This window comes from Nocardia arseniciresistens (assembly GCF_046764875.1).
GTDB classification, from domain to species: domain Bacteria; phylum Actinomycetota; class Actinomycetes; order Mycobacteriales; family Mycobacteriaceae; genus Nocardia; species Nocardia arseniciresistens.
Window position 1 is genome coordinate 230,687 of the sequence record NZ_JBKORD010000002.1, and the last position, 56,534, is coordinate 287,220.

52 protein-coding genes and 2 pseudogenes (2 of these 54 running past the window's edge) are annotated in these 56,534 nt (G+C 66.1%); 26 read left to right on the plus strand and 28 right to left on the minus strand.

Annotated features, from left to right (window positions below):
- Together ACLMAJ_RS04650 and ACLMAJ_RS04655 are read left to right on the plus strand one after the other, a co-directional pair.
- Positions 1–854, plus strand: partial view of a TIGR02678 family protein gene (locus ACLMAJ_RS04650; RefSeq protein ID WP_412012503.1) — the 3' portion only. The gene continues 559 nt to the left of window position 1, outside the view; the window shows 854 of its 1,413 coding nt (coding positions 560–1,413); its start codon lies beyond the left edge, outside the window; the stop codon is at positions 852–854.
- Positions 855–857: 3 nt separating this feature from the next.
- On the plus strand, positions 858–5,084 hold the full coding sequence (locus tag ACLMAJ_RS04655) for a TIGR02680 family protein (protein WP_412012504.1): 4,227 nt from the start codon (positions 858–860) through the stop codon (positions 5,082–5,084).
- A 117-nt stretch (positions 5,085–5,201) separates the two neighbouring features.
- Here ACLMAJ_RS04655 and ACLMAJ_RS04660 read toward each other — a convergent pair whose 3' ends face one another.
- The 6 genes from ACLMAJ_RS04660 to ACLMAJ_RS04685 form a co-directional block, all read right to left on the minus strand.
- Entirely contained in the window at positions 5,202–6,383 is a 1,182-nt protein-coding gene (locus tag ACLMAJ_RS04660) for a cytochrome P450 family protein (protein ID WP_412012225.1), read from the minus strand.
- Positions 6,384–6,855: 472 nt separating this feature from the next.
- On the minus strand, positions 6,856–8,127 hold the full coding sequence (locus tag ACLMAJ_RS04665; protein WP_412012226.1) for a metallophosphoesterase: 1,272 nt from the start codon (positions 8,125–8,127) through the stop codon (positions 6,856–6,858).
- Positions 8,128–8,207: 80 nt separating this feature from the next.
- Positions 8,208–8,732 (minus strand): M15 family metallopeptidase, encoded by a 525-nt coding sequence (locus ACLMAJ_RS04670; RefSeq protein WP_412012227.1) that lies wholly within the window; start codon positions 8,730–8,732, stop codon positions 8,208–8,210.
- A 518-nt stretch (positions 8,733–9,250) separates the two neighbouring features.
- Positions 9,251–9,682 carry a hypothetical protein gene (locus tag ACLMAJ_RS04675; RefSeq protein WP_412012228.1) on the minus strand — a complete coding sequence of 144 codons (432 nt, stop codon included), beginning with the start codon at positions 9,680–9,682 and terminating at the stop codon, positions 9,251–9,253.
- 216 nt (positions 9,683–9,898) lie between these two features.
- On the minus strand, positions 9,899–10,357 hold the full coding sequence (locus ACLMAJ_RS04680; RefSeq protein ID WP_412012229.1) for a hypothetical protein: 459 nt from the start codon (positions 10,355–10,357) through the stop codon (positions 9,899–9,901).
- Between the two features lie 71 nt (positions 10,358–10,428).
- Positions 10,429–12,159: a fumarate hydratase gene (locus ACLMAJ_RS04685; protein WP_412012230.1), complete on the minus strand. Its 1,731-nt coding sequence runs from the start codon at positions 12,157–12,159 to the stop codon at positions 10,429–10,431.
- A gap of 184 nt (positions 12,160–12,343) precedes the next feature.
- On the opposite strand from ACLMAJ_RS04685, the gene ACLMAJ_RS04690 reads away from it, so the two are divergent.
- Positions 12,344–12,814: a MarR family winged helix-turn-helix transcriptional regulator gene (locus tag ACLMAJ_RS04690; protein WP_412012231.1), complete on the plus strand. Its 471-nt coding sequence runs from the start codon at positions 12,344–12,346 to the stop codon at positions 12,812–12,814.
- A 9-nt stretch (positions 12,815–12,823) separates the two neighbouring features.
- Here ACLMAJ_RS04690 and mftD read toward each other — a convergent pair whose 3' ends face one another.
- Both mftD and mftE read right to left on the minus strand, forming a co-directional pair.
- Positions 12,824–14,047 carry a pre-mycofactocin synthase MftD gene (gene mftD / locus ACLMAJ_RS04695; protein WP_412012232.1) on the minus strand — a complete coding sequence of 408 codons (1,224 nt, stop codon included), beginning with the start codon at positions 14,045–14,047 and terminating at the stop codon, positions 12,824–12,826.
- Entirely contained in the window at positions 14,044–14,775 is a 732-nt protein-coding gene (gene mftE / locus ACLMAJ_RS04700) for a mycofactocin biosynthesis peptidyl-dipeptidase MftE (RefSeq protein WP_412012233.1), read from the minus strand. Before mftE ends, mftD begins: the two co-directional genes overlap by 4 nt.
- Positions 14,776–14,830: 55 nt before the next feature.
- On the opposite strand from mftE, the gene mftR reads away from it, so the two are divergent.
- The 6 genes from mftR to ACLMAJ_RS04730 all read left to right on the plus strand — a co-directional run bounded on the left by mftR (position 14,831) and on the right by ACLMAJ_RS04730 (position 20,273).
- On the plus strand, positions 14,831–15,418 hold the full coding sequence (gene mftR / locus ACLMAJ_RS04705) for a mycofactocin system transcriptional regulator (RefSeq protein WP_412012234.1): 588 nt from the start codon (positions 14,831–14,833) through the stop codon (positions 15,416–15,418).
- A gap of 123 nt (positions 15,419–15,541) precedes the next feature.
- Complete coding sequence (locus ACLMAJ_RS04710; RefSeq protein WP_412012235.1) at positions 15,542–16,447, plus strand: STAS domain-containing protein; 906 nt, start codon at positions 15,542–15,544, stop codon at positions 16,445–16,447.
- Between the two features lie 12 nt (positions 16,448–16,459).
- Positions 16,460–16,849, plus strand: a complete 390-nt coding sequence (locus tag ACLMAJ_RS04715) for an STAS domain-containing protein (protein ID WP_328400287.1) — start codon at positions 16,460–16,462, stop codon at positions 16,847–16,849.
- Positions 16,827–17,252 (plus strand): ATP-binding protein, encoded by a 426-nt coding sequence (locus tag ACLMAJ_RS04720; protein WP_412012236.1) that lies wholly within the window; start codon positions 16,827–16,829, stop codon positions 17,250–17,252. The genes ACLMAJ_RS04715 and ACLMAJ_RS04720 overlap by 23 nt, the downstream gene beginning before the upstream one ends.
- Positions 17,245–17,880 carry a SpoIIE family protein phosphatase gene (locus tag ACLMAJ_RS04725; RefSeq protein ID WP_412012237.1) on the plus strand — a complete coding sequence of 212 codons (636 nt, stop codon included), beginning with the start codon at positions 17,245–17,247 and terminating at the stop codon, positions 17,878–17,880. The genes ACLMAJ_RS04720 and ACLMAJ_RS04725 overlap by 8 nt, the downstream gene beginning before the upstream one ends.
- Positions 17,877–20,273: a SpoIIE family protein phosphatase gene (locus tag ACLMAJ_RS04730; RefSeq protein WP_412012238.1), complete on the plus strand. Its 2,397-nt coding sequence runs from the start codon at positions 17,877–17,879 to the stop codon at positions 20,271–20,273. Before ACLMAJ_RS04725 ends, ACLMAJ_RS04730 begins: the two co-directional genes overlap by 4 nt.
- 220 nt (positions 20,274–20,493) lie before the next feature.
- On the opposite strand, the gene ACLMAJ_RS04735 is transcribed toward ACLMAJ_RS04730, so the two are convergent.
- Entirely contained in the window at positions 20,494–20,664 is a 171-nt protein-coding gene (locus ACLMAJ_RS04735; RefSeq protein ID WP_412012239.1) for a hypothetical protein, read from the minus strand.
- 322 nt (positions 20,665–20,986) lie between these two features.
- Positions 20,987–22,012 carry a crotonase/enoyl-CoA hydratase family protein gene (locus ACLMAJ_RS04740; protein ID WP_412012240.1) on the minus strand — a complete coding sequence of 342 codons (1,026 nt, stop codon included), beginning with the start codon at positions 22,010–22,012 and terminating at the stop codon, positions 20,987–20,989.
- 135 nt (positions 22,013–22,147) lie between these two features.
- On the opposite strand from ACLMAJ_RS04740, the gene ACLMAJ_RS04745 reads away from it, so the two are divergent.
- Complete coding sequence (locus tag ACLMAJ_RS04745; RefSeq protein WP_412012241.1) at positions 22,148–22,774, plus strand: TetR/AcrR family transcriptional regulator; 627 nt, start codon at positions 22,148–22,150, stop codon at positions 22,772–22,774.
- A 79-nt stretch (positions 22,775–22,853) separates the two neighbouring features.
- Here ACLMAJ_RS04745 and ilvD read toward each other — a convergent pair whose 3' ends face one another.
- Positions 22,854–24,560: a dihydroxy-acid dehydratase gene (gene ilvD, locus ACLMAJ_RS04750; RefSeq protein ID WP_412012242.1), complete on the minus strand. Its 1,707-nt coding sequence runs from the start codon at positions 24,558–24,560 to the stop codon at positions 22,854–22,856.
- A 72-nt stretch (positions 24,561–24,632) separates the two neighbouring features.
- Positions 24,633–28,145, minus strand: coding sequence for a carboxylic acid reductase (gene car / locus ACLMAJ_RS04755; protein WP_412012243.1), 3,513 nt, complete (start codon positions 28,143–28,145; stop codon positions 24,633–24,635).
- 578 nt (positions 28,146–28,723) lie between these two features.
- Here car and ACLMAJ_RS04760 point away from each other — a divergent pair.
- On the plus strand, positions 28,724–29,056 hold the full coding sequence (locus ACLMAJ_RS04760; protein ID WP_412012505.1) for an STAS domain-containing protein: 333 nt from the start codon (positions 28,724–28,726) through the stop codon (positions 29,054–29,056).
- A gap of 152 nt (positions 29,057–29,208) precedes the next feature.
- On the opposite strand, the gene ACLMAJ_RS04765 is transcribed toward ACLMAJ_RS04760, so the two are convergent.
- Complete coding sequence (locus ACLMAJ_RS04765) at positions 29,209–30,246, minus strand: LLM class F420-dependent oxidoreductase (RefSeq protein ID WP_412012244.1); 1,038 nt, start codon at positions 30,244–30,246, stop codon at positions 29,209–29,211.
- A 118-nt stretch (positions 30,247–30,364) separates the two neighbouring features.
- Between ACLMAJ_RS04765 and ACLMAJ_RS04770 the strand changes: the two genes are divergently transcribed.
- The 4 genes from ACLMAJ_RS04770 to ACLMAJ_RS04785 all read left to right on the plus strand — a co-directional run bounded on the left by ACLMAJ_RS04770 (position 30,365) and on the right by ACLMAJ_RS04785 (position 33,285).
- Positions 30,365–31,024, plus strand: coding sequence for a cyclodeaminase/cyclohydrolase family protein (locus ACLMAJ_RS04770; RefSeq protein WP_412012245.1), 660 nt, complete (start codon positions 30,365–30,367; stop codon positions 31,022–31,024).
- Between the two features lie 286 nt (positions 31,025–31,310).
- Complete coding sequence (locus ACLMAJ_RS04775; protein ID WP_412012246.1) at positions 31,311–32,063, plus strand: L,D-transpeptidase; 753 nt, start codon at positions 31,311–31,313, stop codon at positions 32,061–32,063.
- A gap of 302 nt (positions 32,064–32,365) precedes the next feature.
- Positions 32,366–33,073 carry a DUF8176 domain-containing protein gene (locus tag ACLMAJ_RS04780; protein WP_412012530.1) on the plus strand — a complete coding sequence of 236 codons (708 nt, stop codon included), beginning with the start codon at positions 32,366–32,368 and terminating at the stop codon, positions 33,071–33,073.
- A gap of 8 nt (positions 33,074–33,081) precedes the next feature.
- The gene (locus ACLMAJ_RS04785) at positions 33,082–33,285 is read left to right on the plus strand and encodes a methyltransferase domain-containing protein (protein ID WP_412012506.1); all 204 of its coding nucleotides are present in this window, start codon (positions 33,082–33,084) and stop codon (positions 33,283–33,285) included.
- On the opposite strand, the gene ACLMAJ_RS04790 is transcribed toward ACLMAJ_RS04785, so the two are convergent.
- Complete coding sequence (locus ACLMAJ_RS04790) at positions 33,242–33,835, minus strand: hypothetical protein (RefSeq protein ID WP_412012247.1); 594 nt, start codon at positions 33,833–33,835, stop codon at positions 33,242–33,244. The two genes, ACLMAJ_RS04785 and ACLMAJ_RS04790, sit on opposite strands and share 44 nt — an antisense overlap.
- Positions 33,836–34,361: 526 nt before the next feature.
- On the opposite strand from ACLMAJ_RS04790, the gene msrA reads away from it, so the two are divergent.
- Both msrA and ACLMAJ_RS04800 read left to right on the plus strand, forming a co-directional pair.
- Positions 34,362–34,829 (plus strand): peptide-methionine (S)-S-oxide reductase MsrA, encoded by a 468-nt coding sequence (gene msrA / locus ACLMAJ_RS04795; protein WP_412012507.1) that lies wholly within the window; start codon positions 34,362–34,364, stop codon positions 34,827–34,829.
- Between the two features lie 138 nt (positions 34,830–34,967).
- On the plus strand, positions 34,968–36,902 hold the full coding sequence (locus tag ACLMAJ_RS04800; RefSeq protein ID WP_412012248.1) for an ArnT family glycosyltransferase: 1,935 nt from the start codon (positions 34,968–34,970) through the stop codon (positions 36,900–36,902).
- Between the two features lie 120 nt (positions 36,903–37,022).
- On the opposite strand, the gene ACLMAJ_RS04805 is transcribed toward ACLMAJ_RS04800, so the two are convergent.
- Positions 37,023–37,877, minus strand: coding sequence for a bifunctional 5,10-methylenetetrahydrofolate dehydrogenase/5,10-methenyltetrahydrofolate cyclohydrolase (locus ACLMAJ_RS04805; RefSeq protein WP_412012249.1), 855 nt, complete (start codon positions 37,875–37,877; stop codon positions 37,023–37,025).
- A gap of 274 nt (positions 37,878–38,151) precedes the next feature.
- On the opposite strand from ACLMAJ_RS04805, the gene ACLMAJ_RS04810 reads away from it, so the two are divergent.
- Together ACLMAJ_RS04810 and ACLMAJ_RS04815 are read left to right on the plus strand one after the other, a co-directional pair.
- Positions 38,152–39,024: a YdcF family protein gene (locus ACLMAJ_RS04810; RefSeq protein WP_412012250.1), complete on the plus strand. Its 873-nt coding sequence runs from the start codon at positions 38,152–38,154 to the stop codon at positions 39,022–39,024.
- Positions 39,025–39,156: 132 nt separating this feature from the next.
- Entirely contained in the window at positions 39,157–39,990 is an 834-nt protein-coding gene (locus ACLMAJ_RS04815) for a putative protein N(5)-glutamine methyltransferase (RefSeq protein ID WP_412012508.1), read from the plus strand.
- Here the strand turns inward: ACLMAJ_RS04815 and ACLMAJ_RS04820 are convergent.
- On the minus strand, positions 39,966–40,490 hold the full coding sequence (locus tag ACLMAJ_RS04820) for a hypothetical protein (protein WP_412012251.1): 525 nt from the start codon (positions 40,488–40,490) through the stop codon (positions 39,966–39,968). The genes ACLMAJ_RS04815 and ACLMAJ_RS04820 overlap by 25 nt on opposite strands.
- A gap of 92 nt (positions 40,491–40,582) precedes the next feature.
- On the opposite strand from ACLMAJ_RS04820, the gene ACLMAJ_RS04825 reads away from it, so the two are divergent.
- Complete coding sequence (locus ACLMAJ_RS04825) at positions 40,583–40,810, plus strand: hypothetical protein (RefSeq protein WP_412012252.1); 228 nt, start codon at positions 40,583–40,585, stop codon at positions 40,808–40,810.
- Positions 40,811–40,816: 6 nt separating this feature from the next.
- Here ACLMAJ_RS04825 and ACLMAJ_RS04830 read toward each other — a convergent pair whose 3' ends face one another.
- Genes ACLMAJ_RS04830 through ACLMAJ_RS04840 form a run of 3 tightly spaced genes read right to left on the minus strand, consistent with a single transcriptional unit; the run spans position 40,817 to position 43,777 of the window.
- Entirely contained in the window at positions 40,817–41,788 is a 972-nt protein-coding gene (locus ACLMAJ_RS04830; protein ID WP_412012253.1) for a short-chain dehydrogenase/reductase, read from the minus strand.
- Between the two features lie 46 nt (positions 41,789–41,834).
- The gene (locus ACLMAJ_RS04835) at positions 41,835–42,908 is read right to left on the minus strand and encodes a PDR/VanB family oxidoreductase (protein WP_412012254.1); all 1,074 of its coding nucleotides are present in this window, start codon (positions 42,906–42,908) and stop codon (positions 41,835–41,837) included.
- On the minus strand, positions 42,905–43,777 hold the full coding sequence (locus ACLMAJ_RS04840) for a metal-dependent hydrolase (RefSeq protein WP_412012255.1): 873 nt from the start codon (positions 43,775–43,777) through the stop codon (positions 42,905–42,907). Before ACLMAJ_RS04840 ends, ACLMAJ_RS04835 begins: the two co-directional genes overlap by 4 nt.
- 113 nt (positions 43,778–43,890) lie before the next feature.
- Between ACLMAJ_RS04840 and ACLMAJ_RS04845 the strand changes: the two genes are divergently transcribed.
- Positions 43,891–44,568: a TetR/AcrR family transcriptional regulator gene (locus tag ACLMAJ_RS04845; RefSeq protein ID WP_412012256.1), complete on the plus strand. Its 678-nt coding sequence runs from the start codon at positions 43,891–43,893 to the stop codon at positions 44,566–44,568.
- 4 nt (positions 44,569–44,572) lie between these two features.
- Here the strand turns inward: ACLMAJ_RS04845 and ACLMAJ_RS04850 are convergent, their stop codons facing one another.
- Positions 44,573–46,084, minus strand: coding sequence for a flavin-containing monooxygenase (locus ACLMAJ_RS04850; protein ID WP_412012257.1), 1,512 nt, complete (start codon positions 46,082–46,084; stop codon positions 44,573–44,575).
- Positions 46,085–47,049: 965 nt separating this feature from the next.
- Here ACLMAJ_RS04850 and ACLMAJ_RS04855 point away from each other — a divergent pair.
- From ACLMAJ_RS04855 to ACLMAJ_RS04870, 4 genes and pseudogenes are all read left to right on the plus strand, one after another.
- A pseudogene (locus tag ACLMAJ_RS04855) lies at positions 47,050–47,250 on the plus strand (hypothetical protein); the annotation flags it as partial.
- A 245-nt stretch (positions 47,251–47,495) separates the two neighbouring features.
- Positions 47,496–47,885: a hypothetical protein gene (locus ACLMAJ_RS04860; RefSeq protein WP_412012258.1), complete on the plus strand. Its 390-nt coding sequence runs from the start codon at positions 47,496–47,498 to the stop codon at positions 47,883–47,885.
- Positions 47,882–48,451 carry a DUF3558 domain-containing protein gene (locus tag ACLMAJ_RS04865; protein WP_412012259.1) on the plus strand — a complete coding sequence of 190 codons (570 nt, stop codon included), beginning with the start codon at positions 47,882–47,884 and terminating at the stop codon, positions 48,449–48,451. The genes ACLMAJ_RS04860 and ACLMAJ_RS04865 overlap by 4 nt, the downstream gene beginning before the upstream one ends.
- Before the next feature lie 38 nt (positions 48,452–48,489).
- Complete coding sequence (locus tag ACLMAJ_RS04870) at positions 48,490–48,999, plus strand: GNAT family N-acetyltransferase (RefSeq protein WP_412012260.1); 510 nt, start codon at positions 48,490–48,492, stop codon at positions 48,997–48,999.
- On the opposite strand, the gene ACLMAJ_RS04875 is transcribed toward ACLMAJ_RS04870, so the two are convergent.
- A complete protein-coding gene (locus ACLMAJ_RS04875) occupies positions 48,982–49,533 on the minus strand; it encodes a methylated-DNA--[protein]-cysteine S-methyltransferase (protein WP_412012261.1) in 552 nt (183 codons plus the stop codon). The two genes, ACLMAJ_RS04870 and ACLMAJ_RS04875, sit on opposite strands and share 18 nt — an antisense overlap.
- Positions 49,534–49,608: 75 nt before the next feature.
- Positions 49,609–50,097: pseudogene (locus tag ACLMAJ_RS04880) on the minus strand (helix-turn-helix transcriptional regulator); the annotation flags it as partial.
- Between the two features lie 110 nt (positions 50,098–50,207).
- Here ACLMAJ_RS04880 and ACLMAJ_RS04885 point away from each other — a divergent pair.
- Positions 50,208–51,002: an alpha/beta fold hydrolase gene (locus ACLMAJ_RS04885; RefSeq protein ID WP_412012262.1), complete on the plus strand. Its 795-nt coding sequence runs from the start codon at positions 50,208–50,210 to the stop codon at positions 51,000–51,002.
- A gap of 24 nt (positions 51,003–51,026) precedes the next feature.
- Here the strand turns inward: ACLMAJ_RS04885 and ACLMAJ_RS04890 are convergent, their stop codons facing one another.
- The 6 genes from ACLMAJ_RS04890 to ACLMAJ_RS04915 form a co-directional block, all read right to left on the minus strand.
- Positions 51,027–51,308, minus strand: coding sequence for an Ada metal-binding domain-containing protein (locus tag ACLMAJ_RS04890; protein ID WP_412012263.1), 282 nt, complete (start codon positions 51,306–51,308; stop codon positions 51,027–51,029).
- Positions 51,309–51,322: 14 nt separating this feature from the next.
- Positions 51,323–52,051 (minus strand): 2OG-Fe(II) oxygenase, encoded by a 729-nt coding sequence (locus ACLMAJ_RS04895; protein ID WP_412012264.1) that lies wholly within the window; start codon positions 52,049–52,051, stop codon positions 51,323–51,325.
- Positions 52,052–52,186: 135 nt separating this feature from the next.
- Positions 52,187–52,798, minus strand: coding sequence for a methylated-DNA--[protein]-cysteine S-methyltransferase (locus ACLMAJ_RS04900; protein ID WP_412012509.1), 612 nt, complete (start codon positions 52,796–52,798; stop codon positions 52,187–52,189).
- A 2-nt stretch (positions 52,799–52,800) separates the two neighbouring features.
- Positions 52,801–53,277 carry an RNA polymerase sigma factor gene (locus tag ACLMAJ_RS04905; protein ID WP_412012265.1) on the minus strand — a complete coding sequence of 159 codons (477 nt, stop codon included), beginning with the start codon at positions 53,275–53,277 and terminating at the stop codon, positions 52,801–52,803.
- Positions 53,278–53,320: 43 nt separating this feature from the next.
- Entirely contained in the window at positions 53,321–55,234 is a 1,914-nt protein-coding gene (recD, locus tag ACLMAJ_RS04910) for an exodeoxyribonuclease V subunit alpha (RefSeq protein ID WP_412012266.1), read from the minus strand.
- A gap of 61 nt (positions 55,235–55,295) precedes the next feature.
- On the minus strand, positions 55,296–56,534 hold the final stretch of the coding sequence (locus ACLMAJ_RS04915; RefSeq protein ID WP_412012267.1) for a UvrD-helicase domain-containing protein. It continues 2,160 nt past the right edge of the window; 1,239 of the gene's 3,399 nt are visible here — the last part of the coding sequence; the start codon falls outside the window, past its right edge; the stop codon is at positions 55,296–55,298.

The following is a 56,534-nucleotide window of genomic DNA, read 5'->3' on the forward strand; positions in this document are numbered from 1 at the left end:
TGTTCCGACCGCCACGAGCATTGCAGCACCTGCACAGTGTGGAGGGGTTGCTCACCGAAGATGCGATGGCTCATCCCGCAGGTTCCGCGCACGCTTCCGATAGCGCCCGCCGGGTGCGCAGGACGCTCGTCGAGCGCCCGGTCGTCTACGCCGAGGACCTCGACGCCGGCGAACGCCCGCTGCTCCTACATGACCGCGTCGTCGCGGATGTGGAACTGTTCACCGGTCTGCGCGCCGAGCGACGCGCGGAGGGTGTCGCGCTGATCGATACCTCCGGACGCCTCTCGGATGTCAGGTTTCCGAGCACCGGGACCCTCGCCCAGGTCGCGCTGCTGCTGGTCGGTGAGATCGCCGATCGGGTCCTCGATATCGATAACCCGGTACCGCAACGCCCCGGCGCACCCGACCCGGCTGTCGCGCTGGCGAAGCAGCTCGACGACGCCATCCCGGCAGCGACGGTCTTCGTGCCCCTCGCCGATCTACCCTCGACGGATTTCGTTGCAGGCGAGATGGATTCGATGGAGCACGAGTTCGACGAAGCGCCGACCGATGTGACCTACCCGTTCATCGACTCGCCCTGGGTACGGGAAACGGTCCAAGCACTCGCCGACCGCTACGGCCTCACCTTCGCCGCGCAGTGGCAGGCGGATGTCCCCGGCCTCACCACCGAGGTCGTCGCACTGCTCGAGCGCCTGCGCCTGGTCCGCGTTGTCGAGGACGGGCTGATCATTCTGCCCGCCCTCGCCCGATATCGCGGCGCGGTCGTCACAGTGCGGGCCAAGCGCACCGCGGAACTCTTCGTCACCGCCTCCGACACCATCGGGGCCGACAGCGTTGGTACGGAAGGGATGTAGATGATGTCGCTCATTCATGGCGGAGTGCGGTTCGTCCCGACCCGCGCCGGGATCGTCAACCTGTGGGACTACCGCGATCAGGAATTCTGTTTCGCCGACGGCAGGTTGGTACTGCGCGGCCCCAACGGCTCTGGAAAAACCAAAGCACTCGAGGTGCTGTTCCCGTTCGTGCTCGACGGCAGGATCGAGCCGCGCAGGCTCAACCCGTTCGCCGGTGAAGAGCGCACGATGAAGTCGAACCTGTTGTACCGCAAGCAGGAATCGGCCTACTCGTATGTGTGGATGGAGTTCGCGCGCGGCAGCTGGGACGCCCCCGAGGTGGTGACCGTCGGCATCGGGATGCGGGCGACTCGCTCCTCCGACAAGGTCACCCGCTGGTATTTTGTCGCCGACGGCCGTGCGGGCGTGGACTTTTCGCTGATCGGGCCCGACGACAGGCCGCTGACGCGCAAGCAGCTCGCCGAGCAGATCGGCACCGATGCCATCGTCGATCGCCCCGTCGAATACCGCACCGCCATCGACGCGCGCATGTTCGGTTTGGGCACCCAGCGCTACGACCAGCTCATCAACCTGATCCTCACGCTGCGCCGCCCGCAGCTGGCCAAGAACCTCGACCCACGCGGCCTTTCGCAGGCGCTGACCGACGGTCTGCGGCCACTCGACGAGCAGCTGATCCTCGACGCCGCCCGATCTTTCAGCGATATGGAAGAGGTCGGCCGCACCCTCGAGGGACTGGTCCACGCCGACACCGCGACCAGGGCCTTCGTTGGTGTGTACCGCAAATATCTTGCGGTACAGGCGAAGACAGATGTCGACCAAGTGCGCGGGCGACTCGACGCGGTCACCCACGCGGGCACCGCATTATTCGCCGCGACCGCACTGCGCGAGCGGCGCGAGGGTGAACGCAGGGCCGCCGAGGAGCGGGCCGAGGACGCCGACCGCGCCTACGAACAGGCCCTTTCCGACCGGGAAACGTTGCAGCGATCCAGCGCCTACGAGGGCAAGCAGCAGCTCGACGATCTCGCCGACGCGGTACGCAGGCTGGAGACCTCCGCCAGTGTGCACAGCGACAAATCGCTCAAGGCGCGACAGACTCTCGACCAGCGCGGTCAGGAAGCCGAACGCGCCAAGACATCGGTGCGCAACGCGGCCGCCGCACTGGCCCGCGGCGAGGATGAGCTGCGTGCCGCGGCCGAAGAAGCGGGGATCAACTGGACCGCGCTGCCCGAGCAGACCCGCGCCGACCAGCTCACCGCGGCGGTCCGCGGACAGGCCGAGGAACGCGACGCGGATGTGCGTGCGGTCCGCAAGGCGCTCGGTCTGATGGATTCCGCCTCCGCCGAACGCACGAGGGCCGAGCGTCTGGCCGAACGGGCAAGGGAGCTGCGGGAGTCGGCGGCGGCAGAGGTCGCGCACGCCGAGGCCGCCGTGGTGTTGGCACGCACCGAGGCCTCCGGGGCGCTGCGTGGCTGGTGGGACGCGCATCGGGAGGTCTACTCCCCCATCGAGAAAGGCCTGTTCGGGGCGCTCGATGCCGCGCTGGCGCACGCGGGAACCGATGAGGCCGCAGGTATGTCCGAGGTCCTCGCCGAGCACGCCGAACCGCTGCTGGACGAGGTCCGCAACCGCCGCCAGGCGGCACGTGCCACGGCGGCAACGGCAGGCGAACGGATCGCCGAGCTCACCTCCGAACGCGATTTGGTCGCCGCCCAACGCGACGAGGCGCCACCGGTTTTCGCCGCTCGTACCGGTGCCAGGGCGGGCAGGCCGGGCGCACCGCTGTGGCGGTTGGTGCGCTTCGCCGACGACGTCACTCCGGCGGCGGCAGCGGGCATCGAGGCGGCGGTGCATGCCGCGGACCTGCTCGACAGCTGGGTCTGCGCCGAATCCGAACTGCCGTCGGACTACGACTCCGACCAGTTTCTGGTCCCGCTGCCCGCCGATGCAAGGCCGTCGGGCCGCACACTCGCCGATGTCCTTGTCGTCGAGGACAATTCCGACGAACTCACGGTCCCCGCGCAGGTGGTCGCCGAGGTACTCGCCTCGATCGCGTTGCACGACAGCGACACCGATCTCGGTGCGGGCGTCGCGGTCAGCACGACAGGCGGTTTCCGGCACGGCGTTCAGGTCGGGCGCCACCACAAGTCCGACGCCGAGTTCATCGGCGCCACTGCCCGCGCCACGCGCCGCGAGATCCGCATGACCGAACTGGCGGCGGCGATCGACACGGCCGAGCAGCTGCGCACCCGAGCCAGCGACCAGGAGGCCGCAGCCGCCGCCGAACTCGCGCGAATATCCGCTGCCGCCAAAGCATTACCCCGCCCGACAGCGGTGGCGGCCGCGCTGCGTGTGGTGTCGGAGACCGCGGGCATGATGCGGTCCAGGTCCGAGGCAGTCCAGCAAGCCGAACGCGACCTCGATCAAGCTGTCACCGACGGATCGGCGATCGAGAAGAAGCTGCGCGCCATCGCCATCGAGCACCGCACCCCGCGCGACGCCCGCGACATCGATGCGCTGGCCGCCGCCATCCGACACTTCGAGAACACCGGAACTGGCCTGCTGCGCTTGCGCACCGACCATGAACGGGAGCGTGAACGCGAACGCGAAGGCATCGACCGCTTCGACGAGGCCCGCGATCTCGCCGAAGCCTTCGCCGAGGAGGCCGAGGCCGCACAGGCCGGGTACCAGGAACAGTTGCGCAAACTGGAGACACTGCGCGAGGCGCTCGGCGCGGGCGCTGCCGACATCGACCACGAACTGGAGCAGGCGCGGGAAAAGATCGAGGCGACGAGGGCCGAGCAGAAGTCCGCGCGCAAGGCGGCCAACGAGGCGATCGAAGCTGTCGGCGATGCCGAGGCCGCCTACCGCACCGCACACGAATCGCTCGGCACCGCGCTCACCGAGGTGCTCGCGGACGTGAAAAGCCTTGCCCCCTACGCACAACCGGATCTGCTCACGCTGCTCGGCGCGCCCGCTGACGGCCGCTGGCCGAGCAGTGCGGCCGCCTGGTCGACGCCTGAACAGCTGCTGTACCGGATCGCCGCGGCGGGCCCCGAGGCCGAACCGCAGGTGCTGCCGGAGGAAGTCGCCGAACTGTTCGAAAACCTCTCTACGGCAACGTCATCGGTGCGCGCTGGCGAGGCCACCCGCAAGTCCACTCGCAGCGCGGTCACCGCGGCGTTGCAAGAGTTCGACGCCGCGCTCGCCGGTTGCGGGCGCGACTACCGATTGCAGTGGGACGCCGCCGACGGACTCACCGTCGTCCAGGTCCAAGACGACCATGGCCTTTCGGCGCTGGCGGATTTCGCGACCCGCATCGACCAGGCCCGCCACGACCAGGAACTACTGCTCACCGATGCCGAACGGCGCATCCTCGAGGACGCGCTACTGACCGGTCTCGCCCAGCAGATCCACGAACGCACCAGCGACGCCCGCGATCTCATCGCCCGCATGGGCTCGGAGATGAAACAGCGGCGAATGTCCTCCGGCAACACCATCGGCGTGCACTGGGTGCTCGCCGACTCCCTCTCGGACCCGGCGCGCGCCATGTGCAAGCTGCTCGATCGTGACTCCTCATCGCTGGTCGCCGAGGACCTCGCCTCGATCCGGGCCCACTTCGCCTCCGAAATCCGCACCGCCCGCGCCGCCCACCCGGAGCGCTCCTACCCCGAAATCCTCGCCGCGACGCTCGATTACCGAACCTGGCGCGTGTTCTCCTTTACTCTCATCTCCGCCGACGGCAGCGAAGACAAACTCACCGTCGCACGCCACAGCGCCCTCTCCGGCGGCGAACAATCGGTATCACTGCATCTGCCCTTGTTCGCCGCCGCCCACGTCATGCTCGACTCCGCCGACCCCCAGGCCCCTCGCCTACTGGCCCTGGACGAAGCCTTCGCGGGCGTCGACGACAACGGCCGCAGCGAACTACTCGGCCTCAGCGTCCAATTCGACCTCGACCTGTTCATGACCGGCTACGACCTCTGGATCACCTACACTCACGTCCCCGGCTGCGCCCACTACGACCTGGCCCACTCCACCGCCGAAAACACCGTCAGCGCAACACTTCTGGTCTGGGACAGCGGCGACCTCCTCGCCGAACACGACGGCACCGACCTCACCACCGCGCTGGGCTCCCCCAATCGCCGGAGGGTTCCGAACACCATCGAAGGGGGGCTCGCGTTGCCTGACATGCCTGGCAGCAAGAGGACCGACACCGTGCAGGTCAGCTGAACGATCGGCGCGAGAGCTGCACGCCTTTCAATTCGCGCAACTCAGCACACCCTGGAACCGGTTCACCGGTACTCGTCGTTGACGAGTACCGGTGAACCGTCAGCGCAACAGTGTTCCTCAGTTGAGATTCATTGGTGAGGATGGCGGGAACGTGACCGGAAGCGCCGCCAACGCGCGGTGGAAACCACCCGGTCGTCGCTCCAGCTGCTCGGCGGGCACGGCCAGCCGGATCTCGGGTAGCGCATCGAGTAACTGGTCGAGCGCTTCCTGAACGATTACCGTCGCCAGTGACTGGGCCGGGCATGCGTGTGGACCAGCACCCCATGCCAGGTGCGCACGGTTCCCGGTGTGATCACCATTCACCACCGCGGGATCGTTGTTGCATGCCGCGAGGCTGATCACGACCGGTTCATGTATCGGCAGCATTGCCTCGCCGATTATTTGCGGCTGAATCGGATAGCTGAAGCATGAGTTCGCCAATGGTGGATCGGTGAACAACACCTCATCGATCGCGTCCCGGGTGGAAAGGGTTCCTGCGAGTAGCTCATTGGCGAACCTGTCGTCGGTCGCCATCAACAACAACGTGTTCACGATCAGGTTCGCTGTCGGTTCGGTACCGGTGGCGTACAACATCGCCAACTGCTGCACCATCTCTGTTTCGTCCAAGTCGGCGGGATGCTCCAGCAGCCACGACGTCACATCGGCGGCAGGGGCCATCCGCTTGGCCGAAATCGCCTCCAGCATCGTCGAGATGAGTGCCCGATTGCCCCGCTCGGCCGAAGCCGGTTCCGCGCTGCGCAGCATCACCAGCGCCTCGAACGCGGCCTCACCTACCTCCGGCGAGAGGCCGAGCAGTTCGTTGAGCACGTGCGCGGCGAGTGGGATCGCGAACTGGCCGAGCAGGTCGGCGGAACCCATCTCGCAGAAACTATTGATCAGCAACGTCGCGGCGTACTCGACCTCGCCGCGCAGAGCGTTCAGATCGATTTTGTCGAGGCTGTCGGTGTTGGCACGCCGGAACCGGGCATGCTCCTCGCCCGCAGTCCGGGACGCAGTCGGCCGCCACTCCATCATCGGCAAAACCGGGCAACCCGCTGGTACTTTGGCCTGCCAGACCCTCGGGTCGGCCGGAAAACGCGTGGGGTCACTCAGGATGTGTAGTGCCTCGCGATAGCCGATCACCAACGTCGCCGGGACGCCAGGTGCTATCTCTACCGGCACCAGCGGACCATGGTGGCATCGCATCTCCTGGTAGGCGCGGTGCGGATCCGCCGCGAACTCGGCCGAGGACAGCGTCACCTGCGTGGGCCGACGAGGTCAGCCGACGCTGAGAGTCGAACTGACCGACAGTCAGGCTGTGTCGTTGAATTTGCCAGGGACGATGACATAGTCAAGAGTGGCTCCTCACGACGAATTGGACTGACGACGAGGTACGTGAATCGGCATCGGCTTCGGCGCCAACGGACACAATCGTTCCAGATTGCTGCCGGAGTGCTGCGGGTTTCGTAAATCCCCTACTCACGTAGCTCCTTTGATCAGCGCAACCTTCGAACTCCTGCCCGAAACCGACTGGTTAGTCAAATCTGTTCGACCACAGCATATTTCGAACATTCCGCTCGATGATACCCCGACTACCCAGCCCGCTCCGTAAGGTCTGCTGATCCGTAGCCGTAGGTCCAACGCACCGGCCATGTCCGAGCACGGCGATCACCGCCGAACGGACAGGCCGGAGCGAGATTTCCCTGTATTGGGGCACCGAACGTTGACACGTTTACGCCTGCTTCGACGCGAGCTCGATCACGGTGATATCGGAGGGAGCGCCCACCCGGACCGGAGGTCCCCACGCACCCGCGCCACGGGTGACGTAGAGCTGGGTGTCGCCGTAGTGTTCCAGGCCCGCGACGGTCGGATTGGCGAGGCCCGCAAGGATATTGCCGGGCCAGATCTGACCGCCGTGAGTGTGGCCGGACAGCTGGAGGTCGACGCCGAACTCGACCGCGGCGTGGATCTGCACCGGCTGATGCGCCATCAGCACCGCCGTGCGCGCGAGATCACGGTCTGCGAGCGCTGCGACGAAATCCGGCCCATGACCGATACGTTCACCCTGAATGTCGTTGACGCCCGCGAGGTCGAAAAAAGGCAGTTCGGCACGGCTGTTCGCCAGCAGACGCATTCCGAGTTCCTGCACGTGCTCGGTCCATTGCTCGACTCCGGAGAAGTACTCATGATTGCCGGTGACGAAAAAAGCGCCATGTCGCGCGTGCAGTCGCGACAGCGGTTCGACCGCCGACCGCAGGTGTTCGACGCTTCCGTCGACCAGATCGCCCACCACAGCGATGAGATCCGGCTGTGTGCCGTTGATCGTATCGACCACCCGATCGGCGAACCCGCGGCCGAGAATCGGACCGAGATGAATATCGCTGACCACCGCGATCCGAAATCCGTGCGCGGCGCGCGGCAGATTCGCCAACGGCACAGTCAACTGCTTCACCCGCGGACCGGACAGCACGCCGTAGGTGCCATAGCCGACGGTGCTCACCGCAGCCAGCGCCGCCGCACCGCCCACCGCACGAGATACGAAGAGCCGCCGCGAAACCGGCGCGGGATGTTCCAGCTGCTGTTGTCGATCTCGCGTCGCAGCGTCGGACACCCCGGTTGCGGGAACGAGGACGTCCTCGGGTGCCGCGACTAATGTCGCGGAGCTGTTCACGCGGGCGATCCACCGCCGCAACAGCGGCCGGACCAGCTCGCCCACGAGCAGCGACAGCAAGAGATAGACCAACAGCGCACCCCACATATAGCCGGGCCAGGCGATGATCTGGACGATCAGGAACGGAATACCTGCCCGTTCGGCCACGAACGCACCGATCAACAGCACCGGCCCCGCGGCGATCACCCCGGTACCTACTCGCCGGGCGATCGACCCGCGCACCGTCGTCTCCCACACGAGCCGACGCCATAAGTACCAGTGCAGTCCGCCGAATGCACCAACGACGATGATTCCCCCGGCAACGACCACCACGACAACGACCACCACGCCCACAGGATCACTCTATGTCGAGTCGAGGTCGATAAGCCGAATCGAAATGAATGGCGAAACGACAGCGACGAAGGAATCTGGAACTACCGCTCGCTCGCATCCGCACGCAGCGGCGGACATGCCGTACCCGGCAGCGTGGCGAGCTCGAAGTGCCACCACTCGTTCTCGTACATCCGACACAGCCCCCACTGGTTACCGTTCACCTCCAGCCACTGCGCGCCACCGCGCGGCCCCACGTCGATCGCCTTACCCGACACATGCGTCGACTCGGCGGGGGGCAGCACCCAGCGCCGCGCCACATCGGGACTGCCGTAGGTCCGCAAACCGTCGAGCCACAGCTCCTCCTGCTGCTCGGGGGTCCTATACCCCGAGGTGATCGACAGATCCACGCCCTCGGCTTCCGCCTGGTTCTGCGCCATCGTATAAGCCAGCGCGAGGCCGGGCTCCAGCCCTTCGGTCCCGATCGAGGACCCCGTCGCGACCTGCTGATCGACCGGAGCGGCGGTCGCGGACGGCGACGCGATCGCGGTGGCGACAATCGCGGGCAGTACGGCGACGGGCAGGCCGAGCAGGAACCGATTCCTCCACACTCCGCGCTTCAGCAACATGCGGGCGATACTAGTAGCTTCCAGCGGCAGTTCGCCCTAAGCCTCGATCAACCGACGGAACGCGGCCCGAGCCGCTCGGGCGCATGCGGGCACGAAGTACGCCTCGCAATGGCGCGGGGAGATTCAGCAACATGTCAGCGAACGAAGTGACAGCACCCTGTCCTCGAAACACCGCTGTCCGGAATCCAGGTCGCACGTAAGGAGTTACCGGTCAGCAAGGTCGAATCGGCGTGTCCGCCAGCGTGTTATCCACAGGAATGACCGTTGTCCACAATCTATTCCAGTGTTGTGGATCACTTAGATGAAGCATAGGTATGACTGAATCCCGGGAACCTGCGGTGCCTTTACCCGATCTCCTCGCCTGACTCCTCGAGGCCAGGCGCGAAGCTGATTCTGTATCGCCCGAGCACGCGTAACAGTCCGGGCGCCTACGAGGTGCCGGATTCGCGTGCGCAGGAAGGAAACCCGGCTTGCCGCACTCGGACACAAGTACTATCGGGCCGCCCAGTCGACCGTGCCTAAAGCAGCCACTCCTCTAGCAGCCAGCTGGAGAGATGAGCAGCAAACCCGCGTCCTTCAGGACCGGGTAGTCGACGATTCCGGACAATTCGCTCAACGATTTCATTGCCGTGGTCGCGAGCGTAGGCGACTGCGATCTCGATCTTGCGAGACTGCAGATCCGATTGCTGGCTCAGCACCGCGATCCGGCGTTCCATCGGTCCGTCGAGTTCCTGCAGTCGCGCAACGACTTCCCACACATTCGGCCCGGCCGCGAGTACCGCACGGCGGTCGGTGATGGGGCCGCGGAAAACGATCCCGGGGTGGTCGAGCTGGTCGAACCCCTCACGGATCAGGCGACTGAGCAATGCGATCGAACTGGTTCCCTCACGTCCGGCACGCTCGACCAATCGGCGGCTGGCTGATTCCGAGATACGAAACGACGTATTCATTGTCCTCCTCGACCTCCATGACACACCTCTGCGACGACGTACTCGCTCGAGAGTGCCCGCTGCGACGGCACACCACCCCGGCGATCGGGGTGACATTGCCGTGTCCGCGTAGATGCCCTCGGTGGCGGTCGAAACGCCCAGCCACAGGAGCTGTTCATTGCCAACGATTCTCGCCGGTGGTGATCGTGGCCAGCTAGCGGGCCCGCCAGCTGGATGTCAGGAACTGCCGGTCGATGGAAGGGCCTTACGCGCCTGCTCACATGCGGCGTGGTCGGCGTCGGGCCGGTCCTCGCCGGAACGGGCACAGCCCTGCCTGGTGTAGCCGCTCCGGTCATAGCCCCACCGGTCGTAGCCGGATCGGTCGTAGCCGAACACGTCCAGACCGAGCACGTCATATCCGAATCGGTCGCGGCCGGATCGATCGCGCCCGAACGCGTCGTAGCCGGATCGGTCGCGGCCGGATCGGTCGCGCCCGAACGCGTCGTAGCCGTCGGCGCCGAAGCCGTCGGTGACAGTGCCGGGGGTGACAGTGCCGGGGGTGCAGCCGATTTCTGACGGCCGACAAGTATCGGCGGACGCCGGCACGATGACCACGGCCGGAGCGAGCGCAAACACCGTTGCGGCGATGGTTCGCGTCACCGCGCGCCTGGCTTTACTCGGGGCCATGGTTCTCATGGACAACGTCGACCTCTCTCTCGAACGAAACACAGTGGCCGCGTTCCGATTCCTCACAGAGCGACGCGCGGTCAGACGCGCTCTCGAGAGCGCGTCCGTACCCGCAGCGCGATGGGCTTCTGCGTTTCGGCGAAGAAATCGTTGCCCTTGTCGTCGACGACGATGAACGCGGGAAAGTCTTCGACCTCGATCTTCCAGACCGCTTCCATGCCGAGCTCTTCGTACTCGAGTACCTCGACGGATTTGATGCAGTCCAGCGCGAGTCGGGCGGCAGGGCCACCGATGGAGCCGAGATAGAAACCGCCGTGCTCATTGCATGCCTTGGTGACCTGGGCCGAGCGATTCCCCTTGGCCAGCATGACGAACGAGCCGCCCGCGGCCTGGAACTGGTCGACGTAGGAGTCCATCCGGCCCGCGGTCGTCGGGCCGAACGAGCCTGATGCGTAACCCTCGGGGGTCTTAGCCGGGCCCGCGTAGTAGACGGCCATATCGCGCAGGTACTGCGGCATCGGCTCGCCCGCGTCGAGGCGTTCCTTGATCTTGGCGTGTGCGATATCGCGCGCCACCACCAGCGGCCCGGTCAACGAAAGCCGGGTCTTCACCGGGTATTTCGACAGTTCCGCGCGGATATCCGCCATCGGCCGGTTCAGATCGATCTGCACCACGTCGCCACCGAGGATGGAATCGGTCTGCTCGGGCAGGTAGTGCGCGGGCTCGCGCTCGAGCTGCTCGAGGAACACACCCTCCGGGGTGATCTTGGCGAGGGCCTGCCGGTCGGCCGAGCAGGAGACCGCGATCGCCACCGGGCAGCTGGCGCCGTGCCGGGGCAGGCGCACAACGCGCACATCGTGGCAGAAGTATTTGCCGCCGAATTGCGCACCGATGCCGAAGGACTGGGTCAGCTTGAAGACCTCTTCCTCCAGTTCGAGATCACGGAAGGCGTGCGCCGCCATGGACCCCTCGGTCGGCAGCGTGTCCAGGTAATGTGCCGAGGCGTATTTCGCTGTCTTCAAAGCGAATTCGGCGCTGGTGCCGCCGATGACTACCGCGAGGTGGTACGGCGGACAAGCCGCGGTGCCGAGCGAACGGATCTTCTCGGCGAGGAACTCCAGCATCCGCTCGGGGTTCAGGACCGCCTTGGTCTCCTGGTACAGGAACGATTTGTTGGCTGAGCCGCCGCCCTTGGCCATGAAAAGGAACTTGTAGGACGGCTGTGCGGCATCGCCCTGCGTCGAGTACAGCTCGATCTGCGCGGGCAGGTTGGTCCCGGTGTTCTTCTCCTCCCACATGGTGATGGGCGCGAGCTGCGAATAGCGCAGGTTCAACTCGGTGTAGGCGTCGAATACGCCACGGCTGATCCATTCGGCGTCGTCAGCGCCGGTCAGCACACCCTCGGACTTCTTGCCCATCACGATCGCGGTGCCGGTATCCTGGCACATCGGCAGAATGCCGCCCGCGGAGATGTTCACGTTCTTGAGCAGGTCGAGCGCGACGAAGCGGTCGTTGCCGCTCGACTCCGGGTCATCGATGATTTTGCGAAGCTGTGACAGGTGCGCCGGGCGCAGGTAGTGGCTGATGTCGTGCATCGCCTCGGCGGTGAGCAGCCGCAGCGCCTCGGGCTCGACCTGCAGGAATGTCCGGCCGTTGACTTCGAAGGTACTGACGCCCTCGGTGGTGACCAATCGATAGGGGGTGTCGTCGGCGCCGATCGGCAGCAGATCTGAATAGCGGAAATCCGGCGCGGTCACGGGTCGCACTCCTTCGGGCTTGCCTGCGGCTGGAAACCGGCCACGGCTGGTCATGAGCACAGGAAGCCTATCCATCGCACCCCACCCGACCGCTGCTTAGGCAGTCCTAACATCTAGCATCACTCCAATTAGGTTGCACGTTCAACCCAGTGGTGCTAACTCTCAGTTCTGAGAAGTTGTCGGCCGGCCTGCTGGCACGTGACAATTTATCTGATACGTCAGAGTTTGGAGCGCTATCGTGACCGATCCCCAGTGGCTCGATGACGTCGAAATGCGTGCGTGGCTAGGCTTCGTACGCACCCGAGACCTCATCGCCGCGGCGGTCGGGCGCGACTCGTCCCGCGAGTCGAACCTCACCTACGTCGAGTACTCGGTGCTGGCCTTCCTCGCCGATTCGCCGGATCATCGCCTGACCTTCGCCGATCTGGCCGCCAAGCTGGAGTGGTCACAGAGCAGACTCTCGCATCAAATGACCAGGATGGAGAAGCGCGGCCTCGTGGCGCGCGAGCCGATCCCAGACGATGCCCGCCGCACCGCTGCCCGGCTGACGCCGCGCGGCAACGACGTCCTCTCGACCGCGGCTCCCGCCCACGTCGACAGCGTGCGAAGACATATGGTCGACATTCTGGACCGTCGGCAACTCGCCGCGCTCGCAGACATTTACGACACACTGCTCGCCCACCACCGCAGAGCGGACGCCCCGGACTGACCCGGCCGATCAGCCGACGGTCGCCTCTGACGCCGGTCGAGTCGGAATCTCGGTGGGCCGCGCGGGTATCCCGAGCGCACGCTCGAAACCTTCGGGCACGATCAAGTCGGACCGGTCCAGATCCCGCACCGAGGTCTTGCGCAGACCGAGCAGCGCCGAGTCGATGCCGCCGCGCAGGATATCGAGGACGTTCTCGACGCCCGGCTGGCCGTTGGCGGCGAGACCCCAGAGGTAGGCGCGGCCGATCATGACCGCGCGAGCACCGAGGGCGACCGCCTTCACCACATCGCTGCCTCGGCGAATACCACCGTCGAGAACCACGTCGATCTGAGACCCGACAGCTTCGGCTACCACCGGCAGCGCGCGAATCGCCGCCGGAGTACCGTCCAGATTGTTGCCGCCGTGATTGGACACCGAGATGGCGGCCACACCCGAATCAATCGCTCGCAGTGCGTCATCCACTCGCATCACACCCTTGAGCATGACGGGGCCGGCCCACTGCTCGCAGATCCACTGCACGTCGGACCAGTCGGGCGCAGGAGTGCCCATCCACTCGCCGTAGGCGCCGAAGAACCCGGGCGCGGGCCCGTCACCGATGGCCATGTTCGGGGCGGTCAGGTCGGGGATGTGGCCCGACTTCAGGTAGGTACTCAGCCAGCGCGGCTTGATCAGGGTCTGCGGTGCGAAACGCAGCATGGCGCGCAGATCGAGCTTCTCCGGGATCACCGGGCTGCCCCAGTCGCGGCCGTGTGAGAACGACCAGTCGAGGGTGAGGATCAGGCCGACCGCGCCCGCCGCCCGGGCGCGCGCCATCCGCTCCAGGATCTCGTCTTTACTGCCGCACCAGTAGAGCTGGAAGAACGTCGCGGGGTTGGCCGCGATCACCTCTTCGATGGGCTTGCTGGCGAAGGAGCTCAGTCCCATCGCGATCCCGCGCGCCGCCGCCGCGCGGGCCACAGCCACTTCACCGTCGGGATGCACTGCCTGCACACCGGTCGGCGAAATCAGCACGGGCATGGAAAGCTGCTGTCCCAGTACGGTTGTCGACTGGTCGCGTTCGCCGATCGGGCCCGCGACGTGCGGCGCGAAGCCGAGTTCGGTGAAGGCCCTCTGATTCTCCTCGATCGTCTGGCCGCGCTCGGATCCTGCGATCAGCGCGCCGTACACCGATTTCGGTAGTCGTTTCTTCGCGCGCCGCTGCGCCTCGGCGACTGTTTCGAACCATGGGTTCATATTCCGGTCCTTTCCCGGGAAGCTACCGGCCACCAGTGCCGGGTTCGGTCGTGCAGATCGGTAGTCAGTTGTGCGAGCAGCGCGGCCCCTTCGTCCGCGCCCGCGCCCGCCGGGTCGCCGAGTACGCCGTTGGCGCTCACCGCGCGAACACCCCCTGCGCGCAGCAGCGGCAGGATCTCGGGCAGCGGCCGGGTATCACCCACGACCGCGCGTTCGATGCGTACTCGGCCCCGTCCCAGTGCCAGCTGAATCGAGGTCTCGGAGCGTCCCGCGTGCGGATCGCCCTGATAGCGGGGCATGTACACGCGGACGTCACGGGATTCGGTACGCAACAGCGCGCAGGCCTCGCACAGTGGCTCCAGATTGCCGCCGTGCCCGCTGACCAGCAGGATTCGGTCGAAAGTGTCGGTGGCCGATCGGCACAGCTCCACAATCAGCAGTGTCAACGCGGCCTGCCCGATGGACAGGGTGCCGGGGAAGCCCGCATGCTCACCGCTGGAGCCATACGGAATCGCGGGCGCAACAAGCACATCAGGCCGCAGTGCCGCCAGCCGCGCAGACAACGCCACCGCGATGTCGGTGTCGGTGGATAACGGCAGATGCGGACCGTGTTGCTCGGTAGCGCCCACCGGCACCGCGAGGATCGCGCCGGCGGCGGCACGCTCGCCCGCCTCGGGCCAGGTGAGATCCGCCACGGCGAGCTTGTGGGCCGCGACACTTTCCGACATGCCGCGAGATTATCGTCAGTCACTGACATAATCAATAGAGACATAATCAATAGCCGTGACACCTCCGACGCGCGGCCGCCCACGGGGCACCACCAAGCGTGAACTCGAACTGATCGCCTTGCGCCTGTTCACCGAGCAGGGCTTCGACGACACCACCGTCGAGCAGATCGCCGCGACCGCCGGTATCAGCGGACGCACCTTCTTCCGATACTTCCCCACCAAGGCCGAGGTGCTCTGGTACCAATTCGACGACGAGGTCGCCGCCCTGCGCGCCGCATTCGCCATGGTCGCCGACGAGGAACCGATGATGACCGCAGTACGTCGAGTTGTCGTGAACGCCAACCGGTATCGCGCCGAGGACGTCGCCGAGCTGCGCACCCGCATGCAGCTCGTCGGTGCGATTCCGGCGCTCGCGGCCACCGCGGGCGCGCACTACGACGCCTGGGAACGCGCGGTCAGCGCCTTCGCCGCGCAGCGGCTCGGCGAACCAGAGGACGCCCTGCTCCCCCTCGCCATCGGTCGCACAACTCTCGCCGCAGCACGCGCCGCCTTCGACGCCTGGCTCGCGAGGGCCGATGCCGATCTCACGGTGTATCTGGACGAGGCGCTCGCGGGCCTGGCCCGTGGATTCGCACACCCGTGAAATTCCCTGGACTACCGGTAGGTTTCGCCAGCAACTCCGGTGGGGTATGACTAGGCTCGGTAGCGACTTGCTGCCGCACGTACGATGATCGCGACCCACCCGTCGAAAGGGGCTGGAGTTTCCATGTCCGAGGTGTCCATGAACCTTTCGGCGGACTCTCTGTCAGTAGGACCGGTCGACAATCTGCTTCCGCAGCTGGTCGAACACCTGCGGCAGAACCGCACCGCGCTGCGTGAGGAGTGGGCACGTCGTATCACCGATGCCCAGCTGCTCACCGCAATGACGCCCGAGGAGATCTTCTCCGAGGCGACCTCCGTCTACGACAACTACGTCGAGGTGCTCGAGACCGGTAGCGTCGCCGCGCTGCAGGCCTACGCCCGCGATCTGTCAGAGCGCATCATTCCGAGAGGAGTCGAGACCGACGAGGTCATCGGTATCGTGCTGCTGCTTCGCGACGTGCTGGCCCGCTCGCTGTTCGAGAAATACCAGGCCGACTTCGAGTTGCTCAATGCCGTCCTCGACGCCTACGAACCGGCAGCGAACCGCATCGCAAGCACCGTGGCCATCTCGTTCGTGCAGGAACGCGAGCGCGTTATCCGCCAGCAGCAGGAAGCCATTCGCGAGCTGTCGACTCCGGTCTTGCAGGTGCGTGAGCAGCTGCTCATCCTGCCGATCATCGGCGTGCTCGACAGCCAGCGCGCCCGTCAGCTCACCGAACAGCTGCTACGGGCGATCCGGGCCAATCGCGCCAAGGTCGTCGTCATCGACATCACCGGTGTGCCCGCGATCGACTCCACGGTGGCCAACCACCTGGTGCAGACCGTCGACGCGTCGGGCCTGATGGGCGCGAACGTCATTATCACCGGCCTGTCCTCGGAGATCGCGCTGACGCTGGTGACCATCGGGCTCGACCTGTCCAAGATGAATGCCGTCGGCGACCTGCAGGGCGGTATCGAAGAAGCGGAACGTTTGCTGGGCTATGAGGTGACCCGTGTGACGGATCGGCCCATCGAACGCGACGGACGCTGACCAGGCGATCCCGTGCCAGTTCCGATACTCAAGCAAGGCACATTCCTCATTGCGTCGGTTCAGTCCGCACTGACCGACGCCGATACCGAGCGCCTCCAGGACGACCTGATGAAGCAGGTCAGCAAATATCGAGCGCACGGGATCATTGTCGACGTCACAGCGATCGATGTGATGGATTCTTTCGCGGCGAGATCGCTGCGTACCATCGCGCATATGACGCAGCTCCGCGGAGCCGAAACAGTCATCGTCGGGCTGCAACCCGAAGTCGCGTTCGCCATGGTGCAACTCGGGCTCACGTTCGAAGACATGCACACTGCCCTCGATCTCGAAGAGGGCCTCGCCTGGTTGAATCGCAAGACCCCGGCCCGTCGCCAGCGAGATGGTCGTGACAGTGGCCGCTGAGAACTTGGTGATCGCGGTCAGGGTGTCCGGTGACATCGTGATCGCACGACAGGCCGGACGTGAACTGGCAGCCAAGCTCGGATTCTCCCTGACCGATCGAACGATGATCTCGACAGCTATCTCCGAGATTGCACGCAACATCACCAGTTACGCAGGCAGCGGCGAGATCCGGCTGCTCGTGAACGACCGAGAGGGTCGTCAGGCGCTGGTGGTTCAAGCCGAGGACCAGGGGCCCGGCATCGTAGATATCGCCCGTGCGCTCGACGACGGCTACTCGACCGGACGCGGCCTCGGTCTCGGGCTGCCCGGCGCGCGCCGCTTGATGGACCGCCTGATCATCGACTCGGCACCCGGGCGCGGCACGTTGATCGAGATGTGGAAGTGGGTACCCAACGGTGCATGAGGACGGCTTCATCGGCCGAATCGAGTGGGCGGTGGCGGGGCGCGCGCTGCCAGGCCAACAGGTTTCCGGTGACCGCTGCGTGGTCCTCGATACGGGTAACGGCACCGTACTCTTCGCTGTCCTCGACGGTCTCGGACACGGGGCCGCCGCCGCGGACGCCTCCGATCGCGCCGCGCAGATACTCGCGGAAAACCGCGCGGAACCACTGGATGTCCTGATGGTGCTTTGCCATCGTGCGATGGCCGAAACCCGTGGCGCGGCAGTATCTCTGGCACTATTCGGCGACGGGGACACGATGCGTTGGCTCGGGGTCGGAAATGTCGACTCCCAGGTACTGACCCGCGCACCCGTCGGGCTGAAGGTCCGCGCGACGGTGCTGCTGACCGGCGGTATCGTCGGCTATCGGCTACCGCAGACCCTGCAACCGCAGACCGTCGCGGTGCGCCCTGGCGACCTACTATTGATGTCCACCGACGGCATCGTCATCGATTCCACCGATTGCATCGATCTGTCGAAGTCCACCGCCGACATCACCGCCGACATCCTCGCCAAGCACGCCAAGGACACCGACGACGCTCTAGTGCTCGCCGCCCGCCACCGGGGCGGCCCGCCGGATGTGATGTCATGACCGCTGCGCTCGCCGCATTTCTGGACGCCTACGCGGATGCGCTGCGGCGACACTTGGATTCGCCGACGCAAGCAGGCCTCGCCGAGGGCTACGACCTCGGCCGCCGCGCCCTCGTCGAGGGCATCAGCCTGCTCGACCTCACCGAGAACCATTTCCGCGTCGTGCAGGCCGCTGAGCAGCCCGCCGACGACAAGGACGCCAAGCTCGCCGAGACGGCTCTGGAATTCCTCCTGCAGACCCTCGCCGCGCTGGATATCGCCACCCGGGGGTTCCTCGACGGCAATCGCCGTTACGAGCAGCAGCGTTCCCGCGCAGACGATCTCGCGGGCCGCGACGCTTTCCGCACCGCTCTTGTCGAGTCACTGCAGGATGGCTTCTTCGTTGCCGATTCGCACGGCACCATTGTCGAGGTCAATTCCGCCTTCGGCGCGCTGACCGGGTACGGTGCCGCCGACATCCCCTTCCCGCTGCCGCATCCGTGGTCGATGCCGCAGGGACCGCGCTACCCCGACCTCGGTACCGAGGCACAGCGTTTCGTCATTCCGGTCCAGCATCGCGACGGCCGTGTGGTCTGGCTCGCGGTGAGCACGAGCGCACTGATCAAGCCGGAGAACAACGAACAGATCTTCGTCGGCACCATCCGCGATGTGACTGCCGAACACGACGCCCAGGCCCGCGATCAGGCCGCCTCCCGGCTGGCCACTGCCGTCGGTGCGGCAACCACCGTTGTCGAGGTGCTCGCCGTCGGACTCGACGAGCTGCGACGCACCGTCGGTGCCGAGACGGCGGTGGTTTCGGTCTGGCCGAGCCGCACCACCGGCCCCGAGGTCTATGTCTCCGGCGGCGCGCAGTTCGCGGAGCGCTCCGCGAACACCAGCGATATCGTGCCCGTCGGCGACGCGATACGACCATCGATGCCCGACAGTGCCGCGCTCGACGCACGCGCGCGGGCACTGCTCGAAAGGGCACGGCGCAGGCCGGGCCGCAGCCTGATCGCGATCCCGGAGGGCACCGACAGCTCCGAGGGCATCGTGGCCCCGCTGGGCGAAACAGGCGATGCCGCACTGTGGTTGCGCTTCGCGACGCCACGCGCGATCAGCGCCGCGGACTGGACATTGTTCTCCCTGCTGATCGGTCACCTGAGCGTCGCGGTGCAGCGAGCGCGCAACTTCGATCAGGCGCGCTCCACCTCTTTGACTTTGCAGCGGGCCATGCTCGGTCCGATCGAGCTGCCGCCGCGATTCTCGGTGCACTACGAACCCGCGTTGCCGCCATTGGAGATCGGCGGCGACTGGTACGACGTGGTGCCGTTGCGAGACGGGACGATCGGCATCGTCGTCGGCGACTGTGTAGGGCGCGGCCTCTCCGCCGCCGTCGTCATGGGCCAATTGCGTACGGCCGCACAGACTTTGCTCCTCGGCGGCGCCGGTCCCGCGCAGTTGCTCGCCGAACTCGACAACGTCGCGGCGCGCATCCCCGGCGCCATGTGCACCACGGTGTGCGCCGCGGTGCTCGATCCGGTGCGTGGGCTTGTCCGCTACAGCAGCGCCGGTCATATGCCACCGATCCTCGCGGACGTCGGCCAGCCGGGCAGGATGCTGGAGGGCGGCCGATCGGTGCCGCTGGCGACCTTCGAGGTTCCTCGGCGCCCGGAGGCGACAACGGCGCTGACTCCCGGCTCGACGTTGGTGCTTTTCACCGACGGTCTTGTCGAGCATCGCGGTGTCGATATCGATGACAGCTTCGCGAAGATCTGCGCGGTACTGGAGGAAACTCCCGGCAGGCTGCCGCGTGAGGTGGCCGATGCGGTGCTGTCCCGGCTGCGCCCCGCCGCGGGCTACGACGACGACGTCGCCATGGTCGTGTACCGGCAGCCACCCGCTCCGCTGCGATTGGACGTACCGGCCAACCCCGATCAGCTCTCGACGATGCGCCGCAGCCTCAAAGCCTGGCTGGCCGCCGCCGCGGTGCCGCACGACCTCGCCTCGGACCTGATCGCGGCCGCGAACGAGGCGTGCAGCAACAGCATCGAACACGCCTATCGAAACGGCGCGCTGCCCGCCAGCCGCCCCGTGCGGTCCACGGATGTATCGATGGGCCGCGCAACGGGCACGGCGGAGGTGGCCGACGCGGGCCGCGTCGAACTGTCGGCCCAATGCGACACCGAGACAGTCGTCATCTTCGTCGCCGACACCGGAACATGGAAACCGCGATCGGCCGACCCCGGCTATCGCGGCCGTGGCATCGACATGATGCGCGCACTGACCGAGGAACTCGAGATCGATCACGCCGGTCCCGGCACCCGCGTGCGCATGTCGGTCACACTGCCCGCGATCAAATCTCCCGTCGCGAACCCACTTCGCGGCACGCAGCAGCGCCGCATGTCCAGCTGACACCTTCCGCCGACGGTCGGCGGGCAAGCGAGATCTCTGCGGCGAGGTCACGGCGGGGATCATGCACGAGCATGGTCCGAGGCGCTCACCCCCCACCTCGGAGGGGCGTCGCAGATCCCTGCGCGGCACGCGAGGACTTCGCCCGTGCAGCGGCCGGGAGTTGCTCTCGATTCGCGCTATTCGAGGCTGTCGCGTGCGCGTCGTTCAGCCTCCGCGGGTTCTACTTACCGCGGCCGGATGGCTCGCCTGAGTGCGACAGGTCGCCGGTCGAGTCGCTCGGAACAGCCATCACGCGGCGCCACCACGCGTCCAGCGGATTTGGGTCGGGCCAGACAACCGGCACCACCTGCTCGGAATCGTCATCATGCTCAGTTCCGATTTCCTGGACCATCGTCGTCTCCTCAGCAGGCAGGTTCCCCGTGCCGGGACGCCGACGATTTGCGGCAGCCCGGCTCCAATGCATTACCCGGGCCCCGCCAGTGGAATCATTTTCCCGATTATGGGGCGCAACGGGGGGCGCCAGGTCGGACCACATGGGTCCTACACGCCTCCATTCTAGATCAGCATCCGGAGAAAGTACGGCGATGTGATGAACGCGGACAACATAATCCGACATTTAGCCGCATGCACGCACCGATGTGCTTACACTCGCCGCCGGTTCCGAGATGCCGTCGCGATCGAGTCCGAGTCTGTTCGCTCGCAGGCCGTCTCGCTCAGCCGTCGGTAGTGAACTGGGCGCGTTTGTAGTCGCCGAACGGTTCGTCGCGGTCGGCGACGGCGGCGCGGAAGCCCGCCTCGCCGGCGCGCTGCTGAAATGCGTAGCCCTCGCGGGTGTGCCTGGAGATGCCGTCGAAGACGGTGCTGATCATGGCCGAGTTGGTGACGCCCTGTGCGTGCAGCGCGCTGTTGAGGGCGAGCTTGACCATCATCAGCTGGTTGATCGGCATGCGGGCGATACGTTCGAGGAGGTCCTCGGTGCGCTCGTCGAGTTCGGCGGCCGGTGGCGCTTCGACGGCGAGACCCCATTCTTCGGCTTGCTTGCCCGAGAGGCAGTCGCCGGTGAGCAGCAGTCGTTTGGCGCGTTGGTCACCGAGCCGGTGTGCCCACATGCCAGCGGCGGGCACGCCCCAGACGCGGGTGGGCGGGTAACCGATCTTGGTGTCGTCGGCGCAGATGATCTGATCCGCGTAGAGCGCGATGTCGGTGCCGCCCGCCACGCAGAATCCGTGCAGTTTCGCGACGGTCGGTTTGTTCGCGTGCAGCAGGCTGGCGAAGCCGCGGTTGAAGCGGCTCATCATCGCGTAATCGACCATCGGATCCCATGCCGAGGCGGGATTGTGATTGCGCGCCTGCACGATCGGATCGAGAACGGTGCCGGACGTGGTGTCCTCGGCGGCGCGGTCCTCTTCGTGCCCGAAGGCGTTTTCACCGAACGCGGTCAGGTCGTACCCGCCGCAGAATCCCTTGCCACGTCCGGACACGAGGATGACATGCACCCGCGGATCGAGGTCGGCGAGTTCGACGGCGTCGGCGAGTTCGGTGGGCGTATCCCAGGTGATCGAGTTGCCGTAGGCGGCCCGGTCGAAGGTGATCCGCGCGATACGGCCGGTCACCTCGTAGGTCAATGTGCGGTAGCGCGAGCCGCGATCGACAGGGGCAGGGCGCTTCGCGAACAGCGAGTCGTCGCCCTCGGTCCAGCTCCTTGTCCATGCTGCTCCGTGAGTTGCGTTGTCGGACACAGGTTCTCCCTCGCACGATAGGTCACCGTCGATGACCGTACAGGCCACCGACATCCATCTACTGAACGGTGTTCATAATAATGAACATAGATCACGACTGTAGCGTGAGCGGCCGTACCGCAAAAGGAGAAGATGATGGTGGACCCGAGCCGGGCCGAGCGCCGCGATGCGGTGAACGAGCTGAAGCGCACGATCATCCTCGACGCCGCGCTGGGCATCTTCGAGGCCGAAGGTCTTCAAGGCGCGAGCATGCGCGCGATCGCCAAGGCCGCTGGCTACACCCCCGGCGCGATCTACGCCTACTTCCCGAGCAAGGAGCACATCTACGCCGCGGCGCTCGGCGAGTCCCTCGCCCGGCTGCGCGCAGCCACCGAGGTGGCCACCCGCTCAGGCACCGCGACCGCGCGATTCATCGCGGCGGGATCGGCGTTCTTCGACTTCTACGACACCAACCCCCGCGACCTGGACCTCGGCTTCTACCTGTTCCGCGGCGGAATCCGGCCACATGGCCTTTCCGAGGAACTCAACTCCGAACTCAATCTCGAGCTGCTCGCCGCCCTCGACCCCCTGAGCCGCGCTGCCCTCGATTCCGGAGCAGACACCGACCGAGCGCGAAAACTGACCGCCGACGTACTGGCCCACGCCTCCGGCCTGATCCTGCTCGCCCACACCGGCCGCCTCGGCCTGTTCGACCTCGATGCCCACTTACTGATGCAAGATCACCTGCGCGCGCTGGCGGAGAAGCTGGGTCCGCACGACTGACGCACGACCAGCCCCCATCGCCAGCGCGCAACCAGATCGCCCGATCTTTCGGCGGACATGCGCAGCCGACTCGCAATCGTCAGTCGCACACCGCCCCGTACGACGCCGACCCGACCAGCTTCGAGTACTTCGCGAGCACGCCGCGGGTATAGCGGGGCGGCAACGGTTCCCAGCCATCGCGGCGGCGGTCGAGCTCGGCCGGATCAACCAGCAGGTCGAGGGTGCCCGCGCCGACGTCGAGTCGGATCTGGTCACCGTCACGCACGAAGGCGATCGGGCCGCCGTCGACCGCTTCCGGGGCGACGTGCCCGACGCAAAGGCCCGTGGTGCCACCGGAGAACCTGCCGTCGGTGAGCAGCAGCACGTCCTTGCCGAGGCCGGCACCCTTGATGGCCGCGGTGATCGCCAGCATCTCGCGCATACCCGGACCGCCCTTGGGTCCCTCGTACCGGATCACCACCACATCGCCCGCCGCGATGGTGCCGTCTTCCAGCGCGTCCATGGCCGAGCGCTCGCGGTCGAAAACCCGTGCGGTGCCTATGAATACATCGGAGTCGAAGCCCGCGGATTTGACCACCGCACCGCCGGGTGCGAGGGAGCCGTCGAGAATGGTGATGCCGCCGGTCGGGTGGATCGGCGAGGTCATGGCCCTGACCACTTTGCCGTCGGGGTCCGGCGGCGCGATCGCGGCCAGGTTCTCCGCGACGGTCCGCCCTGTCACGGTCAGGCAGTCGCCGTGCAGGAGCCCAGCATCCAGCAGCGCCTTCATCATCACCGGTACGCCACCGATTCGGTCCACATCGGTCATCACGTGCCGCCCGAAGGGTTTGACGTCGGCGAGGTGCGGGACCCGGCGACCGACGCGGGCGAAATCCTCCAGCGTCAGTGCGACATTCGCGTCATGCGCGATCGCCAGCAGATGCAGCACCGCATTGGTGGATCCGCCGAACGCCATCACCACCGCGATCGCGTTCTCGAAGGCTTCTTTGGTGAGGATGTCGGCGGTGGTGATCCCGCGCCGCAACAACTCCACCACGGCCTCGCCACTGCGCCGGGCGTAGCCGTCGCGCCGCCGGTCGGTCGCGGGCGGCGCGGCGCTACCCGGCAGCGACATCCCCATGGCCTCGGCCGCACTGGCCATCGTGTTCGCCGTGTACATACCGCCGCAGGCGCCTTCACCAGGACAGATGGCCCGCTCGATGGCGTCGACGTCCTCGCGGCTCATCAGTCCACGTGAGCACGCGCCGACCGCCTCGAACGCGTCGATGATCGTCACCTCACGCTCGCTGCCATCGGACAGCTTGGCGATCCCGGGCAGAATCGAGCCCGCATACAGGAACACACTCGCCAGATTCAGCCTGGCCGCGGCCATCAACATCCCCGGCAGGGACTTGTCGCATCCGGCGAGCAGCACCGACCCGTCGAGGCGCTCGGCCTGCATCACCGTCTCGACACTGTCGGCGATCACCTCACGCGACACCAGGGAGAAATGCATGCCCTCGTGCCCCATGGAAATGCCATCGGACACCGAGATGGTCCCGAACTCCATCGGATAACCACCCCCGGCGAACACGCCCTCCTTGCTGGCCTTCGCCAGCCGGTCCAGCGACAGGTTGCACGGTGTGATTTCGTTCCATGAGGAGGCGACGCCGATCTGGGACTTCCCCCAGTCATCGTCCCCCATCCCGACCGCCCGCAACATCCCGCGAGCAGCGGTCTTCTCCAGTCCGTCGGTGACGTCGCGGCTGCGTGGCTTGATATCGGGGCCATTCGAATCATTGGACACGGCGCCCATCATCCTCCCACCTGATCTCCCGCAACCGCCGACCACGCCGATCCGGCCACAGTCGGTCTGCCCCTAGCCGAGCAGCGCTCGGTGCTCGAGGTCGGTCGCGTACTTGGCGATGAGTTGCGCTGATAAGTGCGGGATGTCATTGTCCGCGCCGATCCGCACCCTCTGTACCGCGGTCTGGAATACCTCGGCAGGGACGGCCGAGCCGACAAGGGGACGGTCGGGGTGGATGTATGCGTGCAGCAGGGGCAGCACCGATGCCTGGCGTTGCTTCTCCGGCAGTGCACGCAGTGCGGTGCCGAAGCGGTCGAACCAGTCGCGGTAGTCGGCGATGCGCTGGATCGGGTGGCCGGATTCGATGAGCCAGTCCACCACGTTGTCGAGGGATATGCCGTCGTCGTTGGGGTTGACCACGTCGAACGTGTGGAAGCCCGCGGTGCCGAGGGCGCCGAGGGTGGTGATGGCCTCTGCGGTGAAGTCGGCGGGTAGGCCGTCGTAGTGGGCGCGGCTGCGGGTGCCGTCGGAGTGGGTTCGGTAGAAGGAGAACGGCGCGATGCCGGTGGCGACCAGGCTCAGCAGGAGGCGGGTGAACATGTCCGGCACATTGAGCTGCCCGCGGTAGCGGCTGTGCGCCAGGATCATGTCCGAGCGGAAGACCGTGACCGGCAGGCCGCACAGGTCGTTGGCTTCGCGCAGCAGCACCTCCCCCGCCCACTTGCTGTTGCCGTAGCCGTTGGCGTAGCTGTCGTCGATGACGCGTACCGGGCTGAAATCGCGGATGTCGCCGTCCTCGTCGAACAGCGCCGGGTCGACCTGTGCGGCGACGCCCACCGTCGAGAGATAGGTGACCGGCTTGAGACGGGTGGTGATCGCGAGACGAATTACCTCGGCGGTGCCGACTACGTTCGGCCCGAACAGCTGGCTGTAAGGGAGTACGTGATTGACGAGAGCGGCCGGGTGGACAATCAGATCTACGTTGTCCGCCAACCGATTCCAGGTGGCTTTATCCAGACCGAGGTCCATCTCACCGATATCCCCGGCGAGTACTTCCAAGCGTCGTGCGGCCAGGTCCTCGAAGTGCTCGACCAACCCCGGGTCGCCGCTGTCGAAGGCGTCGGCGAGGCGCTTGCGGGCGGCCCCGGCGTCGCTGCCGCGCACGACGCAGATCAGCGTGCCGCCCGACTTGTCCAGCCGCTCCAGCCATTCCAGGCACAGGAAGCGGCCGAGGTAGCCGTTCGCGCCGGTCAACAGCACCGTCCCGGTGACGCCGTCGGGCGCGGGCAATCTCTCCGCGGCGCTCGAGGTCCGCGCATCGATGAACTTGTCCAGCGTCAGGTCACCGGCGTTCACCTGCGACCCGTCGAGGCCGTGCACCGAGATGGGTGTGGGGCGGTGCACGTTGGAATTGCGTTCCCTTTCCACGTAATCGGCGAGGTCACGCAACCCGTTCGCGGGGCTGATGACCACACCCACCGGAACCTCCACTTCGAAGATGTCCTGGAGCAGGTTCGAAAACGACAGCGCGGAAAGGGAATCGCCGCCGAGCTCCGTGAAGTGTGCGTCCGGTCGCAAATCTGTTGTCGCGCAACCGAGCAGGGTGTGCGCGGCCCGGCCGATCGTCTCCAGCACCGGCAGCTCTGCCGCAGTGTTGCGCAGGCTGAGCAACTCGTTCGCCTGCCCCTCGGCCATATCGGTGTACAGCTGCTCGAGTCGGGCACCGTAGCGCGCTTTGAGATTGGGCCGCAACAGCTTACCGGCACCGGAGAGCAGGCCGTTTTCGATCGTGAACGGCTCGGTCTCGATCAGGAAATCGCGTGGGATCTCGTAGGAGTTGAGACCGCTGTTGCCGGCGATCCGCCGCAACGACGCGGCGATCGCGGCCTTCCGCCGGTCGGCTTCGATGTTCTGCGCCTCCGCGGTGGGCACCACCACCGCGAGCACGTACGCGCGCTCACTGCTGCCGTAGACGAAGATCTGCCCGACCAAGGGGCTGGCCGCGTAGACGGCCTCCAGATGGGAAACGGCGACGAACTCCCCCTGCGACAGCTTCAGCACATTATTGCGGCGATCAACATAGACCAGCTGATCGGGCCCGATCTCGGCCATGATGTCGCCGGTCTTGTAGTAGCCGTCGTCGTCGAAGATCTGTGCGGTGACCTCGGGTCGCTTGTAGTACCCGGGGATAATCGTCCGCGTCTTCAACAGGAGCTCACCGCGCGGATGCGGTTGGTCGGTGCGGAAATACCCGAGCTCGGGGACGTCGACGAGCTTGTAGTCGAGCACCGGCGGACGGCACAGCTGGTTGTCGACCAGCACGCCACCCGCTTCGGTGGATCCGTACCCGTCGCGCAACTCGACATCCATGAACGATTCCATGAAGGTCTTCAATTCCACGGACAGCGGTGCGGAGGCGACGGAGGCGGAAACGACCCGGCCGCCGAGAAAGTCTTGGCGCAGTTCGGCTTTCACCTGCTGCTCGTCGGCGATATCCGGTGCGGCGCGGCGGTCCAGCTCGCTCTGATAACGCTGGAACACCATGTCGCACACGCGAGGCACGAACATCACCTCCGTCGGACGCACCAGGCCGAGGTCCTCGAACAGGGTCGACATATCGCTTTTCGCCGCGAAATAGGCGGTGCCGCCCCGGGCGAGAATCCCGGACAGGGTGAGACGTCCGGCGAGGTGGCTCATCGGCAGATAGTTCAGACCGATCGCGGGCACCGTTGCCGAGTCGAACCAGGCCGTCGTCGCCAGCCAGATGTCGGCGGCCAGCCGCTCGGTGTACATGGCCCCTTTAGGAGTGCCGGTGCTTCCTGAGGTGTAGATGAGCAGCGCAAGCGTGTCATCGTCGGCGACGGGGACGAACAGAGGCGCGGGCGGCACCTTGCTTCCGCGGGCACGTACCGAATCCAGCGATTCGGGGGCGACCGAGCTACCGGCTTCCGCGAGCCGTGTCCGCGCCGATTCGAACGCCTCACGGTGACCGTCGTCGTCGGGGTGGTAGTCGAAGACGACGAGACCCTCCGTCGCCGACCCGGCAAGCAAGCAGTCGACAGCCACGTCGAGCAGCTCCGGCGTCGCGGCCAGAACTCGAGGGGCGGTCTCGGCGATGATCGCCTTCAACTGACTGCGCGCGGCTCCCGCCTGTAGCGGCACCGCTACCGCGCCGAGCTGTGCGCATGCCAGATCGAGAGTGGCGTAGTCGCTACTGGTGAAGCCGATCATGGCGACGAAATCGCCTGCGCGCACGGGATGTTCGACGTCGTGATGCCACGCGGCCGCCACCGCACCGACCCGCTCCCCCAGCTCACGGTAGGTAATCGTCTCGAACCTCGGCAGCAACCGAAGCGTCCGCCGACCCGCCGCATCGGTCGTGAACTCGAAGGCCCGCTGCCCGAGCGCGGGTCGATCCGCGTAACCGTCGAGGACCGTCGCGATAATCTCCGCGGACCGCAGCCCTGGACGCCGCAGCGCCGCACTGATCTCCTTCGATGGTTCGGCGTCCCGAACCTGCGGATCACCGGCATACAACTCGGCAATGCGCCGATCACGTCGTACCGCTGGAGTATCGATCGACATGGTCAAGCCTCCCTTGGTCGTATAACGCGCACACGAGAGCCCGAGACCGTAGGAAACGGCTGACGTCGGCAAGGAATCGAACATCCTGGCGCACAACCGATAACAAGCCGACGATACAAGCCGCGGGCGCAACCACACCGGCAGCCGGGAAATCGACGTCACGCACGGAGGCAGCCAACAGACTCTCCTCTATCGAACGGTAGTTAGTACAGGTAACTACCCTTCCGGTATACACCCACAGCACCCATGTTTGATGTGACTCGCATCTCACCCCATTGTGCGCCGCAGCTGGTCCGACACACTGGTGCGGGCGGGTCGGATCCGGCCGGACTCGTCCCGCCGGCAGAATTAGCGGTGCTGCTGAGGGCGCGCACCTGCGGCACGAGACAGCTCGGGGCAAGTCGCGGCCCCCGCACAACCCGGGCGGTAGAGTACGACGGCATGAAATCCCGCAGGCGCACACAGATGTTGCAGGTTTGCTGCACGTTTTGTGTCAGTACAGCGAAATCGGGCGATACATGGCAGATTGTGAAGATGTGACCAACACTTCCGGAGACGCGTATCCCCTCGCGGACACGATGACCACCACGGTGACGACGCCCGACGGCGCAACTGTGCTCACGGTGTCCGGCGAGGTCGACCTGGCAACAGCGCCCGCGCTGGAGGCCGCCATCGAGGGCATTCTCGGTGGAAAACCGGCGGCCCTGATCATCGACCTGACCGCGGTCAGTTTTCTCGCCTCCGCGGGCATGGCCGCACTCGTCGGCGCGCATCAGCGGGCCGGGGCCTCGACGGCGATCGCCGTCGTCGCCGACGGCCCCGCAACCAGTCGCCAACTGAAGATGACCAGTCTGGATCAGGTGTTCGCGCTGCATTCCACCCTGGACAACGCGCTGGCCTCGTTCCGCTGATCCCGAAGGCGCGCAGCGCCGCTCGCTGCGGTGGGCCGTGGAATGCTCGCAGTCGTGGAAGATCACGGCGTGCATGACACCGTCCGCCGCAGCTCATCCGCCATTACCCACCGCTCGGCTCGCCGGGCCGCCCCGGCGAGCCGAGCGGGATCTCAGCAGAGTTCGCGCAACTGCTCGATCAGCTTGACCCGCTCGGCGGGTGTCGCGGCCATCGGAACGACATTGAGGACCGTGACACCCGCCTCGCGGAAAGCGGCGACCCGTTCCTTGACGTAGCCGGCGGGGCCGACGAGTGAGATGTCGCGCACCAGGTCGTCGGGAACGACCTTGGCCGCCTCCTCCTTCTTGCCCGCCAGGTACAGCTCCTGGATGCGGTCGGCCTCGGCGCCGTAGCCATACTTGGTGGCCAGGGCGTGGTAGAAGTTCTTCCCCTTGGCGCCCATGCCGCCGATGTACAGCGCGAGATGTGGCTTTACGAATTCCAGCAGCGGCGTGACGTTTTCACCGATCGCCAGTGCGGGTCCGGCATACACGTCCAGCGTGCCGAGGGCCGGATCACGCTTGGCCAGACCGGCGTCCAGCGATTCACCCCAGATTTTCTCGGCCTTCTCAGGCACGAAGAAAATCGGCTGCCAGCCCTCGGCGATCTCCGCGGCCAGCTGCACGTTCTTCGGGCCGAGCGCGGCCAGCAGCACCGGAATGCGTTCGCGCACCGGGTGATTGATCAGCTTGAGCGGCTTGCCCAAGCCGGTGCCCTCGTCGGCGGGCAGCGGGATCTTGTAGTACTTGCCGTCGTACTCCAGCCGCTCGCGACGCCATACCTTGCGGCAGATCTCCACCAGTTCCCTGGTGCGCCCGACAGGAGAGTCATAGGAGACACCATGGAATCCCTCGATCACCTGCGGGCCCGAAGCGCCGAGGCCGAGCACGAAACGGCCGTCGGAGACGTGGTCCAGGCCTGCCGCGGTCATCGCGGTCAGGCTGGGGGTGCGGGTGTAGATCTGCAGGATGCCGGAGGCCAGCTGCAAACGCGTGGTCTTGGCGGCCAGGTAGCCCAGCGCGCTGACGGCGTCGAAGGAGTACGCCTCGGGGACGAAGACGATGTCGAGGCCGGCCTGTTCGAGGTCGGCCACTTCCGCCGCTGCCTCTTTGAAACCGCCCGAGTAGTTGATGCCCAATCCGATCCGCATAGCACTCAACATAACCGCAGCTACGGACCGGGCGCGCACCGGCCACCCGGCCGCTAGCGGTAGCGTATTCGCCGTAGTTCCCCCGTTGTCGCCGCAGGAAAACGAAAGGCCACCCGCCGTGTCGCAGCCACCCACCTCGTCCAAGGAAACTGCACCTTTTTTCGGCGGGGTCACGCTTGCGCAGTACCTGACGGAGTTGGCCGCGAAGGTCCCCGCACCAGGCGGTGGCGCGGTCGCCGCACTGCATGCCGCCCAGGGCGCCGCACTGGTGGCGATGGTCGCCCGCTACACCACCCGCGCCAAGGATGCCGATCACCGGCCGGTCATCGACCGCATCATCGAGGCCGCCGACGCCGCGCGTGACCGCGCACTCGCACTCGCCGATGCCGACGCCGAGGCGTTCACCGCCGTCGGCGCCGCCTACAAGCTGCCGAAGAACACTCCGGAAGAGGTTGCCGAGCGCACCGAGGCGATCGCCGCCGCACTGATCCAGGCCGCGCGGGTACCCGCCGCCGTCATCGACGAGGCCGACGAGATCCTGTCACTGGCCGCGGAGCTGCTCCCGATCGGAAACCCGAACGTGGTCACCGATATCGGTGCCGCCGCCGATGCCGCGCGTGCGGCCGCTACCAGTTCTCAGCTCAATATCGAGATCAACGTCGCCTCCCTCAGCGCCGCGCAGGGCGATCGCTTCGCCCCCATGCTGATCCGGGTCGAGGAAATCACGGCGCGCGCCGACGGCCTGCATGCCGACGTGCTGCACGCCGTCCGTGGCTGACCGATAGACCAGCGAAAGAAGAGGGTTTCCGCACCGTAATGAAGGGTATGGCCGAAATATAAGCGGACACCGAGGTCCGTGTGTCGACGCCGGATTCGACCGTTTGGTGACGCGGAACACTGAAGGCGGATCCGAGCGGATTCTCGATGTCTATCAGCAGGGCTCGATCATCGTCTGCGGAAGCGAAACCCGTAGGCAGGGGCCGTTATTGATTCGGTACCCCGTGTTGATCATGAAGTCCTAGAATGAATTTCTGCCACCACACCATCTAGAAGGGGTGGACGCCATGAGGAGCATACTCAGATATTTGTTCCTCGCGACCATGGTTTCGGCTTTGGCCGCGTTCGGGTCCGGAACGGCATTCGCGACATCGATCGGAACACCATCGGCTGCCTCGGTCGCGGCGGTCACGCCATCGGCCGGCCAAGTGGTCGGCATCGCTCATCCGGTGACAATCCAGTTCACGGCTGCGGTCGTGGACCGCGCACGCGCCGAACGAGCTATCGACATCAAGTCCACCCGATCACTCGCAGGCACCTTCGCTTGGACGAACGACCGCGAAGTGACGTGGACGCCAACGGGATTCCTGCCTGCCCGCTCGCCGATCTCCGTTCGAATAGGCAGCGCACGAACGGAATTCAGAACCAACGTCGGCGTGATAGCCGATGGAAATATGTCCAACCACACCTTCACCGTCACCGTCGGCGGCGGCGCACCGCGCGTCATGCCCGCATCGATGGGCAAGCCCGGCCGCGAAACACCGAGCGGCACCTTCCCCATCCTCGAGCAGTTCCGTTCCATCGTGTTCGACTCTCGCACCATCGGCATCCCACTCAACTCGTCCGAGGGCTACCTGCTCAATGGCGAATATGCCGAACGCCTCACCTGGGGAGGCGTTTTCGTCCATTCGGCCCCCTGGTCGGTCGATTCCCAAGGCTATGCCAATGTCAGCCACGGCTGCATCAACCTGTCTCCTGACGACGCCGCCTGGTACTACGAGATCGCGAGCATCGGCGACCCGGTCAGCATGCACTGGTAGACCTGGCGCGCTCCCCGCCTCCTGACCCGCGATACGGTCGATGCGAATCGTCGGCCACGAGCGGGGAATCAGCTGTCCATGCGCGAGTTCGATATTCGAACACATTGCGACACGGCCGAAGTCGAATTCCACCGGCTGTGGGGCCCCTGGGCGGTGGTACCCGTAGTTCCCTGAGCACGACTGCTGAGGCTGATCGGAGGACCGGCCGGACCCGTTCGCTTGCAATGCGTTCGGCGCACAGTATCCTCCGGAACTACGGAGTGGGGACGAACCCGAGGGTATGAGCTGGTGAAGGTGGGGCAATGGATCAACCGGACATGAGAGGCCGGCCCGAGGGGCCCTACGGCGGCGACCGGTCAGGTTGGATCTATCCTCCCGCCGAACCCGAGCCGCCACACGCTCAGGACTACGGCAACTATGACGATGATCGTTTTGCGCGCCTGATCGATCGGTCTCGAGTGCGGCGGCGGTGGTATCAGCTCCCGAAGGACAGTCGGCGTTGGCTGCCTGCCCTGCTCGGTTCGCTCGCGGCTGTGACACTGCTGTCCGCGGCCCTTGTTCAGTTCCGCGGCGATCCGGCACCAACCGCGGCGTCCAGCCCGACCGACGTCCCCGCCTCGGCCACCATTCCTGCCACCCAGTGCCCTTCCGAAGAAGTCGGCAACCGGATCCAAGGCAACGGCGCGGGCGGCGGCGACTCCGGCCCGGCCGTGATTCTCGCCTTCCAATACGCCTACTACGTGACACGCTCCAGCGAGCAGGCTCGCGCTGTCGTTGCTCCCGACGCAGCCGTCTCCTCTCCCGCCGACATCCAACACGGCATCGACACCATTCCCGTGGGCACCACGCACTGCGTCACCATCACCCCTGGCGCCTCTGTGGGCCAGTACCTCGTCCAGATAAGCGAACAGCGTCCGAATGCGCGATCGGTGGCCTACAACGCCCAGTTGGTCACCACCGCCCGCGCGGACGGCAAGACGCTCATCACTGGGATCAGCGCGGCCCAGTAGTCACGGCGCTGCCCGTCTTCGCGCTCGAGTATCTCGACGACAGGGTGTCGGCGTTGCGGGAGCTGCGGCGGGTGCTGCGGCCGGACGGCGCGCTGGTGCTCTCACGGCTGCATCCCACCGGTGACTGGATGCGGCACGGCGGCAGCTGTTTTACGCCGCGCCGGCCGGTCAAACGCAGTATTCGCAAGTTCCGTTGGCAGGAAGCTGAATAAAACAATGAGCGCACACCGTCGCGCGCGTGGGTTGCGGCTTGACCTCGACCTGCACGGTGGCGCTTGCCGAACGGCGGCGGGTTGTCGCCTTCGGAGTGAGCGGCGGCGGGGTGGCGATGTCGGCGGGCATTTCGGCGCCGTAGTGGCGATAGCACTGCCAGCGGGCGTAGGCGGCATGCAGCTCGAGGTCGTCCGGAATCGGCAGCCCGGCGAGCTCGAGCACGTATTTGTAGGTGTCGCCAACGGTATGGTTCTGCCGTACGCACAGCGCGATGAGCGGCGGCTCGCCCGCATTGTCGCAGCGCCGGGCGATCTTGCGCAGAATGGCGTCCATCCAGGTACGCGTCGGCGCTTCGGTATGTACGCCCGACACTTCCTGGACCCGCACTGCCAGCGCGTTGACAGTGATGAAATGCCCATATCCGGTGGCGATCTCGGATAGTTCCGCGTGCGCGGCCAACGCCCACGCCACCGTCGCCTCACGCAACGGCACCGCAACACCGTCACCCGCCCGCCATGCTGCTGCCGCCGTCTCTACGGAATTCCTCATCACCTGACCAAGCTATCGCGAGATCGCACTGACAAACGAATTCGGCAATCGTTCACCGTGCGGCCATCCGGCGGCGCACGGCGGGTGTCGACCGACCGCGGCGATGTCGGTAAGCCGCGGCGGCACATACCGTTCGGTCCCCGGTAGGCTCCTCCAAGGGAATCGCCGTCCGCAGCGACGCCCGCGCAGGCGGTGGCGGCCTCCTCGGCCTGCCGACCACCCTGCTCAGCACCCGCGCGACGGCCCTCGTCATCGACGATACCCAAACGGTCGACGCCATCCGCTACTGGACTTCCGACTCCGAACACGTCCTGCTGAACAAGCTGATTCGGTACCGAAGGCCGGGTTCAAGCGGTAGCGGCCCCCGTGGGGACTTTCTGAGTCGAAGCGCGGGTTGTACGTGGGGCATCGGTCCGCCTCGATGACCACGTGGCGGAAATTTATGGGCCATGAGCAGGCTCTTTACGAAGGAGGACGCGTGACCGACACACGCAAGGCGATCCTGGCCGGCGGATGCTTCTGGGGTATGGAGGATTTGATCCGCAAGCAGCCCGGGGTGCTCTCGACGCGGGTCGGCTACACCGGCGGACGCAACGACCATCCCACGTACGGCAATCACCCAGGCCATGCGGAGGCCGTAGAGATCACCTACGACTCGGCGCAGACCGACTACCGGGCGCTACTGGAGTTTCTCTTCCAGATCCACGATCCGACAACCAAGGACCGCCAAGGCAACGACGTCGGTAGCAGCTACCGATCTGCGATCTTCTATCTCGACGACGACCAAAAGCGCGTCGCGCTCGACACCATCGCCGACGTCGACGCCTCGGGCCTGTGGCCGGGCAAAGTGGTCACCGAGGTGACCTCGGCGAGCGATTTCTGGGAAGCCGAGCCCGAGCACCAGGACTACCTACAGCGCTACCCGGACGGCTACACCTGCCACTTCCCGCGGCCGGGCTGGAAGCTGCCGAAGCGGCAGACCACCTCGTCATAGGCCTAGCGATTCGTCGAACGGCCCGACCCGATCCTCGGGCCGGGCCGCTGTCGTTGACGGCAAGGCCTCCGCTGTTTCACAGCAAGTTCCCAGCGCGGGTGTAGCGCTGCGGGAGAATTGGTCTCGAATATCTCTGTTATGACCGAAGCTGTTGCGCCGATCACCGCTGCGCGCCGTGCACCGTCGATACCCGAACGGCCCGACATCCGCCGGGAGCGACTCGCATTGGCCGGGCTGTTGATCGGGACTGCGGGCGCCTACTTCTGGAATCTGACCGCCAGTGGTTGGGGCAATGATTTCTATGCGGCCGCGGTGCAGTCAGGGGCGATCTCTTGGAAGGCATTCTTCTTCGGGTCGCTGGATCCGGGAAATATCGTGACGGTCGACAAGACGCCGTTGTCGCTGTGGCCGATGGAGCTATCGGCCCGGATCTTCGGATTCTCCAGCTGGAGCATGCTGATGCCGCAGGTGCTGCTCGGCATCGCGTCAGTGGCGTTTTTGTGGGCGACGGTGCGCAGGCATTTCGGTGCTACCGCGGGCCTGCTGGCCGGGCTGACGCTGGCGTTGACGCCGGTGGCCGCGTTGATGTTCCGTTTCAACGATCCCGATGCGATGCTGACATTCCTGACACTGGCCGCGGCATGGGCGATGAGCCGGGCACTGGCCGACGGCCGCTGGCGGTGGCTGGTGCTTACCGGTGTCTGTATCGGATTCGGTTTCCTCGCAAAGCAATTGCAGGTAATGCTGGTCGTGCCGGGGCTCGGGATGTGCTATTTGGTGGCCGGTCCGCCACGGCTGGTCACCCGTATCGTCCAGTTGTGCACCGCTGGTGCCGCTCTGGTGGTCAGCGCGGGTTGGTGGGTACTGATCGCGCAATTGTGGCCGACCGATTCTCGTCCGTATTTCGGTGGCTCGAAAGATAATTCGATTCTCGATTTGACGGTGGGCTACAACGGAATCCAGCGGCTGAACTCCGATGGCTTCGGACCGCGCGCAGGCAGTCCCGGCATTACGCGACTGTTCCAGCCGGAGCTGGCGGGCCAGATTACCTGGCTGCTCCCGGCCGCGCTGGTACTGCTGCTGATCGGACTTGTCCTTCGTGCCAAGGCGCCCCGCACGGACGGCCTGCGCGCCATGCTGTTGCTGTGGGGCGGCTGGTTGGTCGTATCCGGTCTGGTCTTCAGCTTCATGACCGGCACATTCCACCAGTACTACACGCTGACGATGGCCCCCGCGGTCGCCGCGCTCATCGGCGGTGGCGGCATGCAGGCCTGGCGGGCGCGCGAACGCCCGTGGGTGCGGACGATGCTGGCGCTGAGTGTGGCACTGACTGTCGCGACGGCCTGGCTCGTGCTGGCACGCACACCCGATTTCTTTCCATGGTTGCGATGGATTGTCCTGGTCGTGGGTGCGGGAGCCACTGTCGTGTTGATCATGCCGCTGCGGGGGAAGTCATCGGCGGTGGCGGCACTGGCGGCACTGTGTGTCGGATTGGCGGGACCGGTGGCCTACACCGCTGACACCTTGGCGAATTCGCACGGCGGCGGCGGTACCGCCGCCGGACCGCAGGTAGCCGGAAACGGTCGGTTCGGAGGCTCGCCCGGTGCGGCCGCGGACCGGCCGGGCCAACCATCCGCCGACCGTACGCCCGGCGGCGCGGCCGCCGATGCAAACCCGCCCAGCCAACCGCCCGCCGGTCCCACGCCGGGCGTCGGCGGTTTCGGCACCGCGATCAACCAGCAGATCGTGACCATGCTGCAGCAGAATGCCGGTGCCTACACATGGCCGGGCGCGGCGGTTTCCTCCCATGCCGCCAATGGCTACCAACTGGCCGGCGCCGTGCCGGTGATGGCCATCGGAGGATTCTCGGGCGGCGATCCGGCACCGACCGTCGAACAGTTCCAGCAATATGTGCGACAGGGCCGGATTCACTACTTCATCGGCGGAAACCGCGGCGGCCGCGACAACGATTCGGAAGGCTCGAAGATCACCACCTGGGTGCAGCAGCACTACGCCCCGACCACCATGGACGGCGTCACCGTTTACGACCTGACCGCGCCGATGTCCTCCTGAATGCGCCCGAGTCGACGACGCGTACGGCATCCGTAAGGGGACCGGGCCCGCATCGGCCGACTTTATTGCGTCGCGGACGTCGGTTGGCCCGCATCAGCCTGAACAGTGCCCGTGCTGCTTTCAGGCCCGGCGCGCGTTTTCCGCAGCGGTGACCACGTGCCGCATGAGCAGCGCGGTAGTGACCGGGCCGACGCCGCCGGGGACCGGGCTCAGAGCGGCGGCCTTGTCGCGGACCGAATCGGCGTCGACGTCGCCGACGATCTTGCCATCGGGGGCTTCATTGGTGCCGACATCAATCACGATCGCGCCTTCGCGAATGTGTTTACCGGTGACGAGGCCGATGCGGCCCGCGGCGGCTACGACGATGTCGGTGGCGGCGGTAACCGAGGGGAGGTCGGTGGTGCGGGAGTGGCAGACCGTGACAGTCGCGTTTTCGGCGAGGAGTAGTTGGGCGAGGGGCTTGCCGACGATGTTGGAGCGGCCGACTACCGCGATGTGGCGACCGGCGAGAGGGATTTCATGATGCTTCAGGAGTTCGACAACGGCTTCGGAGGTGGCGGGGACGAAGCCGTCGAGGTTGCTGGCCAGTAGGCCCAGGGACAGTGGGCTGACACCGTCCACGTCCTTGGTCGAGGTGATCGAGGAGCTCACGTCGTCGAGGGTGACGCCCGCAGGCAGTGGGGTTTGCAGCATGATCGCGTCGGTGGCGGGGTCGGCGCTGCGGGCAGCCAGTTCGGCGCGAAGCGCGTCCACGCTCGCGTCGGCACCGAGATCGACAGTGTCGCAGCCGATTCCAAGACGCTCGGCGGCCTTGCGCAGCGAGTTCACGTACCACGAGCTCGCGGGGTCGTCGTTGGCCACGATCAAGGCGAGCTGTGGCGCGGGTCCGTCCGCGGCCAGCGCGGCGGTGCGCGCCTTCGTGTCGGCGTTGATGGCGGCGGCGAGTTCCTTGCCGGACAGCGAGACGGTATCCACGTTGTCACACCCTAGTCGGCACGCTCGGACGCATACCTTCCGCGCCCACGCAAGACACGCGACAGCAGGACATCCGCGTATCCCAGCAACCGGGCGCGACTGTCCCTCTCGGCCCGCCCGATTTGCCCGGTTACGGAAAAGGAACCGCCGATTCGGCCTGGCAACTACCCGGGTATGCCATGTACCAGTCGTATCGTGATCAATGATTGCCACCGGCTAACTGTCAGCTGACGTACCGAAGACCCGTTTCATGCGTGGAAAGGTGTCGACTGTAGTGAAGATCCCGAGGCATTGGAAAACCCTGATCGCGACCTCGTTCGCGGCCGTCATCATCACCGGGCTGACCGGCATGCCCGCGCAGGCGGCCCCGGACACCGACTCCCTCTACAACTCCGCACAGCGCAACTTCACCGACGGCAACGACGCCGCGGGCCGCGCGGAGCTGCGCGAACTGATCGGTGCGGACCCCTCCGACGCCGACGCTCTGTCGCTGCAGGCCATCTGGTCCCACTTTGCGGGAGACCTGCCCGCTCTCGCCGACGCGATGGTGCGCCTCACCGCGCTGGATCCGGCGCTGGCACAGGGCACCAACAACGTGCTCGGCGCGATCGGCGCGGCCGTCGGCACCTTGCCGAATCCGCTGCCCGCCATCGTGGGTCCGCGAACCGGAATCGTCGCACTCGGCTACGGCCTGCTACCCGACGGCGCGCTGCGCCCCGAGCTGGTGAACCGGCTGACCGCGACCTGGTTGCAGGCGGTGGCCTCGCCATTCTCGCCGGTGATCGTGACCGGCGGCAATCCGCAGAACGGCATCACCGAGGCCGACGCGATGCGTAACTGGCTGGTCGGCAAGGGCTTACCCGCAGACCGCGTCCACGTCGAGAACCAGGCAGGCTCCACGGTGCAGAATGCGTTGTTCAGCACCAGGATGCTGCGCGATGTCGGCGCGGACAGCGCGGTTGTGGTGACCTCCCCCAACCATATTCGCCGCGCGGTCGCCGACTTCATCGTCGCCGGAACCCGTGTTGTCGGCGCGACCACGTCGCTGGAGCAACTCGTGTCGCAGCTACCCCCTCCGGCCAGGCAAGCCCAGCGCGGGATCTATCTCGACGCCACCCGCACATTCCAGCTGGCTACTGGCCGCTGAGGCCAGTCGCACCGCCGAGGTCGGCAGCCACCGACAATGTCTGTGTAGACCGACCACACTTTTGGACCGGCTTGGTCCGAAACAGATACCGGCCGCCCTCGGCTGAGCACAGCGCGGCAGGATGTCCGGGTGATGTCAGCGGAAAGTAGCGATCTGGTCGTGCGGCTGCGTGCGGCCGGTTGTGTGTTCGCCGAGGAGGAGGCCGCGCTGCTGACCGCCGCGGCCGCGGAGACCGGCGCCGAGTTGGAGACCTTGGTCGATCAACGGGTGTCGGGCGCGCCGTTGGAATTTCTGCTGGGTTGGGCGGAATTCCATGGGCTGCGCGTCGCGGTGACACCAGGGGTCTTCGTGCCAAGGCAGCGCACCAGCTTTCTTGTCGACGAAGCCACCGAGCTCGCCCGCGCATACGAGCACCCGATGGTGGTCGACTTATGTTGCGGCTCTGGCGCATTGGGGCTCGCGCTGGCGATGACCCTGACCGAGGAAGGCCGGTCGTTCGATCTCGTCGCCGCCGATATCGAACCCGCCGCGGTCGAATGCGCACGGCGCAACCTCACCCCGATCGGCGCGGCGGTATACGTGGGCGACCTCTTCGAGCCGCTCCCCCACGGGCTGCGCGGCCACATCGACATTCTGCTCGCGAACACCCCGTACGTCCCGTCCGAGATGATCGCTCAGATGCCGCCCGAGGCACGCGACCATGAGCCGCGCTCGGCGCTCGACGGCGGCCCCGACGGTCTCGATATCTTCCGCAGAGTGGTCGAGGACGCCAAATCGTGGCTGGCGCCCGGCGGCCATCTACTGGTCGAATCCAGTGCGGCACAAGCATCGATCGCCACCGCTACGCTCGAAGAAAACGGATTCGCGAGCCGCGTCGCGGAATCCGAGGAACTGTATGCCACCGTCGTAATCGGCACTCGCCGCGCAGGCGCGGCCGTGGACTACTCAGGGTCGGGCGGACGTTGACTGAACGGCAAGACGACAACGCCACTCTCGCGCTGCCGAATATCGGACGCGGCACGCGCCACGAACAACTCGATCTGCCGACCCGCGCGCAGACCTCGTTCCTTGCGGGTCTGTTCGTCATCCGCCTCGTAGATGTCGGTGATCAGCTCGACCGTAGCGGTGGCGGCCGTCTGTAGCTGGGGATCGTCGGACAGGATTTGCAAACGGGCAAGCACGTCGAACAGATGCGAACGGTGCAGCAACGACTCGGCGCGCGCCGCCCGCCTGATCTCGCTGTCGTGCGGCTCGGTTTTGCAGTACCACCGCTGGACCTCGGTCTGCCGGTAGCGAACCGCGCTGCCGGCGAAGGAGCTGTACACATCGAGCCGCTCTTGCCGGGAGCGTTCCGCCAGCTTCTGCGCGGTCGCTCGATCGGCAACGCTGCGTTGGATGAAGAAGGTGACCAGCGATCCGAGCAGGGTCGCCCCCACACCGATCAAGGATGTCCAGACGGCAATCACGACTCAATCATGGGCGCCCGGCCGTTGTCGTGCTACTTCTTGCGGCCGGTGAAGTCGTCCATCATTGTTGTGAGACATCACCATGTCCACTGATGCCGCCGCGGCAGGCCGCCAGGATCGTGGAAGGCAGGCCTGGCCCGCCCCACCTTCTACCGCTACTTCGGCGCATCTCCGCGGGCACCGACCCCGAAACCGAACCAGACACGGAAACGGTTGCGGCCGCACGACTTACGATGATCCGCGTCCTTCTGACCACACTGGGTACCCGCGTCGATCTCGAATACGCGATGACCCTGCCCGGCATCTTTCCACCCGAATAGCGGGCCTCAGCTCCGCTCCTCATCCGAGGTCCGCCGCACCGCGGAGTTCGTCGACGCGGTGACCGGGATGGGCTGCCGCCGCTCGACCTGCCGCTGTTCCACCCGGTTGATCAGACCATGGACCCGTTCATCGTCGGCGAGCAACTGATCGAGCACCACGTTGACCGCACCGCGCAGCAACGCATATGGCTCCCACTGGGCGGGTGCCATCGTCCGCGATGCTCGGTGCGCAATGCCCTGCGCGATGGATTCGGCAGCGGCGGCGACGGTGATTCGACGGTTGAGCGGCCACGGCAGCAACGCGGCGACTTGTGCACCGAGCTCGTCCTCATCGAGGGTGCCCCTGGTCATAGCGGTGTCGACAATGCCGAAATAGGCGACGCCCGCAGTCGCACCGACCGCGGCGAGCTCCACCCGCAGCGCGCGGCCGAACTGTTCGACGGCGGCCTTGCTCACCATGTACGGCGAGCCCGCCATACCGGGCGCGAACGCCGCCGCCGAAGACACCACCACGACGTGACCTCGGGCCGCGACGATGTCCTCGAGCGCCGGGTGCACGGTGTTGAAGACACCGGTCAGGTTGATACCGATGACCCGGTCGAAATCGGCGGGTTTCATCGTCCTGATCGTCGCCGGTTCCGGCGCGACTGCGGCATTGGCGACCACCACGTCGATTTTGCCGAACCGTTCGCGGACCCGGGAGACGGCCTCGCGCATTCCGATCCGATCGGAGACATCCGCGCGCACCACAAGGGCCCGCTCCCCCATCGATCGGCCGACCCGCGCCGCGGCATTCTCATCGATATCGATCAACGCCACCAATGCGCCCGCACCATAAAGCTTTTCGGCCAGCGCACGTCCGATGCCGGAGCCCGCGCCGGTGATCAGGACCACCCGGTCCCGCACATCCAGCTCGGGACCGGGGCTTGTCGACAGCGCAAGCAGTTGACGCGCCAGGCCGAACACCAAGCTACTCATCGAACCCCCAACTCATATGCTTTTGTGTCGAATTACTGTGTGCGGTTTACAAATCCAGTTCGAGTTCGCGACCACGCGCTCGTGATACACAGGTCAGCATTGTATTGTCACGTTCGCCGTCGACCAGCAATCGGTCGCGGTGGTCTACCTCGCCGGTCAGCACCCCCGCCCGGCAGGTTCCGCAGAACCCCTGTTGACAAGAGTACGCCACACCGGGCAGCACCCGACGAATCGCCGCGAGGGTGGACTCGTCGGCGGCCACGTCGACGTGGATCCCGCTGCGCCGAAGCCACAGATGGAACGGATCACCGTCGCGGACCGGTATCGCCGAGAACCTCTCGGTGTGCAGCGACGCGGTCGGATCGTGCAGCGACAACACCTCGCGTGCCGCCTCGCCCAGCGCGGGTGGACCACAGACGTAGACCGCGGCGCCGGTGGGGGTCTGCTCGAAAATCATTGTGGGATTCGGCACTCCGAACTCGTCGTCCGGCCTCACCACCACGTCACCGCCGGTGAGCTGAGCCAACTCACCCAGGAACGGCATCCGCGACCGGGACCGGCCGAAATACATCAACCGCCACGGTATGTCGGCACGCTCGGCGGCATTCACCATCGGCAGGATCGGCGTGATCCCGATGCCAGCGGCGACGAACAGATATTCCGGCGCCGCGACGAGCGGAAACGCGTTGCGCGGGCCACGTACCGGCAGCCGGTCACCGGCGCGCAGACCCTCATGGATCTCCTTGGAGCCGCCCTCACCATTCGCTATGTAGCGCACCGCGATCCGATACGACCCTCGATCGGCCGGGTCACCGTTGAGCGAATACTGCCGCTGCCGCCCCGAAGGCAGGAACACATCGAGGTGGGCGCCCGGCGTCCATGACGGCAGTTGGCCGCCGTCGGGCTCCCGCAAGGTCAAGCTGACTACTCCGTCTGCTTCCTGCTCGATCTGTTCGATCATCACCTCGAAGTCGAACCCGGAGTGCCGAACCGGCTGTGGGCGGGAAAGCAGCTGTGCGGCTTCGCCTTCCACGAAGACGCGCCGATACGCGTCCGCCGCGGAGGCGAGCACGCGCAGTCCGGTACCCGGCCGGAACTGCGCGCCGATCTGCGCGGTCATGCGCCCGCCGCCCGTGTTGCGGGCGACTGTGCCAGGTAGCGCAGCGCGTTGTCCATCGGGCCCAACTGCGAGGGATGGAAACCTGGTTTGAGGTATCTCGGTATCTCGGTGAAGAAGGTGGCGAAGTTCGGCACCACCCCACGTAGCGACGCACTGGCCAACTGCAACGGCCAGAACCTGCCCTTGTCCTTCGACGGGTCACGCTGGAACAAGTAACCGCTCGAAACCACAAACAGGGCAAGCAATCCCGTGCTCGCGATCAGCGCCTGACGCGCCTTGCGACCGTAGCCGCCGTCGACGTACATGTACGCGTCGTAGACCACGCTGCGGTGCTCGACCTCCTCGGCACCATGCCAGCGGATGAGGTCGAGCATCGCCGGATGCATCCCTTTGGTCTCGAGTTTGTCGTTGGTCAGCAGCCATTCACCGATGACCGCCGTGTAGTGCTCCATCCCTGCGAACAACGCGAGTCGCTCCGAGAGCCATTCGCGCTTGGCGCGGCCGGTCAGTCCGTGATCGCCGAGCATCCGATCGACCAACCAGCCGACCCGCTCCACCATGGGCCCGACATCGAGGCCGAGCCGGTCGAGCTGGTTGCGAGCCTTCTCGTGGGAGCTCGCGTGCATGGTCTCCTGCCCGATGAAGCCGCGAACTTCCTCGCGTAATCGTTCGTCCTCGATCAGCGGTAGGGCTTCGGCGAGCGCCTGCGCCATCGCACGCTCGCCTTCTGGCAGCACAAGATGCATCACGTTGATGATGTGGGTCGCCATGACCTCGCCGGGGATGTAATGCATCGGCACCGTGTCGAAGTCGAAGTCGACATCCCGCGCGTTGATCGCGTGCGCCTGATCGGAGTAGTCAGAGCTCATCTGGGTAGTCCTCACGTCTCGGTCCTGCAAAACCGCACTATCAATGTATTTCTGCCATCAAGTGATGTCAACATCACATGATGTCAACTTCTTGTTCGTGGGAGGATCGAGACATGGACGCCGAATCCGACGGATCAATACCGGGCATGCGCCGCTGGCGTGGCCGCCCACCCGCCGACCGGATCGCCGCACGCCGCGAACAGCTCATCGAGGCCGCCATCGAGCTGATGGCGACCATCGGCGCGTCGGAGACCTCCATGCGCGGCGTGTGCAGGCAGGCAAGCCTGACCGAGCGTTACTTCTACGAGAGTTTTCCCAACCTCGACACCCTGTTCACCACCGCACTCGAGACGGTCGTCGTCGGTGCCCGCGACCGACTACTCGCCGCACTGGCCACCGCGCCACCCGAGCCGGAAAAACTATTCCGCCATGCCATTTCGGCGTTCACCGACTACCTCGTCGAGGATCGACGACGCGGGCGGATCATGTTCGTGGAATCGCAAGCACGGCGGGTACTCGGTGAGCGAGGCAACGAGCTGATCGAACAGTTCACCACCCCGATCGCCTGGACGATCGGCCCCGGCATCGACGGGCAACCAACGCCGGATTCCTTCGACAACGCCCTGAACTCGAACGCCATCTTCGGTGCCATGGCCTACATGTACCGCCCATGGCTGGACGGGACCATCGACATCCCGCAGGAACGGTTCGACGACCACGCAACCGACCTGATCCGCAGAATTGCCGGTGCGCGGTCCTCGATACCGCTGGCCGACCGCTCCACGAACTGACCGGCTACCCCTCGGGGGGCACCGAATCCCGCTGACCCTTTCGAGCGACCTCGCTACGGCCCGCGAACGCCATCGCACTGTCGGTGATCTTGCCGTGTCGCAAGGTAACGAGGTCGCGTAGGTAGTTCATCCGGAGCAGCCACGGCGCCTTGGTCCCCTGGATCGGGAACCGACTCGCCGCGCGCTGCACATAGCCCGGGTTGAAGTTCAGGAACAGCGGCGCCTGGCCGACAGACGCATCACGCACCGGCGTACACCTCGCATATCCGTGAGCGTCCATATGGCGGAGCAGACGCACGACGTACTCGCAGACCAGGTCCGCTTTCAGCGTCCACGACGCGTTGGTGTAGCCGATGATGTAGGCGAAGTTCGGCACATCCGAGAGCATCATCGCCTTGTAGGCCATGCTCTCCGACAGGGTCACCTGCTTGCCGTCGACCACCAGGTCCATGCCGCCGAATGCAAGGAGATTCAGCCCGGTCGCGGTGATGACGATGTCAGCATCCAGGGATTTACCCGAGGCCAGGTTCAGGCCGGTCTCGGTGAACGTGTCGACCCGATCGGTGACGACATCCAGCTTCCCTTTGCGAATCGCGCGGAAGAAATCACCATTGGGCGCAAGGCACAGACGTTGATCCCACGGGTTGTAGCTCGGGCTGAAGTGGGTGTCGATGTCATACCCGGCGGGCAGCCAGCGCTGCTGCCAGCCACGGATCCGTTTGCGCATGAAATCCGGATAGCGTTGGCTCAGTTGATAAAGCGCGGTGGCCAGCGCGACATTCTTGGCGCGGGCCACCGTATACGCGGCCCGGGCAGGCAGGTATTTACGTATCCGGACGGCCAGATCGTCGCGTGCGGGCGCGGAGATGATGTAACTCGGCGAGCGCTGCAACATGGTCACGTGCGCGCCCTGCTCGATAAGCGCCGGGCCGAGGGTGACGGCGGTGGCGCCACTGCCGATGAGCACAACCCGCTTGTCGGCGACGTCGAGCTCGGCAGGCCAGTGCTGTGGGTGGATGACTGGGCCGGTGAAGCGTTCGACACCGACAAAATCCGGCGTGTAGGGCTCGTCGTAGCGGTAGTAGCCGGAGCAGCACATGAGGAAGTCGGCGGTGAGAGTGACGGTTTCGCCGGTATCTGTGCGTTCGGCCCGAACCGTCCAGCGATTGTCGGTCGAGGACCATTCGGCACCGACCACCCGATGATAAAACCGGATGTGCCGGTCGATCCCGGCTTCGGTGGCGGTGTCGCGCACGTAATCCAGAATGTCGTCGCCGTCGGCGATCGACTTCTCCCCCAGCCACGGGCGGAACCGGTAGCCGAGGGTGTACATGTCCGAGTCGGAGCGAATCCCCGGGTAGCGGAACAGATCCCAGGTGCCGCCGATCGCGCCACGACTCTCCAGAATGGTGTAGGTCCGTTGCGGAAACGCGTACTGCACATGGAAAGCCGCACCGATGCCGGACAGTCCGGCACCGACAATGAGCACGTCGATGTGCTCGTCCGCGGTCGTCATCGATCAAGTCCTCCGTCATCGGCTGTTCCGGCGCAGCGCACCGGCGCGCACCGGGGAGTATTTCCAGCCTATCGGCCGGACCGGCATTTTCGATCAGAAGAATCTTGGCGCACACCCGCGTCATCCCGGACTCACGCGAGGGACCAGCGGTGCCGACGCACAAGGGTGCCACTGGGTGCCGGCGGGCACGCGAGGGGGTAGGGGTTGGGGGCGACACCGATGGTCGGACTCGGCGGCGGGTTCAGTTCGGCCACAAGGTAGTTGATAGTTCGACAACAGTTGGGAACTCGACCGGGACCGACCGGTACGTGGGTAGCGGACCCGCAGTGAAGTCACTCACAATCTCGCATCCATTGTCGCCGCCGGGAGGTAGCGACCACCGAAATGGCCGCATGTTAGCCAATAGTTCGCCAATGCCCCAGAAGGCAGCCGGACTTTCTCCGATGCGTCACCACACGCATGGCCCGCAGCCATGACGATCACCATCGCCAGCTATAGCCAGTTGGGCAACAGTTGGTGATACTAAACGATACAGATACTCCCAGAATTCACACGCCGTGGAAGACTGTCTTTCCAGGTCACAGCATGCAGCAGCGGATCTCGACATCATCATCTCAGCGTCGATCACGCGCAGCAAGAACGCCAATCGCATGTATATGGAGCCATCGTTCGCCTCGGTGATCGGTAAGCGGATCGGCGCGAAGAAGGCAATCACGTTCGATGTTTCCAATAGTGCGGTTCCCGCTCGGCACCGATAGCCAGCGCAATTATCTCGAGGCGCACGGCCGCACGTTCGCCGACGAGAACTTCGATTACGTCATTCACCATCAGTTCGGCGCTGCCGCGATTCCGTGGATGAACGCGGTCGGTCGCCGACGACGAATTCCTTTACGCCACTGCGGGAGCCGCGCTGCTACTCGAGCACACCGATTCACCCGCTCGCCGTGACAGGGCCGTCACCGCCGCTGACACCGATGCGCTTGCTGGGGCTCGGCATGATCATCGTCCTGATCATCGACGCCACCCTGGTCCGAATGCTGCCCGTCCCCGCGCTCGTCGAACTGATGGGTCGCGCGAACTCGTGGATGCCGGGCACCGGTGGACCATCTCGAGCGAGCACGATGGTTACCGAGCGCGTCGAGGAACCGGCACGGACGCTGTCCTGATTGCCGTCCGGTCCGAGCCGAGTCGGCGCGACAGCGATGTTGGTTCATGCCCGCAGCGCCCCACGATCGTGACGTGCCGCGGGACCGGTAAGCGATTCCGCCGGATGCGAATTCGGTACCCGACCGTGGCCATCACTTGTCCGGTTCGCGCCATCGCATTCGGAGGTTTCTGTGCTTCGATGGAACCGGCTCGCGATCCGGTGCGTCTTAGTGATCAGATGGGGCTAAGGGAAGGGGCGACCACCATGGCTGCTGAAAGCCCGTTCGGTGCGTACATCGAGGACGCGAAGACGGGGGCGCTGAAGGTGCGGATGGCACCGCAGGCGTTCCTCGACATCGACAAAGCCTGCCAAGACTTGATCATCAGCCTGTCCTCGGCGCAGAACGACGCGAGGGCGCTCGGCGAACGCGAGTACTGGGGCCTCGGCGAGGACAACTCCCGACTGTGGTCGGCGATCGAGCTGGTAAAGCTATTTCGGGAGAAGGCATTCGGTGGCCCCAACAACGCCTACGACACTCTCGGGGACTACATCGACACCGCCACCGAGATCCAGTCGCTGTTCAAAACCATTCGCGAGGCCTTCGAGCACACCGACGCCGAATTCGCCCGACAGATGCGCGAGATCATCGCATGAGCGCCGGTAGACCCGCGGCCGGTGTCGCGGTCATCGCGATCGCCGTGCTCACCGGATGTGGCGGAGAACCACGGCCGGCGGCAACATCGATCACTCCGAGTTCCTTGTCGTCCGTGCAGGGCTCCCCGACAAGTGGATCCGGGCAGAGTGCTTCCTTCGATCCCTGTACCGCATTGACGCCGTCATTCCTGGCGTCCCATCAGTGGGACGCCAGGCCACCCGCCACCAGACAGGAGAGCACCGGCGATGTCCGATGGAAGGGCTGCCTGTTCGTCGCGCAGAGCGCATACACATTTCGAGTGGAAACCACCAATGGCATCCTCGCCCAGGTTCGCGAAAAGTTTCCTGCCGCCACCGCTCTCACCGTCGGTGGCCGCAAGGCCTTGCGCTATGAGGCAAGGCCCGACGTTCCCGGCGGGTGCACCGTCAACGTCGAGATGAGGAGCGGCTCCCTCTACATCCTTGTGGACGATCCGCGCGGACTACACCCACGCAGACTCTCCCCCTGCGCCAGCGCCACCGAGATCGCGGAAGCGGTGTCCCCGCTGCTGCCTGCGGGGAGCTGATCGCCGCCGCACCCACCACCGGTCGCTATCGTCGGATCATGGCATCACTGTTTCTCCGCGCGGCGGTCACCGACGACGAACCGTTCCTCTGGAGCATGCTCTACGAGGCCTCGCACGCCGCAGAACAGGGCACGGCATCTCCCGAGGACCTGCGAGCCGTCCCAGAGCTGGCCCGCTACGTCGAAAGGTGGGGCACCGAGGGCGATCTCGGCATCGTCGGCGGCGATTCGGCAGCGGCGTTGCAGGGTGCGGCATGGGTTCGCCTACTCGACAAGGAGAACGCCGGATACGGCTACGTCGCCGACGACATTCCGGAACTGGCCATCGCGACAAGCCCCGCCGCGCGCCGCACCGGTCTCGGCACCGCGCTGCTCGCCCGTCTCCTCGACGACGCCCGCGCGCACTACGACGGCATGAGCCTCAGCGTCCGCGCCGACAACCCCGCCCGCCGCCTCTACACCCGCCTCGGCTTCGTCGAGGTCGAAGGCTCCGAAATCGTCAACCGAGCGGGCACCACCAGCCTGGCGATGCTATTGCGTTTCCGCTGACCGGCTCCGGGGCCCTGCCCAACCGAGCATCAGCGGCAGCATGGTGTCGACCGATTCCAGGTCCAGCAGGGTGCGTTTGACGGGCAGACCGCCCGCGTAGCCGGTGAGCGAGCCGTCCGCGCCGACGACACGGTGACACGGGATGAGAATCAGCAGGCGGTTACGGGCAAGCGCGCCACCGATTTTGCGAGCGTCCGCGGGTGCGCGGCCGAGTTCGCGGGTGAGAGCGCCGTAGGTGGTGCTTTCGCCATAGCCCGTGCTCGATTCGAGTGTGCCGAGCACCTCTCGGTCGAACGCGCTCATCGCCGACCGGTCCATAGGAGTACTGAAATCGCGCCGCTCACCAGCGAGATATTCGTCGATCTGCGCTGCGGCAGCGCTGACGAGCTCACGCGCCGAACGACTTTCGCCGGTCGGCCCGGCTGGGCCCTTGTGGGTGAAGGTCACTCGGCTGATCCCCGTCACTGTTGCCTCGATGAGCAGGCTGCCCAGCGACGTGGGGTGCACCGAACGTGCGATCGTTGTGATCGTCATGATGTCGTCCTTTCGATCGAGCTCACTACCGAGTAGACGGTGCGGTCCGAGAGAACGTGAGATCACCAGGTCGGATCACTTCGGGGCACGATTCGCCTGATAGGTCCCCGGCGTGTGTCCGAGTATTCGCCGATAGACGTCGATGAAGGCGCTGGTCGAAGCCCATCCGCAGCGGTGGGCGACAGCGGTGACGGCCACGCCGTCGGCGAGTAGTCGCACCGCGCGATGCAGACGGAGCTGGGTCCGCCACTGTGGATATGTCATGGCGAATTCGGTGCGGAACAGGCGGGTGAGAGTTCGTTCACCGGCACCGACCCGGGTGCCCAATTCGGCGAGCGACCACACCGTGGAGAGGTCGTGTTCCACTAGCGCGCAGGCGTTTCGAAGGCGTGCGTCGGCGGCGGCCGGGAGGCGGAGTTGTTGCTCGGGGCTGCGGCGCAGTTGATCGAGCAGGACTTGCCGTAGCCGCGTCGACTCGTCGTCGGGCAGCTGGTCCGGCGTCGAGCAGGTGATGATGAGTTCGCGCACCAGTGGAAGCGCCATGATCACCGACGGTGTCGATAGCGAGGGAAAGCGGTGATCAGAAATGGTGAGCACGCCGGTCGAAGCCGCATCCGCGCACGCGGAATCGGCATGGAAGCGATTTCGCCACATAGACGCACCGAGAGGACCTCATGTTCGCCTATTTCGGCCATGACAACTGCCCGCTCTACGCGACAACCGTGGGCTATGGCCCAACGGTCGTGCTCATGCACGGCGGTGGGCCCGACCATCGCAGCGTGCTCCCGCTTGCACATCGTCTCGCCGATGCCTATCGCGTCGTCGTGCCCGACATACGCGGCTATGGCCGCTCGGTGTGCACCGATCCGGCCGCCCACCGCTGGAGTCGATACGCCGACGATGTGGTTGCACTGATCGATCATCTCGGCGCGACCGACGCTGTGGTCGGCGGTATGGGTCTCGGCTCGACCATCGCGGCCCGCGCCCTGCTCGCCCACCCGGATCGGTTCACCGCGGGGATTCTCATCAGCGTCGAGGACATCGAAGACGACGCGGCGAAACAAGCCGAGATCGCCTTCCTGGACACCTTCGCCGCGACTGTGGCGGCCGAGGGCATCGCGGCGGCGTGGTCTCCGATTCTGCCGGATCTCGCTCCGGTCATCGCGGACCTAGTCCGAGAGGCGATCCCCCGCAGCGATCCGGCCAGCATCACCGCGGCCGCCGCCATCGGCCACGATCGGTCTTTTCGCGATGTCTCCGAATTGGCCGCGATCACCGTCGCGACCCTGGTTTTTCCCGGCATCGATCAGCGCCACCCGACAGCCCTGGCCGAGGAGTTGACCCGCATGCTGCCGAAAGGACAGCTCGCCTCGTCCGGTTTCACAGTCGACATCGGCACGGCGGACGAACTCGCGGACGCGATCGCCCCCGACATCCGCGCGTTCCTTGCGGACGTGCGGCTGTCTTGAATAGCGAAGGCGCGCAACCCGTGCTCAACCGTCCATGCGTTCGGCGGCCTTCCACGCCGCGTATCTGCCCTCCATACAAACCGCACAGGGGCGGTAACCCGCGCTGATGGCGGTGGCTTCGTCGGCGAAGAAGACACGATGGCGGCGGTAGTGGCCGCGGGCGAGAGCGCGCAGGGCCGAGGGGCAGTCCAGGCGGCCGTAGATTTTGCCCCCGCGATGACCCCCGAGGCGGCCCGGCGTCGGGCCGCGATAGGGACGACCGGTGGCGTCGGTGAGTGTGTACAGCCGCGATGCGCGCTCGGACATGGTGTGGTGAGCGACTATTCGGCGTCGTGCAGGACCAAGCCGAGAGTATGGCGGACGCCGGTGCGGATCCGGCTGACGCCGTGGCGCATCGGAGCTCGGGACCAGCCTCGGGCGCTGGGCGTGGGGCGGTCGCGCGTGGTGAAAATCAGACCGTGCCCCTGTTCCAGCACCGTGACAGTGCCTTTCGACTGGGCGCGTGGTCGCTGTTCGACGAGCAGGAACTCACCGCCGGTGTGGTCGATGCGCGGCCGGTCGAGGCCGATCACCACCTGGAGCGGGAACACCAGGTCGCCGTAGAGGTCGCGGTGCAGGGCATTCCAGTCACCGCTGGTGTAGCGCAACAGGATCGGAGTCGGTCTGGTTTGCCCGGCGGCGTGGCAGATGTCCAGCCATTCGGTGAAGCCGTCAGGCCACGGTGCGGGGTCGCCGAGACGTTCGGCCCAGGTTCGGGCGATGGGTAGCAGTCTGCGGTAGAAGGCTGCTCGCAGCGCGGTGATCGGGTCCGGGACGGGGTTCGCGAAGTACCGATAGGTGCCCTCTCCGAAACGGTGTCGCGCCATGTCGATGGTGGAACGGAACCTCGCACGCTCGTCCCACATGGCCGTGAAATCGGCGCATTCCTCGGGGGTCAGCAGTGGCCCGGTCTGCGCACAGCCGTAGGTGTCGATCTCGGCGGCGAGCTCGTTCCATTGTTGCGTGTCGACCCGATCTGTCAGCGAGGCAACAGTTTTCGATGTAGTCATGAACTCTCCTGATGTTTTGCATGCCCACCCAGCTGTCGATTCCGCCCGTCGAGCGCCCGGCCCCGACTTCGGTCGGCCCCTTCTAACGCCGGAAACTGTTGGTGGACTGCGTCTCTGAGGCGGCTGATCGACGACTCAGGCCGCCTCGAGGGTGAGCAAAGCGGTCTTGGCTTCGATGCCGCCGACGTACTGGCCGATGGTGCCGTCGCTGCGGACGACTCGATGGCAAGGGATCACCACCGGGAGGGGGTTGTGCGCGCAAGCGCTACCGACGGCGCGGACGGCGCGGGGGTTACCGACAGCGGCGGCGACGGCGGCATAGCTTTCGCGGTGCCCGTAGCCGATCTCACGCAGGTGTTGGATGACCTCGCGACGGAAGCCGCTTGCCAGTTGTAGATCGAGTGGGAGGTCGAAATGTGTTCGGGCGCCGGTGAAGTACTCGTCGATCTCCCGTGCGACGGCATCGAGGCGCGCGGGGGCAGCGAGAATGCGGGGACTGACTCGGGCGGCGAGGACGGCGAGGACGGCGTCGTGGTCCTCGTTCGGGTAGGCGACTCGCACCAGGCCCGCGGGGGTCGCTGCCAGCAGCAGGGTGCCGACGGGGGTATCGAGGGTGCGGTAGGCGACGTCGAGCAGCCCGGCGGATTGAGCGTCGGCCGCGAGGCGGCGATGCAAGGCGGACAGCAGCTCAGCGCTGTCGGGGGTCAGCCCGTCGAAGACGGGATCCCCGCGGTCGATGGTGGCCATCATTATCGATCCTTCGGGTAGAGCTTGCGTAATGTTTTCAGCCCATCCGCGGCGGCGCGGCGGGCAGCGTCGGTGGAGTTGCCGAGCAGCTCGGCGATCTCGGCATGCGGCAGGCCTGCCAGATAGTGGTAGGCCACCGCTCGGCGCTGCTTGGTCGGCAGCGCCGCCAGCGCGGCCCACAAATCGGGGTCGTAACCGGCGGGGTCGGCGTTGGGTGCGGGGCGCTCGGGCAGCGCTTCGGCCGGGACGGGCGCGCGGGTGAGTGCGCGCCCCACATCGATCGCGCGACGGTGTGCGACGGTGACCAGCCACGCTTCGATATTGGTGTCCTGATCGAGGCCCGGATAGGCACGCAGAGCGGACAGGAACGTCTCCGACCACGCGTCAGCGGCGTCGGTCGGACCGAGCACCGCCCGGCACACCCGCAGCACCATCGGGCCGTATTCGGCCACCACTTCCTCGAACGGAGGCAAACTCACACTGGGTAGACGGTGGCCGGTCGGAGAACGTGAGATTCGAATGTCACGGGGTCACCGCGGAGGTGCGCGACAGCCCGCTGGCCCGCAGGACACGGCGGGCGATACCGGCGCGGATGGAGTCGTCGGTGCCGATGACGCGGACGTGTCGGCGGGCTCGGGTGACGGCTGTGTACAGCAGTTCCCTCGTGAGCAGGGTGGATTCGGGTTCGGGCAGTACGACCGACACCGTGTCGTACTGGCTGCCCTGGCTGCGGTGGATGGTCATGGCGAAGACGGTGACCACCGCCGGGAATTGTGTCGGGTGCACGAGGTAGGGCTCGCTACCGCGTTGCAGGGCCGCACGCAGGGAACCGTCGGGCATGCGGACGATAACGCCGGTGTCGCCGTTGTAGATGCGGGCCTCATGGTCGTTGGCGGTGACAAGCAGTGGCTGACCCGGGTACCAGGGGGCCTGGTAGGTCTCGGGGCCCGCGCCGCCCGCGGCCGCCCACTCGGCGGCCATGCGGTCCCAGCGTTCGACGCCGAACGGGCCTTGGCGGTGCGCACACAGGAGTCGGTGGGATTCGAGGGCCTTCAGTGCGCCCGCCGCGTCACCGTCGAGTGCGGCCACGGTTACCTCCCGTGCGGCCCTGACGATGTCGGCACGCACCGGTGCAGTGCTGTCCGGCGCGCTGAGGGAAAGTTCCTGGCCGCCGGCGCGCAGCAGCTCGAGTGCGGTATCTGCGTCGCCCGCGCGGATCGCGACCGCGAGTTCGGCGATCTTGCCGCCGAAGCGGCGACCACGGGTCAGGCGGACGATGCCGCCCCGCATGCGGGTTCGCTCGAGGCTGCTCAAGGCTTCCGAATTCTCCCCGGCCGTGACGGATTCCACTGAATCCGCGCCGAGAACGATGTCGAGCACCGGGTTCGGTTCGCCGACAACGGGTCCCGCGACCAGGTCGGCGAGGACGGCGCCCGCGTCGACCGAGGCGAGCTGATCAGGGTCGCCGACCAGGACAAGACGGGTGTCCGGGCGCAGCGCGGCAAGCAGCCTGCTCATCATGGTCAGCGACACCATCGAGGTCTCGTCGACAACGATCACGTCGTAGGGCAGCCGATTGAATTCGTGGTACCTGAACCTGGTGGTGCGGCCGCGCTGCCAGCCGAGCAGTCGATGCAAAGTGGCCGCGGTGAGCTCGGGCAGGTCGAGCGAGTCGGCCTGTTCGCGCACCGCCTCCTGAAGGCGCGCAGCCGCTTTACCGGTGGGCGCGGCCATCGCGATCCGGAGGGCCGGCAGTTTCGGATTCGCGCGTTGATGCGCGTCGAGCAGCGCCAGGATGCGGGCGATGGTGTGGGTTTTTCCGGTACCGGGCCCGCCTGCCACCACGGTGGTCCAGTGCGTGGCGCCGAGCGCGGCGGCCAACCGTTGCCGATCCGGCGCCGCGCCGACCGGTGTATCGAAAAGCCGGTCCAGTTCGCGGCGCACGATGCTCGGATCGACGACCGGATGATCGGCCGAACGCTCGGTGAGCACGCGCCGAATGGTCTGCTCCTGCTGGTAATACCGATCCAAGTACAGCAGCGGACCCGCGTCGCTGCCCTGCTGCGCATCGACAATCCGCAAGGGCCGCAACGGGCCTGACGATCCCCCGCACACCAGCGGACTCACCCGCAACGCCGCGACAACGGCATCGGTCTCCGGCCACGGCAGTGTCGCCGGGTCGACACCCGCACCGGCATCCCAGGTTTCGTCGGCGTCGACACCGATCTCCCGCATCCGAATCAACTCCAGACACACCGACCCCGACCGCACCGCCCGCACCGCCAGCGCCGCCGCGAACAGCACCTCCTCCGCGGACTCACGCCCCATCCGCCCCAATCGCAGTGCCACATGCACATCCGCCGCCGAGAGCACCCCCGCCTCATTGAAGGTCCGCAAAAGCCCGGTCCCCCGCTGCGCCAACTGAATCGAGGTCATCGCCCCACCTTCCCCGTCGATGCCACTGAGCGGCCGTGCACCTCGCGTGTTTCCGCCGGCGTCATCCGTCGGCCTCGCCCGCGAGGAGGTCGGACAAAGCGACGATGAGGTCGGGTGGAGGGTTCCAGTCGAAGACACCGCAGTCGGTGGGGGTTTCGGGGCCGATCATGCCTCGGACGAAGAGGTAGCGAGCGCCGCCGAGGTGGCGGGTCGGGTCGTAGGTCGGCAAGCGCCAGCGCAAGTAGCGGTGCAGGGCGGCGGAGTACAGCAGCGCCTGTAAGGGGTAATGGGAACGCTGCATTTCCGCGGCCATGCGGTCGTGGGTGTAGTGGTCGACGGTGAGGTCGCCGGTGCCGAGGCGGTTGGTTTTGTAGTCGACGATGACGAATCGGGGGTCGGCGCCGTGGGATTCGGTGACGCGCAGGACGACGTCGATGCTGCCGGTGAGGTAGCCGCGCAGGGGGACGTCGTCCAGGGCAGCCAATTGGTCTGCGTAGGAGGCGAAATCGTCATCGGCCGGGAGATGCGTGCGCAGCAGGTCGGCGATTCGGCGCAGGGTGGCGGTGTGGACCCCGGGGGAATCGCCGCCTGCCAAGGGGAGCTCGAATTCTAGTTCGTTGAGTTTGTCTCGGCTGGAGATGTCTGCGAGACAGCCGAATCCGAGGGGTGTGCGCAGGACGGCCAGCAATGCGGTGCCCAGGATTTCCGGATCCGCCTCGGCCATCAGTTCATCGGTCGATGCGCGGCAGCGGGTGTGCACCTCGGCGCTCAGATCCGGTGCGTCGGTGTCGATCAGCTCCAGCACGCCGTGCACGAGGGTGCCGAACTCCGCACCGTAGGGCAGGGCATTCATCAATGACGCGGCACCGGATATCGGCGGTTCGGTCTCCTCGGCCACCGGCGCGCTCGGCTCGTCCGCCGGACCGCGCTCGTCCTCGGGTTCGGACCCCACGACGGCGGCATCGTGGGCGCCCGCGGTCAATGCCGAGTACGAGGTGCGCCGCCATTGCTGATCCAAGATGCGCGAGAACCGGGCGGCGGCGAGCGCTCCGGTCGCGATCTCGCCGCGGACCCGCCTGATCTCGACGGTGTCCGTTCCTTCGACACCGGTCACCGACACCACGGCGGGCGCACCCGCGGCCCACGCGGAAAGACGCTGTACCGCAAGACTATCCGCAGGCACGGCGGCGCGGCCGGGAACAATGTCGCCGCCGTCGGGGCGACCGAGGATCATCCGATGCAGCGGCGAAGCAGCGGTGGTGATCGCCGGAGCCCACCAGGCGACGACCTGACACATCGC

What these genes read in the sequence shown, in the direction of transcription:
- ACLMAJ_RS04655 (WP_412012504.1), top strand. Translation starts at nt 858, where the DNA reads ATGTCGCTCATTCATGGCGGAGTGCGGTTCGTCCCGACCCGCGCCGGG.
- ACLMAJ_RS04670 (WP_412012227.1), bottom strand. Translation starts at nt 8,732, where the DNA reads ATGTTGCTGAAGCGCGGAGTGTGGAGGAATCGGTTCCTGCTCGGCCTG.
- ACLMAJ_RS04675 (WP_412012228.1), bottom strand. Translation starts at nt 9,682, where the DNA reads ATGAATACGTCGTTTCGTATCTCGGAATCAGCCAGCCGCCGATTGGTC.
- ACLMAJ_RS04680 (WP_412012229.1), bottom strand. Translation starts at nt 10,357, where the DNA reads ATGAGAACCATGGCCCCGAGTAAAGCCAGGCGCGCGGTGACGCGAACC.
- ACLMAJ_RS04685 (WP_412012230.1), bottom strand. Translation starts at nt 12,159, where the DNA reads ATGACCAGCCGTGGCCGGTTTCCAGCCGCAGGCAAGCCCGAAGGAGTG.
- mftD (WP_412012232.1), bottom strand. Translation starts at nt 14,047, where the DNA reads ATGAACCCATGGTTCGAAACAGTCGCCGAGGCGCAGCGGCGCGCGAAG.
- mftE (WP_412012233.1), bottom strand. Translation starts at nt 14,775, where the DNA reads ATGTCGGAAAGTGTCGCGGCCCACAAGCTCGCCGTGGCGGATCTCACC.
- ACLMAJ_RS04710 (WP_412012235.1), top strand. Translation starts at nt 15,542, where the DNA reads ATGTCCGAGGTGTCCATGAACCTTTCGGCGGACTCTCTGTCAGTAGGA.
- ACLMAJ_RS04720 (WP_412012236.1), top strand. Translation starts at nt 16,827, where the DNA reads ATGGTCGTGACAGTGGCCGCTGAGAACTTGGTGATCGCGGTCAGGGTG.
- ACLMAJ_RS04730 (WP_412012238.1), top strand. Translation starts at nt 17,877, where the DNA reads ATGACCGCTGCGCTCGCCGCATTTCTGGACGCCTACGCGGATGCGCTG.
- ACLMAJ_RS04735 (WP_412012239.1), bottom strand. Translation starts at nt 20,664, where the DNA reads ATGGTCCAGGAAATCGGAACTGAGCATGATGACGATTCCGAGCAGGTG.
- ACLMAJ_RS04745 (WP_412012241.1), top strand. Translation starts at nt 22,148, where the DNA reads ATGGTGGACCCGAGCCGGGCCGAGCGCCGCGATGCGGTGAACGAGCTG.
- car (WP_412012243.1), bottom strand. Translation starts at nt 28,145, where the DNA reads ATGTCGATCGATACTCCAGCGGTACGACGTGATCGGCGCATTGCCGAG.
- ACLMAJ_RS04760 (WP_412012505.1), top strand. Translation starts at nt 28,724, where the DNA reads ATGACCACCACGGTGACGACGCCCGACGGCGCAACTGTGCTCACGGTG.
- ACLMAJ_RS04765 (WP_412012244.1), bottom strand. Translation starts at nt 30,246, where the DNA reads ATGCGGATCGGATTGGGCATCAACTACTCGGGCGGTTTCAAAGAGGCA.
- ACLMAJ_RS04775 (WP_412012246.1), top strand. Translation starts at nt 31,311, where the DNA reads ATGAGGAGCATACTCAGATATTTGTTCCTCGCGACCATGGTTTCGGCT.
- ACLMAJ_RS04780 (WP_412012530.1), top strand. Translation starts at nt 32,366, where the DNA reads ATGGATCAACCGGACATGAGAGGCCGGCCCGAGGGGCCCTACGGCGGC.
- ACLMAJ_RS04790 (WP_412012247.1), bottom strand. Translation starts at nt 33,835, where the DNA reads ATGAGGAATTCCGTAGAGACGGCGGCAGCAGCATGGCGGGCGGGTGAC.
- msrA (WP_412012507.1), top strand. Translation starts at nt 34,362, where the DNA reads ATGGAGGATTTGATCCGCAAGCAGCCCGGGGTGCTCTCGACGCGGGTC.
- ACLMAJ_RS04800 (WP_412012248.1), top strand. Translation starts at nt 34,968, where the DNA reads ATGACCGAAGCTGTTGCGCCGATCACCGCTGCGCGCCGTGCACCGTCG.
- ACLMAJ_RS04815 (WP_412012508.1), top strand. Translation starts at nt 39,157, where the DNA reads ATGTCAGCGGAAAGTAGCGATCTGGTCGTGCGGCTGCGTGCGGCCGGT.
- ACLMAJ_RS04825 (WP_412012252.1), top strand. Translation starts at nt 40,583, where the DNA reads ATGCCGCCGCGGCAGGCCGCCAGGATCGTGGAAGGCAGGCCTGGCCCG.
- ACLMAJ_RS04830 (WP_412012253.1), bottom strand. Translation starts at nt 41,788, where the DNA reads ATGAGTAGCTTGGTGTTCGGCCTGGCGCGTCAACTGCTTGCGCTGTCG.
- ACLMAJ_RS04835 (WP_412012254.1), bottom strand. Translation starts at nt 42,908, where the DNA reads ATGACCGCGCAGATCGGCGCGCAGTTCCGGCCGGGTACCGGACTGCGC.
- ACLMAJ_RS04840 (WP_412012255.1), bottom strand. Translation starts at nt 43,777, where the DNA reads ATGAGCTCTGACTACTCCGATCAGGCGCACGCGATCAACGCGCGGGAT.
- ACLMAJ_RS04845 (WP_412012256.1), top strand. Translation starts at nt 43,891, where the DNA reads ATGGACGCCGAATCCGACGGATCAATACCGGGCATGCGCCGCTGGCGT.
- ACLMAJ_RS04850 (WP_412012257.1), bottom strand. Translation starts at nt 46,084, where the DNA reads ATGACGACCGCGGACGAGCACATCGACGTGCTCATTGTCGGTGCCGGA.
- ACLMAJ_RS04860 (WP_412012258.1), top strand. Translation starts at nt 47,496, where the DNA reads ATGGCTGCTGAAAGCCCGTTCGGTGCGTACATCGAGGACGCGAAGACG.
- ACLMAJ_RS04865 (WP_412012259.1), top strand. Translation starts at nt 47,882, where the DNA reads ATGAGCGCCGGTAGACCCGCGGCCGGTGTCGCGGTCATCGCGATCGCC.
- ACLMAJ_RS04870 (WP_412012260.1), top strand. Translation starts at nt 48,490, where the DNA reads ATGGCATCACTGTTTCTCCGCGCGGCGGTCACCGACGACGAACCGTTC.
- ACLMAJ_RS04875 (WP_412012261.1), bottom strand. Translation starts at nt 49,533, where the DNA reads ATGACGATCACAACGATCGCACGTTCGGTGCACCCCACGTCGCTGGGC.
- ACLMAJ_RS04885 (WP_412012262.1), top strand. Translation starts at nt 50,208, where the DNA reads ATGTTCGCCTATTTCGGCCATGACAACTGCCCGCTCTACGCGACAACC.
- ACLMAJ_RS04890 (WP_412012263.1), bottom strand. Translation starts at nt 51,308, where the DNA reads ATGTCCGAGCGCGCATCGCGGCTGTACACACTCACCGACGCCACCGGT.
- ACLMAJ_RS04895 (WP_412012264.1), bottom strand. Translation starts at nt 52,051, where the DNA reads ATGACTACATCGAAAACTGTTGCCTCGCTGACAGATCGGGTCGACACG.
- ACLMAJ_RS04900 (WP_412012509.1), bottom strand. Translation starts at nt 52,798, where the DNA reads ATGGCCACCATCGACCGCGGGGATCCCGTCTTCGACGGGCTGACCCCC.
- recD (WP_412012266.1), bottom strand. Translation starts at nt 55,234, where the DNA reads ATGACCTCGATTCAGTTGGCGCAGCGGGGGACCGGGCTTTTGCGGACC.